Source organism: Phenylobacterium sp., from assembly GCF_030693405.1.
In the GTDB taxonomy this organism is placed as follows: domain Bacteria; phylum Pseudomonadota; class Alphaproteobacteria; order Caulobacterales; family Caulobacteraceae; genus Phenylobacterium.
In genome coordinates this window covers 54118-108194 of the sequence record NZ_JAUYAW010000046.1, presented here as the reverse complement: position 1 = coordinate 108194, position 54077 = coordinate 54118, and the positions used below count along the sequence as shown (strand labels likewise).

Below are 54077 nucleotides of genomic sequence, written 5' to 3'. Positions count from 1 at the left end.
CTGGGCCTCGGCCTCGGGATCGGAGACCTCGTCCGAGACGGGGGTGATGATCTGAGCCGCGGGGGAGGGCTGGCTTCCTTGCAGGGCGGGTGCAGGCGCGTCGGGCGCGGGGCCAAACAGCGCCGCCATCAAGGCTTCGAAGCCTCCCGTATCCCCCCCCATGGGCGCAGCGGCGCCGGCGGCGGGCGCTGGAACGGGCGGGGTGATCGGGAGCAGTGAAAACGACATGAGACTCAGCAGGGGACCGGACGACGCGCCACGGGGACGCTGGAGGCGGTAAGGTCGGCGCCTGCTGCGCCCATGGGTTCGATGAGACGTCAGCAACCTTCACGCCAGTTTGGCGTAGCCCCGTAACCCGTTGATATGAATAATGTTATTATCGGGGCCGGCATCCGGCGGATTGTCGCGCAGGCTGAACTTGCCCAGTCAGCGCCCCGCGGCTCGGACGAGTCTGCCGCCTTTCGGAAAGGTTACCGCCGGGGCGCGCCCAAACTGGCGCCAGACTTGCGACCCCTTGAATGTCCATTCCGGACCCTGAATGGGTCGGTATTGAAAAGGCTAGGGTTTTTCCGGACCCTCGCGTGCGCGTTCATCTCAGGCCCGGCAGAATGCGCCGGTCCCCGCAGCGAGGATTGCCGGGTGGAAGGACAAGGCCATGTCGCTGACAGCGGTCCTTAAGACAGCGAATTCCGGACTGGTGGCCTCGCAGGTCGGCTTGCGGGCGGTCTCCGACAACATCGCCAACGTCAACACCGCCGGCTACGTCCGCAAGACCGTCGACCAGCAGCAGCTGGTGGTCGCCGGCCAGGGCATGGGCGTCGAGATCTCCGGCGTCAAACGGGTCACTGACCAGTACCTGCAGCTGGCCACCCTGTCGGCGGGCTCTGAGTCCGGCCGATGGGATGCGGTGGCCCAGTATATGGACAACGCCCAGAGCCTGTTCGGCGACCCGTCGGGTGATGCGTTCTTTTTCGGCCGCCTGGACGACATCTGGGCCGCCTTCGCCGCCACCGCCAACGACCCCTCCTCAAGCCTGCTGCGCAGCCAGTCCTTGTCGTCCATCGAGGACTTCCTCAACGAGGGGGCGCGGATCAACAGTTCGCTGAATGAGCTCGGACGGACGGTCGACACCCAGATCAGCGCCAATATCGACCGGGCCAACGACCTTCTCGACCAGATCAACAAGCTGAACGCCGACATCAGCCGCGCCCAGATGGTGGACGCCGACGCCTCGGGGTCGGAGAACATCCAGAGTCAGCTGGTGGACGAGCTGGCGACTCTGATCAATGTGCAGGTCAGCGCCCGACCCACCGGCGGCTTGATCATCCGCTCCACCGAAGGGGTCATGCTGGCCGGCGACGGGGCGGCCAAGCTCTCCTATTCCCGCACCGACAGCACCAAGGGCTACATCACCGCAGACACCTCCGGCGGGGCTGCGACGGGCAGGCCGATCACCATCACCGGCGGCGCCCTGCGCGGGCTTCTGGATCTTCGGGACGACAAGCTGCCCGGCGTCTCCGACCAGCTCGGGGAATTCCTCAGCCGCGCGGCTGATGCGATCAACGCCGCGCACAACGCCGCCTCCACCGTCCCGGCCCAGACGACGCTCACCGGCCGCAACACCGGGCTTGACCTGCCCTCAGCCATCGGTGGCTTCACAGGCGCGACGACGGTGGCGATCGTGGACGCCGCCGGTCAGCTGACCCGGCGGGTGGATATCGATTTCACGGCCAGCACCATGAGCGTGGACGGCGGCCCTGCGGCGGCCTTCACGCCGGCCAGCTTCCTGGCGGATCTGAACACCGCCCTGGGCGCGACGGGGTCGGCCACCTTCACCAACGGCGTGCTCAGCCTGACCGCCGCGGCGGGTGGGGTGGCCATTGACGAGGGGACATCCAAGAAGGCGGGCCGCGGCTTCTCCCACTTCTTTGGCCTGAATGACATCGTCCGGTCCGGTGGCTTCACCAACTACGACACTGGCCTGACCGGGACGAGCGCCCACGGGTTCACGCCCGGCGACCAGATCACCATCCGTCTGGCCCAGGGTGACGGCAAGCCGATCCGCGACGTCGCCGTCACCGTTCCCGCCGGCGCCACCATGAACGACCTGGTGGCGGCCCTGAACCACAATACGAGCGGGGTCGGCCTCTATGGCCAGTACACGCTGGATTCCAACGGCGCCCTGACGTTCAAGGGCTCTGAACCCTTCTACGCCACGACGTCGATCGTACAGGACAACACCGCCCGCGGGGTTGGCGGCCCGTCGATCAGCAACCTGTTCGGCCTGGGCGTGGTGGAGCGGACGGGCCGGGCCAATCGGCTTGAGGTCGCCGCGGCCTTCATCACCGATCCGATGAAGGTGGGCCTGGCCAAGCTTGATCTCAGCGTCGCCCCTGGCCAGCCGGTCCTTACCCCCGGGGATGGGCGCGGGGCGCTCGCCCTGGCCACCGCCGGGGAAAGGGTCTCCCGGTTCGGCGCCGCAGGCTCCCTGGGGGAGGTGAACATGACCATCTCCCGCTACGCCTCGGAGTTCGGCGGCTCCATCGGCCGGGAATCGGCGGCCGCCGACACCCGCAGATCCAGCGCCCAGGCGGTGCGGACCGAGGCGGTGAACCGCCGCCAGTCCGTCGAGGGCGTCAACCTGGACGAGGAACTGGTTCGAATGACCACCTATCAGCAGGCCTTTAACGCTTCGGCCCGCATGATCCAGGCGGCCAAGGAACTGTTCGACGTCCTGACCAACATCGTCTGAGGACCAACACCATGGTGAGCCGCGTCTCCACCGGCGGAAACTACAGCGCCGTCCTGGCCAATCTGATCTCGGCCCAGCAGCGCCAGATGGACGCCGGAACCAAGGTCGCCAGCCAGAAGAACGGCTCGGACCTGAAGGACTATGCCCGCAACGCCGAGATGCTGACGGCCATGCGGTCCATCGAGACCCGCCTGGGCGCCTTCACCGAACAGAACAAGCTGGTCAGCGACCGGCTGACCACCCAGGACTTCGCCCTTTCCCAGGTGGCCGACGCCGCCCAGATCGCCCGCCAGGCCATCGCCGAGTCCATCGCCAGCGGCCGGGTGGACACCCTGATGCAGGATATCCAGGCGGCCTTCCGCAACGGGGTCGAGGGGATGAACGCCCGGTACGGCGGCAAGTACCTGTTCGCCGGCGGTCAGGTGGACACCCCGCCATTCTCAGCCACCTCGCTCAGCGACCTGACGATCCCGGCGACCAATGTGGCCGACTATTTCCACAACGACTCCTACGTCGCCCAGGCCAAGGTCGATGACTCCACCCTGGTCAATCTCGGCTTCCTGGCCGACGCCTTCGGGACCGGCATGATGGAGGCGTTCAAGGCGATCCAGGCCTTTGAGGAGGGGGTCAACGGACCGTTCGATGGTGAACTCACCGACAATCAGCGGATCTTCCTGGAGAGCCAGCTGTCGGTCTGGGACACCGCCTACAAGGATCTGGTCAATGTCGGCGGCCGCAACGGCATGGTGCAGAGCCGCGTCGACTCCGTGAAGGAAGACCTGGTCGCCCGGACCAACAGCATCAAGGGCATGGTCGGCGAGATCGTCGACGCCGACATGAGCCAGGCGGTGTCCAACCTGCAGCAGGCGCAGATCTCAGTGCAGGCCGCCGCCCAGGTCTTTCTGGCCCTGCAGGAAAGCTCCCTGCTCAACGTCCTGAGATAGGCCCTCAGTCCTCGGTCCAGACCGGGGCGGGGTCGCCGGCCAGGCTGTGAAAAGCGACATAGGCCTGGTCCATGGCGCCGCCCACATAGCTCGGCCTTGAGGTCATGCGCGCGAGCCAGGCCGCGGCGGCCGGCGTCGCCTTCAAGAGGGCCGCGCCCTCCGGCGTGCGGCCGAAGAACAGCAGATGGGGCAGCAGAAAGGCGTCGGCCAGGGTCAGCCGGTCGCCCACCAGATAGCCGCCGTCCGCCGCCGCCTCGCCGATCAGCCGCATCTGCAGGCGCAGGGGATCGCGGGCGGACTGGACGAAATCCTGATCGACCTCGAACCCCCAGGCTGGACGCACGAGGCGCTCCTTCATGAAGCGGTTCATGACCGGGAACACATAGGCGTTCACCAGGCTGATCCAGCGCAGAACCTCCGCCTGGCCCAGCGCGTCGGCGGGCTGAAGGGGCGGGCCATCGAAGGCGCGGTCGATATAGTGGGTGATGGCCTGGGTCTCGTAGAGGATCACCTCGCCATGCTGCATCACCGGCATCTTGCCGAACGGATGCAGGCTGAGGTGCTCGTCCGAGCCGAAGACCACCGGGTTGAGGGCGTGGTCTACGCCCTTCTCGTCGGCCGCCATCATGGCCGTCCACAGATAGGCGCTGCCGGCCATCGAGTGAAAGATCAAGGTCGCCATGTCCGCTCTCCCCGCGACCAGAGGGTGGCCGGATCAGCAACGCGGCCGCCTTGCGGCAGATCAACTCCCTGGCGCTCAGATCGAGGCCTGCGGAGGGATTTCAACGGCTCATCGCAGGCCTTGAGAGATCTCATGGCAGTAGCCCTGGAGGCGGCGGCCTCTTCCGCCCATGTCTGTTTCAGACAAGGCGGGCCGCCGGCCGTCGCTTGAGCCGGGAGATCCGCCACCCTGGAAGGAGACGACCATGCCGAAGACCGAGATCGTTAAGCGCGCCAGGACGGCTGAGCCGCGCCGCGCCATTCCGACCCGCCCCGGCGCCATCGGCGCCGCCGTCCTGATCCTGGCCTGGGCGGGCGCCAGCGCGGCTCTCGCGGTGGTCAGCCCCAAGGTGGAGCGGGGCCTGGAGGCCTGTCTGCCGATGCTCAAGGGGCAGCCCCCCGAGGCGGTGGCCCCGCAGCTTGGTCTGGAACGCCAGGGCCGCGCCTGGGTGCTGAGCGGCGCTGGAGCTACGGTGGAGCTGGCGCCGCCTGGCGCCGCCAACCCGCAGGTCTGCGCGCTCTACGTCTCCCATGAGCCGGATCAGGCCCAGGCGATCCTGAATGGCGTGGACGCCTGGGCGAGCGCCCCGGCGCGGGCCATGCAGCGTGTGCGCCATCAAGAAGCGACGGCCGGCGGGGCGCGTCTGACTAGCGCCTGGAGCGGCCAGAGCGCGGGGCAGGACCTCGACATCGTGCTGTCCAAGGACGCGGCGCCCACCGATGGCAACCGCGAATCGATGATCGTGATCACCGCCCGCTGAGGGCGACGACCGGACGTCCCCGCCGCACCAGACCCCTCGCGGCGGGGACGGATGGCCGCCTGAGGCCGCAAGAGAACATCTTGCGAACAGAGAACAAAAAGCGTACGACTGAGTCCTGGACGCCCAGCCGGGGATCGCCCCGGTCGGTCCGACGGAATCATGGGATAAGGGGTCCCCTCAAATGGCACAGTCGGCGTTGAAACTCGTGGGTAAAGAAGAAGGCGACAAGCAGCGCGCGCTCGAGGCGGCGCTGTCTCAGATCGATCGGGCCTTTGGTAAGGGCTCGGTGATGAAGCTGGGGGACAAGGGCAAGATCGTCGAGATCGAGTCCTTTTCCACGGGCTCGCTCGGCCTGGATCTGGCGCTCGGCATCGGTGGCCTGCCCAAGGGGCGGATCGTCGAGATCTACGGCCCGGAAAGCTCCGGCAAGACGACGCTCGCCCTGCATGTGGTGGCCGAGGTTCAGAAGGGCGGCGGCACCGCGGCCTTTGTGGACGCCGAGCACGCCCTTGACCCGTCCTACGCCCACAAGCTCGGCGTGAACCTGGACGACCTGCTGGTCTCCCAGCCGGACACCGGCGAGCAGGCCCTGGAGATCACGGACACCCTGGTCCGCTCCGGCGCCGTCGACGTCATCGTCATCGACTCCGTGGCCGCTCTGACGCCCCGGGCCGAGATCGAAGGCGAGATGGGCGACAGCCTGCCGGGCCTGCAGGCCCGGCTGATGAGCCAGGCCCTGCGCAAGCTCACCGGCTCCATCTCCAAGACCAAGACCCTGGTCATCTTCATCAACCAGATTCGCATGAAGATCGGCGTCATGTACGGCAGCCCGGAGACCACCACCGGGGGCAATGCGCTGAAATTCTACGCCTCTGTCCGCCTGGACATCCGCCGCACCGGCTCGGTGAAGCAGCGCGACGAGATCGTCGGCAACAATGTCCGGGTCAAGGTTGTGAAGAACAAGGTGGCCCCGCCGTTCCGCGAGGTCGAGTTCGACATCATGTACGGCGAAGGCATCTCCAAGCTGGGCGAGATCATCGACCTGGGGGTCAAGGCCGGGGTGGTCGAGAAGTCCGGCTCCTGGTTCTCCTTCAACAGCCAACGGATCGGCCAGGGCCGGGACAATGTGCGGGAATTCCTCAAGGCCAATCGCGATGTGGCCGACGAAATCGAGAAGGCGGTGCGCGGCGCCACCTCCAAGATCGAGGAAGAACTGCTGGTGGGCGCCCCGGACGAACCGGACGACTGACCTTCGAGATCTCCGCAGATCGCGTCGTGACCGCCCGGGCCGGACGCCCCCGCCGATTCGCGTCCGGTTCGCTCCTGGACCCCAACGCGGCGCCTCGTCTGCGGAGGAGGACGCCCTGGCCCGCCGCCAGGGCGTCCTTTTTCTTTGCGCGCGGCGGCAAGTCTCGTAAACGACCCGCAAATTTCCCCTGCGCGGCCGGCCGCGCGAGCCCTATATGCAAGCCATGTCCAGCCTGAACCAGCTCCGCAGCGCCTTCATCAACTACTTCAAGGATCGCGATCACCTGGTGATCCCGTCGGCGCCCTTGGTGCCGCAGAACGATCCGACGCTGATGTTCGTCAACGCCGGCATGGTGCCGTTCAAGAACTACTTCACCGGGGCCGAGACGCCACCCGCGGCCCGGGCGGTCTCGGTTCAGAAGTGCGTGAGGGCCGGGGGCAAGCACAACGACCTGGACAATGTCGGCTATACGGGCCGCCACCAGACCTTCTTCGAGATGCTGGGCAACTTCTCGTTCGGCGACTATTTCAAGGAAGGGGCGATCGAGCACGCCTGGGCCTTCATCACCCGCGACCTGGGTCTCGATCCGGCCCGCCTCATGGTGACTATCGCGCCCGACGACGACGAGGCCGCCGCCCTGTGGCGCAAGATTGCGGGCCTGCCGGACTCCAAGATCGTGCGGCTGGAAGAGAACTTCTGGTCCATGGGCGACACCGGCCCCTGCGGCACCAACACCGAGATCTTCTACGATCACGGCGACCACGTCCCAGGCGGCCCGCCTGGCAGTCCCGATGAGGACGGTGACCGGTTCGTGGAGATCTGGAACCTGGTCTTCATGCGCTGGGAGCAGTTCGCCGACGGCTCGCGCAAGGACCTGCCCAAGCCGCAGATCGACACCGGCATGGGCCTGGAGCGGATCGCCACCGTCCTGCAGGGTGTCCATTCCAACTACGACACCGACATGTTCCGGGCCCTCATCGCCGCCAGCGAAGAGGCCACCGGCGTCAAGGCCCAGGGCGAGGCCCGCTTCTCGCACCAGGTCATTGTCGACCACCTGAGGTCCACCAGCTTCCTGATCGCCGACGGGGTGTCGCCCTCCAATGAGGGCCGCGGCTATGTGCTGCGACGGATCATGCGTCGGGCCATGCGGCACGTGCACCTTCTGGGCGCCGCCGAGCCCCTTATGCATCGGCTGACCCCGGCCCTGGTGGGCCAGATGGGGGAGGCCTATCCGGAGCTGCGTCGGGCCGAGCCCGTGATCGCCGAGACCCTGCGCCAGGAGGAAGAGCGCTTCCGCCGCACCCTCGGCCGCGGCATGAGCCTGCTGGAGGAGGCCACCGCCCAGGTGGGCGAAGGCGGCGTCCTGCCGGGCGAGACGGCCTTCAAGCTCTATGACACCTACGGCTTCCCGCTGGATCTGACCCAGGACGCCGTGCGCGCGCTCGGCATGAGCGTCGATCTGGCCGGGTTCGACGTGGCCATGAAGCGCCAGAAGGATCAGGCCCGTGACGCCTGGACTGGCTCTGGTCAGGCTGCGGCGGCCGGCGAATGGTTCGCCCTGCGCGAGCGCCTCGGCCCCACCGACTTCGTCGGCCACGACCAGGGCGAGGTGACCGCTGAGCTGCTGGTGCTCATGGGCGACGGCGCGGAAGTCCCCAAGGCGGGCGCCGGTCAGACCGTCCAGGCCCTGTTCGACCGTACGCCCTTCTATGGCGAGAGCGGCGGCCAAGCCGGCGACACCGGCGAGGTGGAGTGGGACGGCGGCCACGGCCGGGTGATCGACACCCAGAAACAGGCCGGCGACCTGCATGTGCACGTCATCGAGATCGAGTCCGGCGATCTGACGCCCGGCGCGCGGGTGCGCCTGGCCCTGGACGCCGATCGGCGCACCACCACGCGGGCCAATCACTCGGCCACCCACCTGCTGCACGCGGCCCTGCGCAATGTGCTGGGGCCCCATGTGAGCCAGAAGGGCCAGATGGTCGATGGTGAGCGTATCCGCTTCGACTTCAGCCACGGCCAACCCCTGACGCTCGAGGAGATCGACAGGATCGAGGCCGAGGTGAATGCGGTGATCCGCCAGAACCTGCCGGCCGAGACGAAGAACATGGCGCCTGAGGCGGCGATCGAAGCCGGCGCCATGGCCCTGTTCGGCGAGAAGTATGGGGATGTGGTCCGCGTCCTGACCCTGGGTCGTGCGCTCGACGGGGAGGGCGCCTATTCGGTGGAGCTGTGCGGCGGCACCCATGTGGCCCGCACCGGCGATATCGCCCTGTTCAAGATCGTCTCCGAAAGCGGCGTGGCCGCCGGCGTCCGCCGGATCGAGGCCCTGACCGGCGAACCCGCCCGCCGCTGGCTGCTGGACCAGGCCCTGGTCTCCCGTCAGCTGGCCGAGCAGTTCAAGACCCCGGTCTCTGAGGTTCTGGGGCGAGTGGAGGCTCTGGAAGCGCAACGGCGCAAGTTGGAAAAGGAACTGGCCGACGCCAAGCGTCAGCTGGCCATGGGCGGCGGCGGCGCAGCCCAGGCCGGTCCGGAGGAGATCGGCGGGGTTCAGGTGCTGGCCCGGATCATGGACGGGGTCGGCGGCAAGGATCTCCGGCCCATAGCCGAGGAATTCAAGAAGCAGATCGCCGACGGGATCATCGCCCTGGTGGGCGTGGCCGAGGGCAAGGCTGCGGTCACCGTGGCGGTGACCGGCGCAGCCAAGGATCGGTTCAACGCCGCCGAGCTGGCCAAGGCCGCCGTGATCGCCATGGGCGGTCAGGGCGCCGGCGGTCGGCCGGACTTCGCCCAGGGCGGCGCCCCGGACGGCGCCCGGGCCGAAGAGGGCCTGGCGGCGCTCAAGGCGGCCATCGCAGGCTAGGTCTCGACAGGACCGGTCAAGCGCGGTCCCGTCGAGATCACCCCGCCTCAGGCGGGCGGTGTCCGCACGCAGGCCAGCTTGTTGCCCTGCGGGTCGCGCACATAGGCGGCGTACCAGCCCTCGCCATATTGCGCCCGCAGGCCGGGCGGGCCTTCGCAGGCGCCGCCATGGGCCATGGCCGCGGCATAGAAGGCGTCGACCATCTCTGGCGTCGAGGCGTAGAGCCCGACCATCACGCCATTGCCCGCCAGGGCCGGCGCCCCGTCAAAGGGCTTGCAGACCCAGATCGTCTGGCTGTTGGGGTCACCCTCCCGGCCGTAGCCGGTCCAGTTTTCGAACTCGTGGAGCCGGCGCAGCCCCAGCGGCGCAAGCGCAGCATCATAAAAGGCCTGGGCCGCGGCATGGTCGTCAGCGCCCAGGGTCACATAGCCCAGGCCAGGCGGCGTGCTCATCATCATCTCTCCCGTACGTGGCCAAGCGCCACGATGAGAACATAACAGGAACAAATCAGGCGAGGAAGTGGGCGATCAGACTCAGGGTGAGGGCGCTGAGCACGGTTCCGGCGATCACCGCCTCGGCCGCGCCCCGGGCGAAGACGCCCATCTTGCGGGTCTGAATGAAGACATTGACGGCGGTCGGACAAGCCGCCAGCAGGGTGGCGGTGGCCCGGAGCTCCGGGGCGATACCCGCAGCCCCCAGGACGAGCCAGACGAGCAGGGGGGCGAGCGCCAGCTTGATCGCCAGGGCGAGGACCAGCGGCCCCTGATCCTCGCGTCGCGGCCACCCGCCTTCGCGGCCGATCAGTCCGCCCAGGGCTACGAGCGCCACCGGACTGGCGGTGAGGGCGAGCCAGGTGAGGACCTGATCAGCGGGTCCTGGCAGCCGCGCGCCGGTGGCGGCGAGGACCAGACCGCAGGCGGCGCCCAGGACGGTCGGATTGGCCAACACCCGTCGCAGCGCGCGGGCCAGGCCCACGGCGGCGTTGCCGGTCTGCAGGATGGCGACCGCCAGGCCCATCAGCAGGATGAAGTCGACGGCCACCAGGGCCGCGGCCTGGGGACGGACGGCCTCCCCCAGGACCGCGACCGCCAGGGGCGCGCCCAGGAAGGCGGTGTTGCCGAGACCGGCCACCATGGGCAGGCCTGCGGTCGTCTCGCGCGGCATACCCAGACGCTGCGCGGCGATCCAGGCGCCCAGCAGCAGCAGGATCATGGTCAGACCATAGAGGCCCAGCGCCATCCCCTGGCTGGCGTTCGGAGGCGGGGCGTCTCCCAGCCAGCGGATCAGAAGGGCCGGGAAGCCGATCCAGAAGGTGTAGGCCGACAGCCAGGCGCCCAGGCGGGGTCCTAGCAGACCGATGCGGCCGGCCACGGCGCCGGCGGCGATGATCGCAAAGAACGGCGCGATACGCGCAATCAGGTCCAAGGCGAAACCGTCGTGGGACTAGACGGGGTCGGCGTCAGGCAGGCGCACATGCACCAGCTTCCACTGGAAGAGATCGGTGCGTTGAAAGGTGAAGACCATCACCTCGCCCGGCTGTTCAGGGGGATGGACGGCGAAGCGAACCCGGTTGACCCCCCAGAACCGCAGGGCCGGCCACGGCTCGCTAAGCGCCGCGGTGATCCGCGCCAGGCCCTGGGGCGGCGGCGGCTCAGGCGGCGCGGTTCCCGGGATATAGCCGCGTGTCAGATCGTAGAGACCCGCCGGGGTCAGGTAGGGTTCCAGGCGCGCGGGGGCCGGGGTCAGGGGGGAGAGGGGTTCGGCGAAGGGCTCGAGCGCGCGGCGCATGGCGCCGAGGGGATCGCGCCAGATGTCCGCAGTCTCGCCCGGGACGGGGGCCGGCTGCCCCGGTTCTTCCACCTGGTCGCGCAGGCTGGCGCGCACGGCGCGCAGGTCGACCATCTCGGCCATTCCCGCCACATCATGGTCCCGGGCATTGGCCTTCAGCGCCCGGAAGGCGAACCAGGGGGCGAGCGCAAACGCCAGGCCAAACAGGACCAGACAAAGCACGAAGATCTGAAACAGCTGACGTCTGACCATGGGCCGGTCGGGTCCCCTCGGCCAAGCTTCGCAGGTTGCGCGCAAGGGTTAACACGCCTCGTCACCCCTCGCCAATTTCCTCGCCTCGCGCGGGACGGCGAATTCGGGAGCTTAAGCTTGACCAGCGCGTTGAACGCCCATGGGGGCCCGTCTTCACAAACTGATCCACGATCTGCGCACGACCTTCTGGCTCGTGCCGGCCGTCCTGGTGAGCCTGGGCGTGCTCGCCGCCTTCTGGGCGGTGGGGGCCGAGGGGGCGGACTGGATCCCGGATCCCCTGCTCGCCCTGCTCTATGAGGGCGGAGAGAGCGGCGCGCGAACCCTGCTGGGGGCCATCGCCACCTCGGCCATCGGGGTTACGGGCACGCTCTTTTCCATCACCATCGCGGCCTTGACCCTGGCGTCCAGCCAGATGGGTCCGCGCCTGCTGGACAACTTCACCCGCGATCGGGGCAACCAGGTGGTGCTGGGGGTCTTTCTGGGCACCTTCGCCTACTGCCTGGTGGTGTTGCGCCAGGTCCGGGGCGGCGAGGATGATCTGTTTGTGCCGCGGCTGGCGCTTGGCGGCGCCATGTTGCTGGGCGGCCTCTGCATCGCCCTGCTGGTCTACTACGTCCATCACATGTCGAGCCGGATCAATATCGATACGGTGATCGACCTGGTGCGCCGGGACTTCTTCGCCGCCCTGGACAGCCAGACGGAGCGCGAGCCCGGGCGCCGGCTCCTGCAACCCGAGGCGGTCGACCTGGACTGGTCGGACGCCTGCCCTGTCCCCGACCCCCGGAACGGCTACCTGCAGCAGCTGGAGACCGACGATCTGGCCGACTGGGCGGTGGCCAACGGCGCGCGGGTCCGGCTGCTGGTGCGGCCCGGAGACTTCATCATGGCCGGCGGCTGCGTCGCCCTGGTCTGGCCCCCGGACGCCGAAGGGGCGCAGGAGGCCGTGGTCGGGGCCACGGCGCTCAGCGCGCGCCGCACCTCCGGCGCCGATCTCGAATACAGCGCCCGGCAGCTGGTGGAGGTGGCGGTTCGGGCCCTGTCGCCGGGGATCAACGATCCGATGACCGCCATAGCGGTGCTCGATCAGCTGGGCTCGGCGCTCTGCCGGGTAGCCAACCGCACCTTTGTCTCAGGCGTGACGGTCAGGGACGGCCGGGTGGTGCTGCTGCGGCCGGTCAGCGACTATGCCGGCCTGGTGGATGTCAGCTTCGACATGATCCGCCAGAACGGGGCCGGCGCCCCGTCGGTATTGATCCGCATGCTGGAAGTTCTGGCCCTGGTGGCCGAGCAGGAGCGGGATCCCGAACGTCTGGCGGCCCTGGTCTCCCACGCCGACAAGGTCATGTCCGATGGCCAGAAGGCCTTCGCCAATGACAGGGATCTGCAGGATCTGCATCAACGTCACCGCGCGCTTGGGCGGGTGGTGGCCCATGGGGGTCCGGCGCGCCGCACCGGACCCTAGGTCTATAAGGCGTCGGCTCAGGCCTGGTCGGCCAGGGCCTTTTCGAGATTGGCGGCCACCTTGTCGATGAAGCCTTCAGTGGTCAGCCAGCCCTGGGTGTCGCCCACCAGCAGGGCCAGGTCCTTGGTCATGGAGCCGCTCTCGACGGTGGAGACGCAGACCGCCTCCAGGGTCTTGGCGAACCGGTCCAGGGCGTCATTGCCGTCGAGCTTGGCCCGGTGCTCCAGGCCCCGGGTCCAGGCGAAGATCGAGGCGATGGAGTTGGTCGAGGTGCTTTCGCCGCGCTGATGCTGGCGGTAGTGGCGGGTCACCGTGCCGTGGGCGGCCTCGGCCTCCAGGGTCTTGCCGTCCGGGGTGATCAGCACCGAGGTCATCAGGCCGAGCGACCCAAAGCCCTGGGCCACCTGGTCGGACTGCACGTCGCCGTCATAGTTCTTGGCCGCCCAGATGAAACCACCGGACCACTTCAGGGCCGAGGCGACCATGTCGTCGATCAGGCGGTGCTCGTAGACGATGCCGGCGGCCTTGTACTGCTCGGCGTATTTCGCCTCGAAGACCTCGGCGAAGATGTCCTTGAAGCGCCCGTCATAGGCCTTGAGGATGGTGTTCTTGGTCGAGAGATAGACCGGGTACTTGCGGTTCAGGCCGTAGGCCAGGCAGGCCTCGGCGAACTCGCGGATCGAGTCGTCCAGATTGTACATGGCCATGGCCACGCCAGACCCGGGATAGTTGAACACTTCGCGCTCGATGACGTCGCCGTTCTCGCCTTCCCAGCGGATGGTCATCTTGCCCTTGCCCGGCACCAGGAAGTCGGTGGCGCGGTACTGGTCGCCATAGGCGTGGCGGCCGACGATGATCGGCTGGGTCCAGCCCGGGATCAGGCGCGGGACGTTCTTGCAGATGATCGGCTCGCGGAAGACGACGCCGCCGAGGATGTTGCGGATGGTGCCGTTGGGCGAGCGCCACATCTGCTTGAGGCCGAATTCCTCGACCCGGGCCTCGTCCGGCGTGATCGTCGCGCACTTGATGCCGACGCCGTATTTCTGGATGGCCTCGGCGGCCTCGACGGTGACCTTGTCGTCGGTCTTGTCCCGATACTCGATGCCCAGATCGTAATAGGCGATGTCGATGTCGAGATAGGGGAAGATGAGCTTGTCCTTGATCATCTTCCAGATGATCCGGGTCATCTCGTCCCCGTCGATATCGACGACGGGATTGGCGACTTTGATCTTGGCCATAGGCGAGGCGCGCTCCGTGGCGGAATTGAGGGGTTGAGGCCGTATACAAGCCCTAGGCCGAGGCGCAAAGCCAGGATGGACGCAATCGTCCTCGACACGGGATCGTCATCGCCCGTCGATAGTTAGGTCTCCGTGGAAACCCCCGCCACCTGCTCCGCCCTCATAGGGGCGCCCGTTCTGCTGCTCGTCGCCGAGCCGTGGGACTTCATCTCGCCCTACGGACGGGGCCGCCTGCAGGGACAGATCAGCAATATCCGCGACTTCGGTCCCGCTGGCGGTCAGGAGCTGTGGGTTTCGCTGTCGTCCCTGATCATCGGCGGCCACCACATCGACAGCCTCCGTGCTACCCCCTTGCGCATGGTGGAGAGCGACATCGTGCGGCGCCTTCTGGACAGGCGCCCGGCGGCGGTCCGGCTCCTGGGGCCCGAGGGGAGCGGGGTGCGACTGGCTGCGGCGATTCGGCGCCTGGGACCTGCCCGCCCTTCGTCGTGAGCCTAGCCGACTGCGGCGGACACCGCCCGGGCGACGTCGGCGATGATGGCTTCCCGCTCGGCCTCGGGCAGGGCGGACCCTGACAGGAATACCGCCACCACATACTGCCGCCCATCGGCCAGGGTGATCAGACCGATGTCGTTGGTGGCCGGGTTCAGACCAAGATCGGTGCGCGCCGTTCCGGTCTTGTGGGCCAGACGCGCGCCCTCGGGCAGGCCAGCGGCCAGCCGGTTGGGTCCTGAGCGGCTCTCCTCCATGATCTTCAGCAGGCGGGCCGTGGAGGCGTCGGACAGGAGCTCGCCACGGGCCAGCTTCGACAGGAAGAGCAGGGCGTCCCGCGGGCTGGTGGTGTCGCGCGGATCCTGAAGATAGCGCGCCGTGGCCGCCCTGCGCACCTCGGCGGGAGTCTCGGCCAGGGCGGCGCTGTAGGCGGCCTCGGTCTTCAGGGCTGGGCGGAAGGAGCCCAGCCCGGCGATCTCGGGCTGCATCTGGCGTTCATAGCGATCGACCCGCATGTCGCTCAGGCCCTGGCTGCGGAGCCAGGCTGTCACCGCGCCTGGGCCGCCGATCCGCCGCATCAGCAGGTCAGCGGCGGTGTTGTCGCTGGTTCCAACCGCAAGCGTCAGAAGTTCGGCGACAGTGTAGTCACGGCGACCCGGATAGGCTGCAGCCACCGGGCTGAACGGCGGCGACAGGTTCTCGTCGTCGAGGGTGAGGATTTCATCGAGGGTGAGCCGACCGGCGTCCACCTCGGCCAGGACCGCAGCGCCCAGCGGCGCCTTGAAGACGCTCTGCATGGGAAACCGCTCGCTGCCGCGGATCGCCCACAGCTCGCCGCTCTCCAGGTTCATGAGCGCCACCCCGAGCCGCGCCTCGCCCGCGCGGGCGCTGAGGTCTTCGCCCATGGCGTCCAGGCGCCTAGCATCCAGGGGTGGGGTGGTGGAGACGGTCTGGGGCATACCCGGGTCGCAGGCCCCGATCAGGAGGGCGGCGGCCAGGAGAAGAAGGTGACGCATGAGGTGAAATGCTCCAGATGCGGGCCAAACTCTTGCACGCCACATCCCATAGGACCGAAAACGCCCAGATGACTGTAAGTTCCGCGCCCGCGCCAACCATTATCCTGTCGGCCCCGCAACTGGCGGAGAACATCGGGGCCGTGGCCCGGGTGATGGCCAATTTCGGCCTGGAGGATCTTCGCCTCGTCAATCCGCGCGACGGCTGGCCCCAGGACCGGGCCTGGGCCTCGGCCTCTGGCGCCGACTGGCCGCTGGACGGGGCCCGGGTATTCTCCAGCGTCGCCGAGGCCGCCGCCGACCTGAAGGTGCTGTTCGCCACCACCGCCCGGCCCCGCGAGCTGCAGTTGCCGGTGATCACGCCGCGGGAGGCGGCCGCCGAGCTGGCCGGCCGGGTGGCTGCCGGCCAGAAGGTGGGCCTGTTGTTCGGGGCCGAGCGGGCGGGTCTGGAGACCGCTGACGTGGCCCTGTGCCAGGCGGTGGTCACCGTGCCGGTGGACCCGCGCTTCCACTCCCTGAACCTCGCCCAGGCCGTGGCGCTGACAGCCTATGAGTGGCGGCTGACGCAAGCCGCAGGTCCGCCGCCCCGGTTCAGAGACGGGCCCGAGCCCGCTGACCATGCGGCGATGATGGGGCTCTATGGCCATCTGGAGGCCGAACTGGACGCCGCCGGCTTCTTCCACCCGCCGGAGAAGCGACCCTCGATGATCCAGAACCTGCGCTCGGCCCTGGGACGGGCGAGCTTCAGCGACCAGGAGGTGCGCACCTTCCGCGGCGTGGTCACCGCTTTGTCGCGGGGGCGTGGGCGGGTGCTCGACAAGCTCGCCCGTCAAAAGGCCGAACGTGAGGCCGGTGGCGAACCGGAGACTTGACGCAAAGGCGCCGGCCAAGCTCATAAGGGATCAATGATAACCTAGGCAGCGTCGGGGAGAGCGTGATGTCGGGACCAGATCTGAAAACCGCGGCGATGAAGGCCTGGCTCTATGGCCTGCCGCTGATCGAAATCGCCGCGACGCGCGCCCGGGGCCTGTCTTTCGGCCAGAGCCTGAACACCATCGGCCATGTGCGCAATCTGGCGACGCCCAAGCACCGGGCGGTGACCACGCCGAACAACGACACCCTCTATTCGTCGGCCCAGCTAGACCTGTCCCAGGGTCCGGTGACCCTGAGCCTGCCGGCGACGGGCGAGCGCTATTTCTCCCTGGCGCTGATGGACGCCTATTCCAACAACTTCTCCATCCTCGGGACTCGGACCACCGGCCCCAATGGCGGGACCTTCACCCTGGTGGGCCCCAATGCGGCGGCTGAGGGGAGCCATGTGGTGCGCGCGCCCACCAACCACGTCTGGGCCCTGGCGCGGATCGTGGTCTATAGCGCCGCCGACCTGGAGGCCGCCCAGCAGGTGCAGTCGGGCCTGTCGATCCAGGGGCCGGCGGCCCCGCCGCCCCCGCCGGCGGTCAAGCGCAGCGCGCCGTGGCAGGAGTATTTCGCCGCTTTGTCGGCCCTGATGGCGGCCAATCCGCCGCCGGTCACCGATCGCGCCCTGCTCGATGAGATCGCGCCGCTCGGCCTGGAGGCGGGCTTTGACGCCGGGCGGTTCTCCGCCGAACAGGCCGCCGAGATCGAGGCGGGGCTGGCTGAGGCCCGGGTGGCGGTGCGCCGGGGCGGGGTGACCGGCGATCAGTTCGTGGACGGCTGGTCCTATCCCAGCGCGACGCTCGGCGACTTTGGCCAGAACTATCACTACCGGGCCGCCGTGGCCCTGGGCGGGCTGGCGGCCCTGCCGCCGGTAGAGGCCCTCTATATGCGCGCCCGGGGCGACCAGCCCCGCGCCCTCTATGACGGGATGAAAGCCTACCGCCTGCACTTCCCGGCGGGCCGCCTGCCGCCGGTCGACTCCTTCTGGTCGCTCAGCCTCTATGAGGCGACCGACGAGGGTCAGTTCTTCTTCGCCGACAACCGCCTGGACCGCTACGCCATCGGCGATCGCACCGAGGGCCTGACCTATAACGACGATGGCTCCCTCGACATCTGGATCGGTAGCGCCTCTCCGGGCGAGGACCGGGAGAGCAACTGGCTGCCGGCGCCCGAGGGGCCGTTCGCCCTGTTCATGCGCACCTACCTGCCCAAGGCCGAACTGCTGGACGGGGCCTATCGCCTGCCGCCGGTCGAAGCGGTGGACGAAGCCGCACAGTAGGAGGCCGCGTAGTAGGCGGGCCGAGGGCTGACACCGGCGGAGGGCCTCAGCCACCAAACACCCCGCCGGCGCGTTGCAGGCGCCATGACCCTGCAGCCCCTATCTCTCGGCCAGCTCGACCACCGCGCAGAGCCAGCCCTCCGCAATCTGCTCAAGGCGCTGAAGCAGATGGGCCACCACTTCGTGCCGCCGTCGCCGACCACTCACGCGCGGGTTCTGGCCCGTGATCCGAGCCGTCAGGCGCGCAGCCTGCGCGATGTGTTTGGTTGGAGCCTTCCGTTCGCGCGCGATCTGCCTCCAGCCTCGTTGCTGGATGCCCTGCTGCAGGCTGATCTGGTGGTGGAGGACAAGGGCCTGCTGCGCAGCCGCGTCCGGGTCGCGACCCTTGAGGGTGAGTTGTTCCTCCACTCCGCCTATCCGACGACCCGGGAAGACGCGGTGTTCTTCGGTCCGGACACCTATCGGTTCGCCGCCTTCCTCAAGGCCGAGCTTGCAGACGTCCCCCCGGGTGGCGTGCTGGTCGATATCGGCGCGGGATCCGGCGCCGGCGCCGTGGTCGCCGCGCGGCTGACGCGGCCGCGCCGCACGATCCTCACCGACATCAATACCGCGGCCCTGCGTCTGGCGCGGGTCAATGTTCAGCATGCGGGGTGCGCGGCGGAGCTGGTTCTGGGGGAAGGTCTGAGCGCGGTGGAGGGCCCCCTGGACCTTGTGATCGCCAACCCGCCCTTCATCGCCGGAGAGGACGGACACACCTATCGAGACGGGGGGGACCTGCACGGCGCGCGCGTCGCCCTCGACTGGACCCAGGCGGCCCTCAAGCGACTGGCGCCAGGAGGGCGGCTGGTTCTCTACACCGGCAGCGCCATCGTTGAGGGCGAGGACCTGTTCTTCCAGGCCGTGAAGGCGTTGGCGGCAGGAGGGCCCTTCGATCTGCGGCGCCAGGAGCTGGACCCCGACATCTTCGGCGACCAGCTGAGCGATCCGGCCTATGCCGATGTGGACCGGATCGCCGCCGTCGGGGTGAGCGTGCGGCGGTGGACGGCCTGATTGCTTCGATCAAGCTTCACCTAAGCAAGCGTGGCGTTGAAAGAGACATATTTCACGCCTCGGCTGTAGGAACGGACCCTCGAGTTCGTGTCTTCCGTGACAGATCGCCAAACCGGCGAAGGAGGAGGACTAAACGGATGTTCATGCACAATAAGCGCTTACAGTACACCGTGCGTGTATCAGAGCCAAACCCCGTGCTCGCCAGCTTGCTTCTGGAGCAATTTGGCGGTCCAGATGGGGAGCTTGCTGCGGCGATGCGGTACTTCACGCAGGGTCTTGCTGAAGAAGATCCCGGTCGGAAGGACATGCTGCTGGATATCGCCACCGAGGAGCTAAGTCATCTGGAGGTGATCGGTAGCATTGTGGCCATGCTGAACAAGGGAGCCAAGGGTCAACTGGCCGAAGCCGCCCTGTCAGAGGCCGATCTCTACATCTCCCTGACGCGCGGCGGCGACAGCCACACCCAGGCCCTGCTCTATGGCGGCGGCCCGGCCCTGACCAACTCTTCCGGGGTGCCGTGGACGGCGGCCTATGTGGACAGCCGGGGTGAGCCGACCGTCGACCTGCGCTCGAACATCGCCGCCGAGAGCCGCGCCAAGATCGTCTATGAGCGCCTGATCAACATCACCGATGATCCGGGCATCAAGGACGCCCTGGGCTTCCTGATGACCCGGGAAATCGCGCATCAGAAGTCCTTCGAGAAGGCCCTCTACGCCATCGAGCCGAACTTCCCGCCAGGCAAGCTGCCCGGCAAGCCGGAGTTCACCGACGTCTATTACGACATGTCGCAGGGCGAGGGCGACGCCACCGGGCCGTGGAACTCCGGCGACAACTGGCAGATGGTGAGCGACCGGGACGAGCAGGCCGCGGTCGACGGCGGCGACGGCCAGGCGAGCGTCAAGCTTTCAGCCAAGGACACCAAAGTCCTCGATAAGCTCGCCGAACGCACCCAGTCCCATCCCGTGGGCGACCCCCTCACCGGAGCCGATCTCGGCGCAGGTCCGGGGGCGGGCGCGACCACGCCGGCGCCTAAGTGACATCGGGGCGAAGGTCATGAACCGGACGCTGTTGAAGACCCTCACCTATGGTCTGATGCATCTGACGGTGGCGGTTATCGTGGCCTTCGCCCTGACCCGCGACTGGCGGGTGGCGCTCGCGGTCGGGATCGTCGAGCCCATTGTGCAGACGGTCGCATTCGCCATCCATGAGCGACTCTGGGCCCGGGCCGGTGAGGTGAGGGCGGTCACGATTTGCGGCCACCAACATGTCGGCGCCCGCGCCCCGGCCGCGCCACCTCGTGAGGGCTGACCCAACGAGCCCGGGGCGCTCTTAATCAGTGGGGGCTTGGCCCCGAAGAACGGCCTGTGCCGGACAGGCGTAGCTGACCAAAAAGGTCTCGGGCCCCGCGGGGGTCTCCACTACCACCGGACCCCCCTGGGGCGCTTCAGCGTCCGGCGCGCAGATGCGCAGGGTCCGTGGGTTGCTCCAGGCGATCTCGAGCCTCCGCACGGCCTCAAGACTCGCCAGCGGGCTGGAGGCGCCGCTGGCGTGACGAAGGGCCAGCTCCGCGCCGAGGCCCGGTCGAAGGGTCAGGCCGCCGCCGGTGAAGGCCACCTCCAGCACGTACTGACCATCCGGGCTTGGGACCTGCATGTCGTCCGGCGTGGCCACCAGGCAGCCCGACAGCAGGATGGCGGCGAGCCCAAGGGCGGCGGGGGAGGCGAGGCTTTGTGGCATCTCTAGACAATGTCGACAGGCGCCCGAGGTTGCGGCGCAGCCTCGCCCTGGCCCATGATCGGCTCAGAATGCGGCCTGGCTCGCAGGCCCTCGCCCCAGAGGAACGCCCATGTCTGACGCTCTCACATCCCGCCGCGCCCTGATCGCCGGCGGGGCAGGGCTGGCGGCCCTGGCCGCCCAATCGGCCGCGGCGGCGGATCTGAAGACCCCGCCTCAGGCCGCCGCCGCCCTGGCGCGCCACGGGCGGTTCGCCGGCAAGGTGGTGCTGATCACCGGGGCGACGTCGGGCATCGGCCGGGCCACCGCCCGCGCCTTTGCACTGGAAGGTGCCAAGGTGATGTTCTGCGGCCGCCGTGAGGGTCTGGGCCAGGAGGTCCAGGCCGAGATCCGGGCGACCGGCGGCGAGGCGCTCTACCGGCGGGCCGATGTGCGGGCAGACGCCGATGTGGCCGCCCTGGTCGCCGCCTGCGTTCAGACCTTCGGCGGACTCGACATCGCCTTCAACAACGCCGGGATCGCCGGGCGCGCCGGGGCCATGGGGCCTGAGTTCGACTGGGCGCTCCACAACGACATCATGGCCACCAACCTGGAGGGGGTGGTCCGCTGCATCAACCACCAGGTCCCGGCGCTGAAGGCCCGCGGCGGCGGGGCGATCATCAACACCGCCTCTGTGCTGGGCTATGTGGGTTCCGGGCCGGTGATGTCCTACGCCCTGTCCAAGGCCGGCGTGCTCAGCCTGACCCGCTCAGCCGCGCTGCAGCTCGCCGGCGACAATATCCGCGTCAACGCCGTCTCGCCGGGACCGATCGACACCCCGATGATGGGGGGCGGGGCGGCCCAGGCGTCCGGGGCCCGGACACCGGCCGGCCGCGCCGGGCAGCCTGAGGAGGTGGCTCACGCGGTCATGTATCTGGCCGACAGCGCCGCCAGCTATGTCACGGGCGAAGACCTCAAGGTGGACGGCGGAGTCCGCGCCTAGTTCGGCGGCGCCGGAGCGAGCAAAGCGCCGCGTATCGCGCGAGCCTTGAGCGACGCGACATCCTGGGGATGTGACATCTTGTCTCTGTGGATAAGTTGGCTCTACGGTCTCCCCGGGGGAGGCGATCATGCAGACCGTGGCGGTCATTTCGCGCAAGGGCGGCGCCGGCAAGTCGACCGTGGCGGTCAATCTCGCCGCGGCCTTGCGGGACGCCGGTCAGAGAGCGATCCTGGCCGACGCCGATCCGCTGCGATCCTCCAGCGAGGCCCTGCGCGCCCACAGTCTGTCGGTGGTGGAAACCTCGGCCTCCAAGCTCTTCGCCCTGGTGACGGCCTCGCGCCGTAGCGGCTGCGATGTGCTGGTGATCGATACGCCGGCCTCGCCGGAAGCCGACATCGTCTCGGCGATCAAGGTGGCCGACCTGTGCCTGGTGGTGACCCGACCGACCTATCTGGATCTGGCCGCGGCGCTGAAGACGGTGGATCTTCTCCGTCAGCTCCGGGCGCCGGGTCTGATCGTCCTCAACCAGTGCCCCTCGCCGCGTCAGGGCCACGAGTCCCGGGTGGTCTCAGGCACCCTTGAGGCCCTGCGCTTTGCAGGCGTCGCGGTCTCGCCGGTGGCGCTTCGGGTGCGGCAGGCCTATCAGGGCGCCCTGTCCTTTGGACGGGGCGTCACCGAGTGGGAGCCCAACGGTGCGGCGGCCGCCGAAACCCGCGCCCTCGCCGCGCTGGTTCACGGCAAATTATGGGGGGAAGGGCAGACCCCGCGGCCAGCCAATGACGTCGCCCGCCCCGGAGCGCTGAGCACCGTCCGGACCTGATCGCCGCCGCCGCTGGCCTTGACTCACTGGGGTGCGGCCGCCATACACAGCTCCTTCACACCGGCGGTCTCCGCGCGGTGCGAAGCCTATTACGGGTGATACGGGCCCCGCCGTTGAGATCGCGCCTCCACTCTCGGAAGCGCCGGGCCGTGTCGATTATGAAGAGTGTTTCATGACCAAGCGTCATTCCGCGAAGTACAAGCTCGACCGCCGTATGGGCGAGAACATCTGGGGCCGCGCCAAGTCGCCGGTTAACCAGCGTTCCTACGGCCCCGGCCAGCATGGTCAGCGCCGCAAGTCCAAGGTCTCCGACTTCGGCCTGCAGCTGCGCGCCAAGCAGAAGCTGAAGGGCTATTACGGCAGCCTGACCGAAAAGCAGTTCAGCCGCACCTACACCGAGGCCGCGCGCCGCAAGGGCAACACCTCGGAAAACCTGATCGCCCTGCTGGAATCGCGCCTGGACGCGGTGGTCTATCGCGCCAAGTTCGTGCCGACCGTCTTCGCCGCCCGTCAGTTCGTGAACCACGGCCACGTCCTGGTGAACGGCAAGCGCGTCAACATCCCGTCCTACCGCGTGAAGGCCGGCGACGTGGTCGAGGTGCGTGAGCGCTCGCGCAACATGGCCCTGGTACTGGAAGCCCTGGCCTCGGGCGAACGTGAAGTTCCCGACTATATCGAAGTTGACGCCAAGGGCCTGTCGGCCAAGTTCATCCGCGCCCCGGAACTGGCCGAAGTGCCCTATCCGGTGAAGATGGAGCCGAACCTCGTGGTCGAATTCTACGCCTCCTAAGGCGTCGATCACCTACGATCTCAAGAGGCCCCGGAGCGATCCGGGGCCTTTTTCGCGGCTGGACGCCCGGCCTGCCCGGATCATGGGCGCAGGCGTGCGGCTGCGGCGTCTGCCGCGTCACAGGATCATCAGACTGACCTTCGATGTCGCCGGGACCCGCCAAGGCCGTTGACCGCCGGCTCGCGCCCCACTATCTCCGCGGCTCGGTCCGGGCCCCTCTGGTCGCGACGGCGGTCGCGATGATGTCGGATCTTCACTCTCCAGGCGCAGACGCAGCGCCGTGACTATGAGAGGTGCGGGGTCCGATGGACGCTCTCCTGCTATTTTTTCAGACGCCGTTCCTCGGCCAGGCGACCTGGCTGTGGCTGTTGTTCCTCGGCATCGTCCTGACGGTCCTGACCCTCGACCTGGGGGTCTTCAACCGAAAGGACCACATCATCGGCCCCGGGGAGTCGGTGAAGGCCGCCTCGGCCTATATCGCCCTTGGCCTCTCGTTCGGGGCCTGGATCTGGTACGATCTCGGCTCCCAGAAGGCGGTCGAGTACTATACCGGCTACCTGCTTGAGCTGACGCTCGCGCTCGACAACGTCTTCGTCATCTCCCTGATCCTGGCCTATTTCGCCGTTCCGCGGGAGCTGCAGCACCGGGTGCTGTTCTGGGGCATTCTGGGGGTGATCGTCCTGCGGGCGATCATGATCGGCATCGGCGCGGCGCTCGTCACCAACTTCGCCTGGGTGCTCTACATCTTCGCAGCCTTCCTGCTGTTCACCGGCGCCAAGATGCTCAAGGAGTCCTTCTCCAGCGACGCGGAGGAGGCCAAGGATCTCACTAACAACGCCATCTTGAAGTGGCTTCGCAGCCGCCTCCGGGTGACCGAGAGCTTCCAGGGCTCGAAGTTCTTTGTGCGCCAGGCTCATCCAGTCAGCGGCAAGCTGGTGCTGTTCGCCACCCCGCTGTTCCTGGCCCTGGTGCTGGTGGAGTTCGCCGACCTGGTCTTCGCCATCGACTCGGTCCCGGCCATCTTCGCCATCACCCAGGACCCCTACATCGTCTACACCTCCAACATCTTCGCCATCCTGGGCCTGCGGGCGCTCTATTTCGCCCTGGAGAACGCCGTCCACCGCTTCCACTATCTGAAGGTGGCGCTGGCCCTGGTGCTGGTCTTTATCGGCTTCAAGATCTTCGCTGGCGACCTGTTCTTCGGCGGAAAGTTCCCGGCGCCCTGGTCGCTGGGCATCACGGTCAGCCTCCTGGCCGGCGGGGTGATCTTCTCCCTGCTCAAGCCCAAGCATCCCAAGGGCGGAATCGAGGGCGCCGGCTCCTGACCCTGGCGAAGTCTCCGTCGGCCTGTCACTCTCCAGCGGGCCGGCGGAGCTTCCCATGGACATCGACCCCGAATTCGCCCGTAAGCTGGGCTTCCCCAAGCTGAAATACGCCTATGTGGAACGGGAGCGGCGCTGGCTCTGCGCGCGGCTGCCGGACGGCGATGTCGTCTCCGCCGATGCGATCACCGACCTCTATATCGATGGCTCACGCCTGCGGCTGCGAGAGGCGCGACCCCTGGATGGGGGTCCGATCATGCGCCGGCTGGGGCGAAAGGGCGATGTGGACGCCAGCCATCGGCTGATCACCTCCATCTATCTGTCGGAGGCCGAGTTCGCCCTGCTGGCCAGCCTGCCGGGGCGACGGATCGAGAAGGTCCGTCACCGCCTGGCGCCGATCGACGGACGGACCTTCGGCGTCGATGTCTTCGCAGGCGCGCTCCAGGGCCTGGTCCTGTCGGAGAAGGAGTTTGAGAGCGATGCGGAGATGGCCGCCTGTCCTCACCCGCCCTTCGCCCTGCGGGAGGTGACCGACGATCCGCGCTACGCCGGGGGCTGGCTGGCGGCCAACGGGCTTCCGCCCGCAGATGACGTCCTCTGACCGTCGCGGTCTTTCCCTGTCGGGCAAGATGTGGCGCAGTGGCGCCATGACACGCCGCTTCCTGATGATGGCCTCGGTGGCCGCCCTGCTGGCCGGCTGCGCCACGGCGCCGCCGCCGCCGATCCTGGCGCCGGCGGGCCTGCCGCTGGCTGAGCTTGAGCCGCTCTACGCCGCAGAGGCTGGGCGCAAGGAGCTGACCATCAAGGTCGCCTCCAATGGCTGCACCACCAAGGCCGACTTCGCCTTCTATGTGGAGCGCAAGGGCGAGGCTGTGACCCTGGCCTTTGGCCGCAAGCGTGTGGACGGGTGCCAGTCCCTGGTGGCGGGCCATGTGGAGCTCGCCTTCAGCTATGCGGAGCTTGGTCTTGAACCCCGCGATCCGGTGTTCCTGCTCAATCCCCTGATCGCCTGGCCGGGTCTCTAGCCCGGTCGCGCCCCTCGCGCGCGCCAGGCCCGCCGCGCGCTGACGATCGCCAGGATCAGCATGACGGCTACAAGGCCCGCCACGCCAAAGGCGATGAACGGCAAGAAGACCGCCAGCAGGCTCAAGAGGCCAGACAGCACGTCCTCTACCAGGGACAGGACCGGATTGCCCACCCCGCCGGTGGTGGCGGTGGAGATCGGTCGCGCGGCGGCCCGACTGCCATGGAAGCCGCCGGCCACCACCAGGCCAGCGATGGCGGCGATGGCGGGATGGAGGTCGCTCAGCACGTTCTGCTGGCTGGCGAAGAGCACGGCGCCGGCGACGGGGGCGACCAGGGCGCCGACGCCGTGCCAGAGGCTGTCCACCGCAGGAATCTTGTCGGCGATGAAATCGACCACCGCCAGGACGGCGATGGCGCCCAGGACCCAGGGCTGCGTCAGGATGTCGAAGGGTTCAGCCAGGCGCAGCAGATCGGTGTAGCGGGCCACGAGGCCCACGGTGAGCAGGGGCACATAGGCGTTGAAGCCCGCCGCGCTGGCCAAGCCGAAGGCCGAGAAGAGACTGGCGAAACCGTCCATGAACCGCCTCCTGAGTCCCCATCATGCCGCAAGCTTCGCCTGTGGCGAAATCCTCAGCCGAATTGGACGACCAGTTCGGGCGGGACCCGACGGGGGCGGCCGGTGGCGCGTTCGATCAGGCACCAGACGGTGCGGACCTGGGCGCACATGGCGCCGTCCGGTCCGTCGATCCGCACGAAGCGGTCAAAGCGCGGGCCCTCGGCCTTGTCCGACACCCAGGTCCGGCCGAGCGCCGTCTCGCCCGGCAACAGGGCGCGGCGGTAGTCGACCTCGTGGCGCAGGGCGACCCAGGCCAAGGCGTCGGACTCTGCCGGTCCTGCGGCGGACTCCCAGTGGGCGATGGCCAGGTCCTGGGCCCAGCCCAGATAGACCACATTGTTCACATGGCCGTTGGCGTCGATATCCGCCGCGGTCGGGGTGAAGCTGCGGGAGAAGACCCGCCGCCCGGGCGGGGGCTCGAAGGTCCGGCTCACGCAGCCAAGACGCCCTGCTCGCTGAGGAAGGGCTTGAGTTCGCCGTTCTGGAACATCTCGCGGACGATGTCACAGCCGCCGATGAACTCGCCCTTCACATAGAGCTGCGGGATCGTCGGCCAGTCTGAGAAGGTCTTGATGCCGTCGCGCAGGGAGTCGTCCTGCAGGACGTCGACCCCGACGAAGTCGACACCCAGATGGTCGAGGATCTGCACAACCAGGCCGGAGAAGCCGCAGCGCGGCTGTTCGGGCACGCCCTTCATGAACAGTACGACCTGATGGTCCTGCAGGGTCTTGGCGATGAAGGCGTGGGCGGGATCGGTCATGGCCTCGCTCATGGGAACGGCCTTTTCTGTGGGAGTCAGTTTCAGCAGACAGCTAGGGAGGCGCAGGCGCCGGGTCAAGACGAGGCTTAGGCCTGGCGTGCTTCGGCCGGGGTGTCGATCCGGGCCATCTCGATCTGGGCGGCCAGGCCCGTGGGCAATTCCCGGTCGGGGACGGCGGCCAGGCGCTCGATCACTTCGGGGCGGTGGGCTTCGATCTGGATGCAGGCCAGGGAGGGCTCGGTCAGGGCGTAGGCGAGGCAGAGCTCGTCGGCCTCCCAGTTGCGGGTCTCGTGCAGGAAGCCATAGGCCCCCACCGAGGCCGCGGTAGGACCTGAGCGGCGGAACAGGGAGGCCTTGGCTGGCGCCTGGGCTGGCGGGCGGCACAGCTCCGGGGGAAAGGCGTCAAAGCCGGTGATCGACATGTTCAGCTGGGCGGCGTCACGAATGCGGCGGCGTATGTTCCAGCCTGAGGTCAGGTTGAAGGGCGAGGACAGGGCGTCGAACGCGCCGGACGCCACGGCCTGGTCCACCAGGGCGCCGGCCCCGGAAATGCCGATCTGAAGGGCGAGGCCCGCGCTGCGGACATCCTCCAGCATCCGGGCGCCCTCCGCTGTCAGGGTGGCGTAGGCGGGCTCATCCAGGGTCAGGAGATCGAAATAGCCCGCCCCGGTCTGGGTCAGGCCATTGCGCACCGCGTCTTCGATAGCCCGGGCGTCGGTTGGGCTGCGACCATCGCCGCAGATCCTCCAGGCGACAAACAGCAGCCGTCGCTCGACGGTCTCGGCCGCCTGGCGAAATCCGGCGGCCAGGGTCTCGATCCCGGCCTCGACCTCGAAGGCGTTGACCCCGCACTCCATGGCGGCGACGGTCAAGACCCGCCAAGCGCCCGGGGGCTGGGCGCGGCCGTGATCGCGCAGCAGCAGGCTCAGCGCCGAGACCGCCTTGCCTGAGATGCCGAACGGCCGGTAGCGCATGGCTTTCCCGCCTAGCCTGGAACGGAGGTCTCGAGCGCCAGGGCGTGCAGTTCGCCGCCCATCTTTCCCTTCAGCGCCGCATAGACCAGTTGGTGCTGACGCACCCGCGGCAGGCCCTTGAAGGCGTCTGACACGATCCGCGCGCGATAGTGGTCGCCGTCGCCGGCCAGATCCTCGATGGCGATCTGGGCGTCGGGGAAGGCGTCTCGCAGGGAGGCTTCCAAATCGGCCTGGGTCATGGGCATGGGGCTACGCTCTCTTCCAACAGAGTTTATGGACGAAAAAGGATTAACGTCCCCATAGCGCAACGGTCACTGGCCGCATGCGGGCGTCAGGCGGCCGGCTCAGGTTTGCGGGCGGACTCCCCCAGCACCTGCGCGGCCTCGGGGTTGATCGCCTGGGCCTGGCCCTTGGGCTTGGAAAAGGGCGTCGGCTGCGGGGTCACCATATTGCCGCGCATCAGGCTGCGGCCGGCCTCGATGCCGCCCACCAGCTGCGCCTCGAACCGTTCCTCATCCCGGCGGCGGACCTCGGCCAGGGTCTCGGCGGCGTCTTCGGGCTCGACGCCGAGATCGACCAGCAGGCGTTCCCCCATGGCGATGGCCGATTCAAAGGTCTCTCGGATCTGGAAATCGACGCCCGCCTGGGTCAGGCGCATGGAGTGGCCGCGGTCATAGGCCCGCACGAACAGCTTGGCGTGGGGAAACTCGGCCTTCACCAGCTCGACGATGTGGTCGGCCACCTCGGGCTTGTCGACGCCGACCATGATCGCCTCGGCCGTTTCGGCGCCGGAGGCCCGCAGCACGTCGAGGCGCGCGCCGTCGCCGTAATAGACCTTGAAGCCGAAATTGGCTGCGGCCTGGATCATTTCCACGTCATTCTCGATCAGCGAGATCTCGAAGCCGCGGGCCAGGAGGGGCTGGCTGACCAGCTGGCTGAAGCGACCAAAGCCGATCAGCAGGACCTGGCCCTGCAGGCCATTGGCCTCTTCGACCCCATCCATCGACAGCCTCAGCGCCGGCGTCAGGCGGTCCAGCGCAATGATCACCAGGGGGGTCAGCGCCATGGAGAGGATGACGATGGCGGTCATTATAGCGCTGGTCCGCGCATCGATCACCCCCCCCGACAGGGCCGCGGCATAGAGGACGAAGGCGAATTCACCCCCTTGGGCGAACAGGGCCGCCCGCTGGACGGCCTCGCGGGGGCTGGCCTTGAACAGCCGTGCTACCCCGTAGATGCCGACGGCCTTCACCGCCATGAAGACCACCACACCCCCGGCGATCACCGCCCAGGAGGTCGCCACGACGGCCAGGTTCAGGGACATGCCGACACTGATGAAGAACAGGCCCAGCAGGATGCCGCGGAAGGGCTCGATATCGGCCTCCAGCTGATGGCGGAAGGTGGACTCCGACAGGAGCACGCCGGCCATGAAGGCGCCCATGGCCATGGACAGGCCGCCCCAGTCCAGGAAGAGCGCCGAACCGAGAACCACCAGCAGGGCCGCCGCTGTCAGGATCTCCCGGGCGCCGGCCCGGGCCAGCAGGCGGAAGAAGGGATTGAGCAGCCACTTGCCCGCCGCCAGCAGGACCGCCAGGGAGCCGATGGCCAAAAGGATCGACAGCCAGACGGGGCGCGCGACCTCGTCTGTCTGGCCCGACATGGAGGCCAGCACCGCCACCATGGCCAGCAGCGGCACGACCGCCAGGTCTTCCAGCAGCAGGATGGAGACCGCCCGCTGGCCGGCCGGCGTGGCGGTCTGGCCGCGCTCGTCCAGCATCTTCATGATGACGGCGGTGGAGGAGAGCACAAAGCCGCTGGCCCCGATCACGGCGGCGGCCGGCGGCAGGCCCGCCAGCACGCCGATGCCCGACAGCAAGGCTGCGCAGACCACGACTTGCAGGGCGCCCAGGCCGAAGATTTCCCGCCGCAGGTTCCACAACTTGGCCGGCCGCATCTCCAGGCCGATGATGAACAGGAACATCACCACACCGAGCTCGGCCACGTGCAGGATGGTCTCAGGTTCAGAGATCAGGGCCAGGCCAAAGGGGCCGATGATCAGGCCCGCGGCCAGATAGCCCAGCACTGAGCCTAGCTGCAGCTTGCGAAACAGGGGCACGGCGATGACCGCGGCGCCCAACAGCACCACGGCGTGGCCAAGGTTCAGTCCAGCTGAGTCTGTGGCCATGGCGGTCTCCCTTTCCCGTCGGGCCATACCGCCCCGGTCTTGGTCTGTTGTCCAGAGAGCAGGGCGCGCTCTGGCCGTCCAACTGGCCAGGGCGCCTGGTTGGCTGGCTAGAAGATCAGCGACTGATGGGCGCCGATCCCGGCCATGACGCCGGCGGCTGACGCCAGGGTGGCGTTGTGCATGGGGCTGGCGGTGTCGCCGGCGCTGTAGACGCCCGGGACCGTGGTCTGTTGACCCGACTCCAGCTTCACATGCGGCCCGGTCATGCCGTCTTCCAGGGCGCAGCCAAGCTGTTGGGCCAGATCGCTGGCGGGCGCGGTCTTCGGGGCGGTGAAGATTGCCTCGAGCGGGGTGATGCGGCCATCGGCCAGCCGTACCCCGGAGATGGCGGGCGCCTCGCCCAGCACCTCAATGACCGGCGTCGTCTCGACCGCCACGCCTCGGGCGGCGAGCTTTGCCGACAGCTCGGCGTCCAGCGCGACCACGCCCTGGGTGAAGAAGGTGGTGGGTCCCCAGTCGGGCAGCATCAGGGCCTGGTGGCTGGCCATCGGATGATTGGCCAGGACGCCGATCCGCCGGTCGCGCACCTCATAGCCGTGGCAGTAGGGACAGTGTATGACGCTTTGGCCCCAGCGTTCGGTCAGGCCCGGAAGGGCGGGCAGGGTGTCGGCGACGCCAGTGGCCAGGACCAGGCGGCGGGCGGTCTGGACGTCTCCGTCCTCCAGGGTCACCTCGAACCGGTCGAGCTCGCCTGTGGCTGAAGCCGCCCGGCCATGGACGAAGTCCACCGTGGAATAGGCGCTGAGCTGGCGCAGGGCCTCGCGCATGATGGCGGCTGGCGCGGCGCCGTCCTGGCCGAGGAAGCCGTGAGAGGCCGCGGCGAAGCGGTTGCGGGGCTGGCCCGCGTCCACCACCAGGATCGGCCGCCGGGCCCGCGCCAGCTGCAGGGCCGCCGACATGCCGGCGAAGCCGCCGCCGACGATGATCACATCATAGGACATGGAAGCACTCTCTCTTGCGCGCATCGCACATCACGATGCTTCAGAAGTTACATGATGGGGATGGGTGTGTCGTCATGCAACTCCTGTTGCGTCGAGATTTGTCCTCTATGTTGGCGGCTCAGCCGGAGACCTGCCCATGCGAACCGACAGCCGCCTCTCACGCATGTTGCACGCCCTGATCCATATGGACCGGCACGACGGCGCCCTGACGTCCGAGCACCTGGCGCAGATGCTCAGCACCAATGCGGTGGTGGTCCGACGCACCATGGCCGGCCTGCGGGATCAGGGCCTTGTGCGCTCCGAAAAGGGCCATGGCGGCGGATGGGCGCTCAGTCGGGACTTGAGCGAGATCACCCTGCTGGACATCTACCGGGCGCTAGGCGACCCGCGCCTGTTCGCCATCGGCCTGGCCGACGACGCCCCAAGCTGTCTTGTGGAACAGGCCGTCAACGCCGCCGTCGCAGACACCCTCTCAGCCGCCGAGGCCCTGGTCATCGCCCGCTTCGGCGAGGTGACGCTCGCTGACATCGCCCGGGACTTCGACGCGAGGTTCGCGGCGGTGGTGAAGGGGCGGGAGGCCTAGCGCCTCGCCACACCGATCAGGGCCGTCGACGGAATCGGGAGGATCACCCGGTCGCCCGCCATCCGGCGCACCTGGGCGACCACGGCCTGTTTCTCCAGGTCATCGAGGCTGGTCCAGTCCGGCGACATGCCAAAGAGGGTGTCGGGCTCATCTAGGGCTGCGACATCCAGCTCGAAGTCGAAGGTCACGGGCTGGATCTTTGGTTCGGTGAAGCCGGCGGCGGTCATTTCCCGCGCGAAGGCCTCCGGTTCGCTCAAGGCCGCCACCGCCGCCGGCATGCTCATCGACTCGCGCTCGGGAAACAGGGTCCGGCGCACCTGGCTGAGCAGCAGGAAGGTGGCCGCGCCGCTGTCGCGCCAGGTGGCGACGACGCCGTATCCGCCCGGGCGGGTGACCCGCGCCATCTCGGAAAGGCCCTTTCGCCAGTCCGGAAACATGATCACGCCAAAGATCGAGAAGACCGCGTCGAACCCGCCGTCCGGCAGCGTCAACGCCTGGCCGTCCATGACCCTGGCCTCAACATTTGGCAGGCCTTGAGCGGTGATGCGGGCGACCATGCCGGGCGAAAAGTCAGTCGCCAGGACCTGTGCGCCGGCCCGCGCCGCCGCCAGGGCCAAGGCGCCGGTTCCCGCCGCCACATCCAGAACACGGGCGTCGGGCGACAGGGCGACCATGTCCAGCGCAGCCTGGGCGTACTGCGCCGTGAAGGGGTGGGCGGTCTGTTCGTAGTGTCGCGCCGCCGTGTTCCAGTGGTCGGGGTTCTCAAACTCGCGCATTCCGACGCTCCCGTATCATGATACTTTATAAGTAGCGTGATCGGGCGGATTTGCCAATGGCGAGGGCGCTTCGCGGCGAGCATTTCCGCCACCCGCCCCCTATATCCCTCTCCATGATCCCGCTTTCAGTTCTCGACCTTTCGCCCATCGTGCAGGGTGGCAGCCCTGGTCAGTCGCTGCGCGACAGCCGCAACCTGGCTCAGGCCGCCGAGCGGCTGGGCTTCGCCCGCTACTGGATGGCCGAACACCACAACATGACCGGCATCGCCAGCGCGGCCACCGCCGTGGCGCTCGCCTATGTGGGGGAGGGGACCTCGACCATCCGGCTGGGAGCCGGCGGCGTCATGCTGCCCAATCATGCGCCGCTGATCATCGCCGAACAGTTCGGCACGCTCGACGCCCTCTATCCGGGGCGCATCGACCTGGGCGTCGGCCGGGCGCCGGGGACGGACCAAGTCACCGCCCGGGCCCTGCGGCGCAATCTGGCGGGCGGCGTCGACCAGTTCCCGCAGGATGTGATGGAGCTGATGGCTCTGCTGGACGACGCACAGCCGGGCCAGACGGTGCGCGCCGTGCCCGGCGTCGGGTCCAAGGTGCCGGTCTGGGTGCTGGGCTCGAGCCTCTATGGCGCCCAGCTGGCCGCGGCGCTGGGCCTGCCCTATGCGTTCGCCTCCCACTTCGCGCCGGCCATGATGGACCAGGCCGCCCAGATCTATCGCCAGCAGTTCAACCCCGCCCGGCCGGGCGACCAGCCGCGCCTGATGTTGGCGCTGAACCTGGTGGCGGCCGAGACCGACGCCGAGGCGAAGTACCTGTTCACCTCCCTGCAGCAGGCCTTCGTGAACCTGCACCGGGGCCAGCCTGGACCGCTGCCGCCGCCGATCGAAGATGCGGACGGCGCGCTGGCGGGCACGGTGGCGCCGGGCTCGCCGCTCTCCAAGGCGGTGGTCGGCGGCCCAGAGACCGTGCGCGCCGGCCTCGCGCGGTTCGTGGCCGACCATGGCCCTGACGAGATCATCGTCACCGCCCAGATCTTCGACCAGGCCAAGCGCGTCCGCTCCCTGGAGATCGTGAGCGAGGTCCGCGACGCCCTGGCGGCCGCGGCCTAGGGCTCGGTCAATCGAGGGCGAGGCCCGGACGTATGAACGCCCGGGCCGGCCTTGGCCTCAGTCGACGATGGCCGAGTAGATCAGAGCCTTGAGCTGGCCGCGGAAGTTGAAGGTGCCGGACGGCATCAGCTGGGTCATGAAGACGAGCGTCAGGTCTTCCTCGGGATCGACCCAGAAGATGGTCGAGGCCGCGCCGCCCCAGTAGTAGTCGCCCACGCCAAGGGAGGCGGTCTCCACCTGGCCCATGGTCGACGCGAAGCCGAGGCCAAAGCCCACACCTTCGTTGGCGGTCTCGGAGAAGGCCCCGATGGCCAGCTGGGTCAGGTCCTGGCCGCCGGGCAGGTGGTTCAGGTGCATCATTTCCAGGGTGCGGGGACCCAGGATGCGATGGCCGTCCAGTTCACCGCCCCGGCGCAGCATCTCGGTGAAGCGGCCATAGTCGGCCACCGTACCGGTCAGGCCGCCGCCGCCGGACTTGAAGCCGGGCTCGCGGACGAACTGGCTGTCGCCGCCCGGATCGTCGATCAGCTTCAGCTTCTTGTCGGGGCCGCGCTGATAATTGGCGCAGAACCGCTCCACCTTGTCGGGCGTCACGTGGAAGGCGGTGTCGACCATGCCCAGGGGCTCGAAGATCTCTTCCTTGAGGTACTGGTCGAAGGGCTTGCCGGAGATGATCTCCACCAGCGCGCCGCAGATGTCGGTGGAAAGCGAATACATCCAGCGCGTGCCCGGCTGATAGAGCAGGGGCACCTGGGCGAGCTTGTCCATGAACTCGTGCATGGAGTCGGCGCCGCCGACGGATCGCACCTTCAGGCCGCGGTAGATCCGGTCCACCGGATGCTGCTCGCCCACGCCCGGCAGGCCGCCGCCATAGGTGAAGCCGCCTGTATGGGTCAGCACGTCGCGGAAGTTCACTGGCCGGTGGGGCGCCTCGGTGACCATGTTGTCACCCTCGCCCGACACCCAGACCCGGTGGTTGCGCCACGACGGCACGAACCGGCTGATCGGGTCGGTGAGCTGGAAATAGCCCTTTTCGTACAGGGTCATGAGCGCCACCGAGGTGATCGGCTTGGTCATGGAGTAGATGCGGAAGATGGCGTCGTCCCGCATCGGCTTGTTCCGCTCCAGATCCATGGAGCCGAACGCCTTTTCATAGGCGATGTGGCCGTGGCGGGCGACCTGCACCTGGCAGCCGGCGATCTTCTGCGGCTCGATATAGTTGCGTTGCAGGTGGTCGGCGATGCGCTCCAGACGCGTGGCGTCCAGGCCGGTCCATTGTGATTGGGCGTCCATACGAAATAATCCTCCCGAAAATCGCGGCGCTTTTAATTGGCGCCATCATGGGCCGCAGAGCGCCGCCGGCCAAGACGTTCGTTGTTCTGGCCTGCTAGGCTGGGCCCAGAAACGGGAGTGAAACAGGCATGAGCGATCTGGCGGAACTGGCGGCGCAGGTGGGCGAGGCCCTGAAGGCCCGCGGGCAGAAGGTGGCTGTGGCCGAAAGCTCGTCCGGCGGCCTGATCTCGGCGGCCCTGCTCGCCGTGCCCGGCGCCTCGGCCTACTATCTGGGCGGCGCGGTGGTCTATACGGGCAAGGCCCGCATGAGCCTGCTGGAAATCCCCCGCGAGGCCGTCGCCGGCATGCGCTCGGCGTCCGAGCCCTATGCGCTTCTGCTGGCGCGCACGGTGCGCGAGCGGTTCGGCGCCGACTGGGGGCTGTCGGAGACCGGCGCGGCCGGGCCCACGGGCAATGGCTATGGCGACCCGGCCGGCCACACCTGCATCGCCCTGTCTGGCCCCGTCGAGCTGGTCACCACCCTGCGCACCGGCTCCGATGACCGGGCGGCCAATATGGAGGCCTTCGCCGCCGCGGCGCTGGACCTGCTGCGCCGGGCGACAGAGGACTGAGCCGCTTTAGGCCCGGCGGGCGGCGATGTGCCGGTCCACGACGCTTTCCAGAACGGTGAGCGGCATGGCCCCTGACAACAGGGTCGCGTCATGGAAGGCGGGCAGGGCGAAGCGGTCGCCCAGCGCCGTCTGGGCCTTCGCCCGAAGGCGCAGCCAGGTGAGTTTGCCGACCATGTAGCTGCATGCCTGGCCCGGCCAGACGCTGTAGCGCTCGATCTCGGTGGCCGCAGAGCTGGTGGGACTGCCATCGATGCTGGTCATGGTCTCGATGGCCTGTTCGCGGCTCCAGCGCTTGGCGTGTATGCCGGTGTCGACCACCAGGCGGGCGGCCCGGAACAGGGCGGCCTGCAGATAGCCCACCTCGCCCAGCGGGTTGTCTTCATAGACCCCCATCTCCTTGGCCAGTTCCTCGGCATAGAGGGCCCAGCCTTCGCCATAGGCCGACAGGAAGGTCGCCCGCCGGATCATCGGCAGGTCGGCCTCCTGCTGCAGGGCCAGCTGCATGTGATGGCCAGGCGCGGCTTCATGATAGGTGAGGGTCGGCAGGGTCCAGGTGGGGTTCTCCGTGGAGTCCCGCAGGTTGATCCAGAAGATGCCGGGCCGCGATCCGTCCAGGGTCGGCTGGTTGTAATAGCCGCCTGGCGCCCCGGCCTCGATGAACTTCGGCACCCGGCGGACCTCGACCGGCGCCTTCGGCAGGGTCCCGAAATACTCCGGCAGCCGCTTGTACATGGCCTCGGTCATGGCGTTGAGGGACTCGATCAACTCCTCCTTGCCGGCGTCGGTGTCGGGGAAGTGGTGCTTCGGTTCCTTGAACAAGGCCGCGATCCGTTCGCCCACCGAGCCTTGCGTATAGCCCTCAGCCTTGAGGATGACGTCGGCCCGGGCCGACAGCTGGCGCGCCTGCTCCAGGCCCATCTGGTGGACCTCCTCGGCGGTGAGCGAGGTCGTGGTCGAGCCGCGCAAGGCGTGCTCGTAATAGGCCTCGCCGTCGGGCAGACGCCAGACGCCGGCGTCATGGACCGCCCGGGGGGCCAGCTCTCCCATCAGGGCGATCTGCCGCTCCAGGGCCGGCAGCACCTTGTCGGTGTAGATGGCCGAGGCCTGGCTCGCATAGTCGCCGGCGATCCCCTTGGCCGTGGCGCGCTCGGCCACCGACGTCACCAGCGGCGAGGCGGCCGGGTCGGTCCGCAGGCCGTTCATCTGGGTCAGGGCGCGCTCGATCACGAAGTCCGGAGGAATGACGCCCAGGTCCACGTCACGGCGCACCCGCTCGATCTCCTGGTCCATCACCGTGGCGAAGGCCTCCAGACGGGCCAGATAGGCGTCAGCGTCGGCCTTGGTCTCGATGACGTGCTGTGACCCGAGGAAGTCCGGCACATACTGGTAGGCGCCCGACAGTTGGGAAATCACATAGGGCTGGCCGGCCCCTTCCTCGCCATAGACGAACTGGCGGTTGGCCGCGTGATCGGTCTCCAGGGAGAACTTCACGGCGTCGTAGTTGATGGCGTCCATCCCCGAAAGCTCAGCCCTGGGCAGGGCCAGCAGGCGGGCCAGCTGGTCGGTGGTTTTGGCCCGCTCGGCGTCCAGGGCGGCGATGGAGGCGGGGCTCAGCTGGCGCTTGGCGCCGGCCCTGGGGCCGGAGTCCAGACCAAGCCGGGTGACCAGCTCGGGCACATCATCCAGGGCCGACTGGTAGAAGGACTCCAGCAGGGTATCGAGGCGGTCGCCCGCCGAGGTGGCGGCCTGGGCGAAGGCGCCGGAAGCGCGGCCGGCCCCTCCGGCCAGGGCCAGGGCGCCGGCGGCGGTGAAGAGCATCTGACGACGGGTCTGCAAGGCGGACTCCTCTTGCGGGACTGTTACCTGTGTTACCGGCCACGCTATGCGGCGTGGCCGGTCAGGAAAACCCGAAAAGGCGCGGTCAGCCCCGCAAAATCGCCGTCAGTCGTGATCCTTGCCGGCCTTCTTTTCCCCCCGGGCCAGCTTGAACACAACGCCCGACAACAGGGCCAGGGCCACCAGGTTGGGCAGCGCCATACTGGCGTTGGCGATGTCCCCCATCCGCCAGACGAAGGTGATTTCCTGGAACGAGCCGATGAAGATCATCACCACCCATAGCAGGCGGAAAGGAATGGCCATCTTCTGCCCAAAGAGGTGGGTCGTGGCGCGTTCGCCGTAATAGCTCCAGGTGATCAGGGTCGTGAAGACAAACAGGATCAGCGCCAGGGAGGCGATCAGCGCCCCGATGGAGAAGCCGAACACCTGCAGCGGGAAGGCCGCCGCATAGGCCGCCTCGGTCATGGCGAAGCCGTTCAGATCCGACGACCAGGCGTGCTCCTGCATGACCGTCACGCCATCGGCGCCGGTGGCCGGGAAGGCGCCCTGCACGGTGAGCAGGACAAGCCCCGTGGCGGTGCAGATGATGATGGTGTCGATGAAGGTGCCCATCATGGCGAAGCGACCCTGACGCGCCGGGTCGTCGGTCTGCGCCACGGCGTGAGCGATGGCGGTGGAGCCCTGGCCGGCCTCGTTCGAGAAAAGACCGCGGGCGACGCCGGCCCGGATGGCCATGATCATGCCAGCCCCGACGAATCCGCCGGCCGCCGCATGGCCTGTGAAAGCGCTCTCAAAGATGGTGGCGAAGGCGCCCGGCAGGTCCTCGAAGTTCATGATCAGGGCGATGATGGCCATGGTGATGTAGGCCAGCGCCATGGTTGGCACGATCTTCTCGGCGATGGCGCCGATCGACTTGATGCCGCCGATGATCACCGCGAAGACGGCGGCGGCGACGATCAGGCCGGCCACCCACTCCGGCATGCCGGTCAGGCCATGGATCGAGTCGGCCACGGAGTTGGCCTGGATCATGTTGCCGGTGGTGACCGAGGAGAACAGGGTGCCAACGCAGAAAAGTGCGGCCAGCCAGCCCCACTTCTTGCCGAGGCCCCGGCGGATATAGGTCATGGGTCCGCCGCGATAGGCCCCGTCAGGCCCCTGCTCACGGTATCGGATGGCGAGCGAACCCTCGGCGAAGGCGAGCGCCATGCCGATCAGCGCGGTGACCCACATCCAGAAGAGCGCGCCGGGCCCACCAAGGGTGATGGCTGTGGCCACGCCGGCCAGGTTGCCGGTGCCGACCTGGCCGGAGAGCGCGGTGGAGAGGGCGGCGAAGGGGGAAATCTCACCCTTCTTGCCGTCGCCTTCGGCGTCAGCGTCCTTCTCGCTCTTGAAGAGGCCGACAAAGGCCGGGCCCAGCTTCAGGATGGGGTAGAACCGCAGCCCGATCATCATCCACAGGCCAACCCCCAGCAGGGCGATGACCATGGGCGGGAAGGGAATGACGGAGACCCCATTCCAGGTCCCCCCCCAGATGAAGTCACTGACATTGGTCACCTGGGCGTAGAAGGCCTCGATGGCGCTGGTCTCTTCCGGCATGAATGTCCCCCTAGACGGCGCCCGACGCGCGAAGCCGCGAACCTAGACCCCGCTGCGAGGATTTGACCAGAGGCGACGCATCGGCGAGCCTTTGTCGGCGACCAAGGCGAAACAGCTGTGCGCCAGAGAAGCGTTCAGCGCATCATGGCGCCTGACCAGCAGCCAGAAGACCACAAAGAGAGCCCCGGATGATCCTTCGAGACCGCCTCGCCCCCGCCCTCGCCGGTCTCTCCGCAGCGTGTCTGCTGGCCTTTGGCGGCGCGACCGCGGCTCAGGACACCCCGGTCGCCGCTATCGCGGCCACCCCAGCCTTCACCGCGGCCAAGGCCCAGATGGCCGCCGATTTCGACCGCACGGTCGCCGACATCATCACCCTCACCGAGATCCCGGCCCCGCCGTTCCAGGAGGCCGAACGGGGCAAGGCCTATCTGGCCATGCTCAAGGCCCATGGCCTGACCGAGACGACCACCGATGACGAAGGCAATGTCATGGGCCTGCGCCGGGGCGCAGCCGCGCCGGGCGGCCCGGTCATCGTGGTCTCAGCCCACCTGGACACCGTCTTTCCCGCCGACACTGACGTGACGGTGCGCCGGGAAGGCACGCGGCTGATGGCGCCCGGCGTCGGGGACGACACCCGTTCGCTGGCGGTCCTGCTGGCCTTCATCCGGGCCCTGGATGCGGCGCAGATCGTCACGGAGAAGGATATCCTGTTCGTCGGCACGGTGGGCGAGGAAGGTCCCGGAGACCTGCGCGGTGTGCGTCATCTGTTCACCCAGGGCGCATACAAGGACCGGGTGGAGGCCTTCTTTTCCTTCGACGGCTCGGACCCCTCGCGGGTGGTGACCGGCGCGGTGGGCTCCAAGCGCTACCGCACCTTCTTCCGCGGACCGGGCGGGCATTCCTACGGCGCCTTCGGCATCGTCAATCCCATGGCCGCCATGGCCCGGGCGACGGCGGCTCTCTATGAAATCGAGGTCCCGAAGACCCCGCGCACCACCTACTCGGCCAGCGTCACCGGCGGCGGCGTGTCGGTGAACTCCATCCCGGCCGAGGTCTACACCGAGTACGACATGCGCTCGGAGAGCCCAGAGGCCCTCGCCACGCTTGAGGCCCAGCTCCTGGCCGCGTTCCAGGAGGCCGCGGCGGCGGAGAACGCGGCCCGCTCGGTTTCTGAGGGCGAGATCACCGTAGAGCCGCTGGTCATCGGCGACCGGCCGGCCGGCGGGACCGATCCCGACAGCCTGCTGGTGCGCAGCGTTCTGGCGGCCAACCGCATTCAGGGGTTTGAGCCCCAGATGTCGGCCTCCTCGACCGATTCCAACATCCCCATGAGCCTCGGGATCCCCGCCATCACCATGGGGTCTGGCGGAACCGGCGGCCGGGCGCACGCCCTGGACGAATGGATCGATGTCGAGCCTGTCGAAAGCCTGCGAGGCATGGCGGTGGGTCTGCTCTCCATCCTGGCGGTCGCCGGCGTCGACTGAGGCGCCAGGGCCGCATCGGCGACTTTCCGCCCGCAACAGGACGCCACGCCCTGGGCGCCTGGGGCCGCGGGGGCTACAAAGGGTCCACAGTCATGACCGTCGCGCCCGCCCAGATCGACAAGCCGCCCCGCCACTATCCGACGCCCGCGGCCAAGTGCGCGGACCTATGTGTCCATGTCATCGGCCTGACAGCGGCCCTGATCGGCGGCGCGGTTCTGATCGGACTTTCGGTCTGGAGGGGCTCGCCCCTGCTCACCACGGCGGTGGGCATCTACGCCGCCGGCCTATTGCTGATGCTGGCCTGTTCCACCGCCTATAACTTCGCCCCGGCGCGGCATCGTCCGTTGCTGCGACGGCTGGACCACGCAGGCATCTTCATCATGATCGCCGGCTCCTACACCCCGTTCACGGTGGCGGGACTGAGCGGCGCCTGGGCTGTGGCCATGACGGCGGCCATATGGGGCGTGGCGGCCCTTGGAGTCGCCGGCAAGCTGTTCCTGAGCGGCCTGGACCGTAAGCTCTGGGTGGTCATCTATCTGGCCCTGGGCTGGGCCGTCGTGGTGGCGCTTCAGCCCCTGATGGCCGCCCTGCCCCCGTCGGCCATGGTCCTTCTGGCCATTGGCGGCGCGGTCTACAGTATCGGGGTCATCTTCTACATGATGCGCCGCCTGCCCTTCCGCCGGGCCATCTGGCATGGCCATGTGATCGGCGGCGCCGGCGTCCACTACGCCGCCGTCCTGGTGGGCGTGGTGCTGGGTCAACACGCCGCAGTCTGACCCTCGGCAAGGCTTCGTCGTGGGGCTGAGGCCACAAGGCCAGGGAATTCGACCAGAACGGGCCGTTGAGGGGGTGCAATTTCCCCCGGGCGCGTCCATCTGAACCGCGCATCCGAAACCTCCAACCCGCAGGTCCGACCGTGGTCGACGACGTCCACCGTTTCTCTGACATTCTCGCCGGTCTCGCCGAGCGTCCGCACCCCAAGGTGACGGTGGCCGACGTGCTCGACGCGTTCGGAGACCGGGCGTTCGGCGCCCTTCTGGCGGTGTTCGCAGCCCCCCTGGCCCTGCCCATGCCCCCTGGCGTCTCGGCCATATTGGGCGCGCCGCTGATTTTCATCGCCTTTCAGCTGATGATCGGCCGGCCCACCCTGTGGCTGCCCAAGGCCCTGATGAACCGCTCCATGCAACGGGCGGAGTTCCAGACCATGGCCGTGCGCCTGGCGCCGCACCTGCAACGGCTGGAGCGGCATCTGCGACCCCGGTGGCGCTTTCTCTACGGCCGGGTCGCCGACCGTTTCATCGGCGCAGTTTGCCTGATGCTGGCGGTGATCGTCTTCCTGCCTATTCCCTTCGGCAACATGCTGCCCTCCTTCGCCATCGCCGCCTTCGGCTTTGGTCTTCTGGAGCGCGACGGGGTGGCGGGTCTGGTGGGCGCCGTGGCTGCGGCGCTGAGCGTGATCATCCTGGCCCTGATCTGGAACGCGTTGATCCTGGCGGCGGTGACCTTCATCGGCGCCCTCGGCGACTCCTTCGAGAGCCTGATCAACCTGCTCTGAACGGCCCTCAGGCCCCCAGCACCCGGGAACGGTCAGTCGCCGCAGCCACCGCACGCTCCAACAGCGGCCCAAGGCCCGCGGGTCCCATCAGCACCTCAAGGGCGGCCTGGGTGGTCCCGCCTGGGGATGTGACCTGCCGGCGCAACTCGGCCGGCTCGGCGCCGCTCTGGGCCAGCAGGGCTGCCGCCCCCGAGATGGTCGCCCGGGCGAGCGTGCGCGCAGCCTCCGGCGACAGACCGGCCTTGGCGCCTGCGGCCTCCAAGGCCTCCACAAAGGCGTAGAGATAGGCCGGCGCCGAGCCCGAGGTCGCGGTGGCCGCATGCATCATGGCCTCGCTTTCCAGCTCCACCACCGCGCCGACGGCGCTGAAGAGACGCCGGGCGAGGTCCGCCGCATGGCGGTCGGCGGCATAGAGACTGGCTGTGCCCTGGCCGATAGCCGCCGCGGTGGTGGGCATGATCCGCGCCACAGCCCGCCCGCCGAAAGCGCGCGAAATGTCCTCAGAGCCCACGCCTGCGGCTATGGAGATGATGACGGCGTCTGGCGCCAGGGCCTGGCTGACCTCTGCGGCCGCCTCCCGCCACAGCTGGGGTTTCACGGCCAGAAGGACGACCTTGGCCCGGCCCATGGCCGTCACATCCGGATCGTGCAGGGCGCCTTGGGCGATCGCCGCCTGCGCCTCCTCCCCAGGGTGAGGATCGCGGATCATCAGGTCCTGGGGAGCGAACAGTCCGGCAAGCCGCCAGCCCGAGATCAGCGCGCCGCCCATCCGACCGGCGCCCAGAATCAGCAGTGGCCCCATGGAATCCTCCGTCGTCCGCAACTGGCCGCGGTTCTATCGGAGGCGCGGGGCCGGCGCGAGGCCCTCAGGCCTCGCCGACGGTCTCGAACATGCAGGCGGCCATGGCTTCGGCCGGAGTCTTGGCGCCACGGACCATGAAGTCGAAGGCCGGGAAGAAGCGATCGGCGCCCTCGACGGCGATGTCGATCATGGCCGCGGCCTGGGACAGGCTGGGGCGCTCGGCGCTGGTCAGGGCCATGGCGTGACGGAAGACGATCTCCCCATCATCCCACAGCTCGAAATGGCCAAGCCACAGGCGTTGATTGACCAGACCCACCAGCTCATGCGCCGGATGCCGGGCCTCAGGGGCGACGGTGTGGCCAAGCGCCAGACACAGCTGCAGACAGTCGGCCTCCGGGCGCCAGGCGAACCAGAGCTCATAGTCCTTCCACTCTCCGGCCAGGGTGAAGGCCAGGTCGCCGTCCTCGGTGCGGTCGAACTCCAGGTTCTCGGCCGTGAGCACGTGTTCGACGACGTCCAGGGGATCAAGGCCGAGGACGACGTCTTCGTCAGGCTGGGGCATATCCATGGAACCCACGGTCCTTTCGCTGCGGCGGATCGGGCGCGTGGCCCAAACGACTCACCGGCAGTCGTGAAACTAATCTGCTTCGCAGGGGCCCTGTCACCGGCTTCTTCCGGTGGGCGAACCCCTTTCGCGTATTCGTGAACGCGGGCGTCAGTCCTGGGCGGCGGGACCGCGCAGCGCCTGAATGTCCGCCCGGAGAGCGGCCACCTCGGCTTTGAGCGCCTCGAATTCCTCGCGCCGGATCAGGTCCAGCTCGGCCGCGGCTCGGTCGGCCTGAGCCCTGAAGGCGGACCTCGCCTCCTCGCTGGCGGCCTGGGCCATGCCCATGGCCGCGGTGGTCAGCTTGGCGATTTCGTCGAGGAAAGGGTTCTGGGTCTGCATAGCGGGCTCAAGAGGCGCGGGACTTGCCGCCGCGCACCATCAATATGGGGCGCCGGGGGATGAATGCGAAGGCCTTGTCGGCTAAACAGGCGACAATAGGCTGGAGAACGCGCCGGTGCCCTTTCCTGATTTCGACCCCATCCTGATCCAGATCGGGCCTTTCGCCATCCGCTGGTACGCCCTGGCCTATGTGGCCGGCATCCTGATCGGCTGGCGCTATGTGGTGATGCTGGTGCGCAATCCGCAGCTGGCGCCCGTCCGCGGTCCTGCCGCCACCCCGGCCCAGATCGACGACCTGATCCTGTGGGTCACCCTGGGCATCATCCTGGGGGGCCGGCTGGGCTACATCCTGTTCTACACGCCCGAGACCATCTGGACCGACCCGGTGCAGATCCTGCAGGTCTGGCAGGGGGGCATGAGCTTCCATGGGGGCGCTCTTGGCGTCGCCATCGCGGTGGCCGCCTTCGCCCGCTCCAACGGCATCGACCTGTTGCGCCTGGGCGACGTGGTGGCCGCCTGCGTGCCCATCGGCCTGTTCTTCGGCCGCATCGCCAACTTCATCAATGGCGAGCTGTGGGGCCGTCCCACCGAATTGCCCTGGGGGGTGATCTTCCCCGGCGCCGGCCCCTATCCCCGCCATCCCAGCCAGCTCTACGAGGCCCTGCTTGAGGGGATCGTCCTGTTCATCATCCTGCGCCTCGCCACCCACAGGGCCCATTGGCTAGAGCGTCGCGGTGCGGTCGCCGGCCTGTTCCTGGTCGGCTACGCCGTCTTCCGCACCCTGGTCGAGCAGGTGCGCGAGCCCGACGCCTATCTGCCCGACTTCCCGCTGGGCCTGACCATGGGCATGATGCTCAGCCTGCCCATGCTGCTGGGCGGCGCCTTCCTGATCTGGCGGGGCCTGCGCGAGCCGCTCCCGGCGACCGAGGCGCCCCCCGCCCCCCTGCCGGCTGAAACACCGCCGACCGTCGAGGCCGAAGACCCCTTCCGCATTCGTCCCGCTCCGGGGTCCGATGGCCCTGCGTGACCGGCTGGCGGCGCAGATCGCCGCCACGGGGCCCCTGAGCCTCGCCGAGTTCATGACGATTTGCCTGCACGACCCCCAGGCGGGCTATTACGCCACCCGCCCCGGCCTGGGCGCCGGCGGGGACTTCATCACCGCCCCCCTGGTCAGCCAGATGTTCGGGGAGCTGATCGGCTTGTGGGCGGCGGCCTGCTGGCAGACGCAGGGCGCCCCGCGCAGCTTTCGGCTGGTGGAGATGGGGCCGGGCGACGGGACTCTGATGTCCGACCTGCTGAGGGCCGGGGGGACCGTTCCGGGGTTCGTGGAAGCGGCCGACCTCTGGCTTGTGGAGGTTTCCCAACCCTTGCGGGCTCGCCAGGCCGAGCGACTTTCCACGGCCAGAGCCCAGTGGTGCGACAGCCTGGATCAGATCCCGGACGGAGCGCCGATGATCCTGGTGGCCAATGAGCTGCTGGACTGCCTGCCCACCCGGCAGTTCGTCCGCACGCCCCAGGGCTGGGCCGAGCGGATGGTGGGTCTGGATGCGGCTGGTGACCTGGCCTTCGGCCTTGCCGCTCCCCTGCCCGCGAAGGGCCGTCCGGGCGAGGTGGGGGCGGTGTTCGAGTCTTCGCCGGCCCAGGCGGCCCTTGGCTCCCAGATCGGCGCCCGGCTGGCCGCCGATGGGGGCGCGGCCCTGCTGATCGACTATGGTCCGGCGGCTGGCGAGGAAGGCGGTGACACCTTTCAGGCCCTGAAGGGTCATCAAAAGGTCGATCCCCTGGCCTGTCCTGGGGAAGCGGACCTGACCGTCCACGCCGACTTCGGCGGGGTGGCGGAGGCCGCCCGCGCCGAAGGCGCCCTGGCCCGGCCGCTGCTCACCCAGGCCGAGTTCCTGCGACGGCTCGGGATCGAGGCCCGGGCCTCGGCGCTGGCCCGCAGCCGGCCCGAGCTGGCCGACCAGATCGGCCGGCAGTTCGACCGCCTGACCGCCCAGAACCAGATGGGGGTCCTGTTCAAGGTCCTGGCCCTGCACGGGCCAGGCTTCATTCCTCCGGCCTTCGAGGCGGACTGATCATGACCGACGCCCAAGCGACCCTGCCGGCGATCACCTCGCCCCTGCTGACGAAGGCCGGCCTGCGCCACGCCTTCTTCACCCGACAGGGGGGCGTCTCGGCGGGTCTCTACAACTCGCTCAATGTGGGGCCTGGATCGGCCGATTCGCCGGAAGACGTGGCCGAGAACCGCCGCCGGGCCGCGGCCCATTTCGGCCTGCCGCATGAGGCGCTCAACACCTGCCACCAGATCCATTCCGCCCGGGCCGAGATCGCCGATCGCCCGTGGGGCGCGGCGCGGCCGGAGGCCGACGGCGTGGTGACGTCCACCCCCGGCCTGATCTGCGGCGCCCTGGCGGCCGACTGTGCGCCCATCCTGCTGGCTGACCCGGAGGGCCGCGTGGTCGCCGCCGCCCATGCGGGCTGGAAGGGCGCCCTGTCCGGGGTCGTCGCCGACACCGTGGCGCAGATGGAGCGGCTCGGCGCCCGGCGCGACCGCATCCTGGCCGCCGTGGGGCCCTGCATCGGGCCGGCATCCTACGAGGTGGGTCTGGAGTTCCTGGACCGCTTCGTGGAGACCGATCCCGCCAACGCCCGGTTCTTCAGCCCCGGCGCGGCGACCGACAAGCGCCAGTTCGACCTGCCGGCCTTCGTCCTGGCCCAGTTGGCCGCCGCAGGCGTGGAGCAGCGGGAATGGATCGGACGCGACACCTGCGCCGAACCTGACCACTTCTTCTCCAATCGCCGGGCGTTTCAGCGGGGGGAAAGTGACTATGGGCGGCTGCTCTCGGCCATCGTTCTTTAGCTGAGGGTTGCCGCAGGTCGGCCCCCTGCATTAAAGCCCGCCTGAAGATGCGGAACGACCCCGGGGAATCTCATGAAGCTGCTGGCGGGCAATTCTAACCAGGCTCTCGCCCAGGCCGTATCCGACCATCTGGACGTTCCCCTGACCCGGGCCCAGGTCAAGCGGTTCGCCGACAACGAGGTCTGGGTGACCATCGACGAGAACGTCCGCGGCGAGGACGTCTTCGTCATCCAGTCCACTAGCTATCCCACCAACGACAATCTGATGGAGCTGCTGATCTGCATCGATGCGCTGAAACGCGCGTCTGCCCGGCGGATCACGGCGGTGATGCCCTATTTCGGTTATGCCCGGCAGGACCGGAAGACGGGCGGGCGCACCCCCATCTCGGCCAAGCTGGTCTCCAATCTGATCACCCGCGCGGGCGCCGACCGGGTCCTGACCATGGATCTGCATTCGGGCCAGATTCAGGGCTTCTTCGACATCCCCACCGACAACCTGCTGTCGGCGCCCCTGCTGGCCAATGACATCAAGGCCCACTACCCCAAGCCCGACGAACTGATGATCGTCTCGCCGGACGTCGGCGGGGTGGTTCGCGCCCTGTCGGTGGCCAGCCGCCTCAACGCCGAACTGGCCATTGTCGACAAGCGTCGCTCGGGTCCTGGCAAGAGCGAGGTGGCCAATATCATCGGCGACGTCGAGGGCCGGCGCTGTGTGCTGTTCGACGACATCATCGACGGCGGCGGCACCCTTTGTAACGCCGCTCAGGCCCTGGTGGATGGCGGCGCCTCTGAGGTCTCGGCCTATGTCACCCACGGGGTGCTGTCGGGCGCAGCCATCGAGCGGGTGGACGCCTCGGTGCTCAAGGAGCTGGTGATGACCGACTCCATCGCCGCCCCGGAGCGGGCCGCCTCTGCGCCCAAGATCCGCTATGTGAGCTGCGCGGCCCTGATCGGTGAGGCGGTTCGCCGCATCGCCAACGAAGAGTCTGTCTCGAAACTGTTCGACTGACGGCGCCGCTGATCTCGCTCGCCAGGGGAGACGACTGGCTAAGCTTGGTGAACAATAGTTTACGATATGGGGGCCATGATCTCGCCTGACCGAACATGCTATGTTCGCTGGCGTACCATTTAGGGGAACACAGACCCATGAGCTCGGCTATTGGCTTTCGCAGCGCGCTGACCGCGCTGGCGCTGATCGGAACCGCGGTGCTTGCGGGGTGCGCCGAGCCTAAGCCGGAAGCTCCGGCCCCGGCCCCGCCGGCGGTGGCGCTCGCCCCATCCCTCATCGAGCACGCCAGCGCCTATCGCTATTACATGTCCCGCTCATCGGCCATTTCCCCGGCCTTTGACGACGGCGCCGAGATCGCTGAATCCCTGAAGACCAGCGCCGCCTATGAGCCGATCCAACTCTTGAAAGGCGCCGTGGCCTACGGCGCCGTGGCCGCCCTGCAGGATCCCGAGTTCGTGGCGGCGGTGCGCAGCTACTCCACCAACCCCGAGACGCGGAACAAGATGTTCGCCGACCTCGTGGCCGATCCGACCTATGCGGCCACCCTGCCTGGCGCCCGCAGCGCCGCGGGCCTGGTGATCGCCGCCTACGGGGCCGAGGGCAAACGCCTGTTCGACACCGGATCTGCGGTCAAGCAGGCGGCCTATGATGTCCAGAAGGCCAAATGGTCCAAGGCCGAGGTCGAGAACCGCGCCCTGCGCCTGTCCCAGGCCAAGGCCCTGTCGGCCACCCCCATCGTCGGCGAGATCGAAGAGACCGCCCGCCTGCAACAGGCCGCCATCGGCGCTGGCGTGCTGGACCTCACCGCCGCCCCCGTGGAGCCGCCCTACAGCCGCATGGTGCTGCGCAGCCTGGCGGTCGCGGCCCTGGCCGTCCTGGGCGAGGCTGGCGAGAACCGGGCTGACCTTCTGACCGCCGTGATGATCGAGCCGACCTCGGCCTCCTGCCTGAACATGGCCAAGCTGAACCTCTATCAGTGCCTGGCGGTCTCCAAGCCGCACTATGAGGATGTCTTCTGCCTCGGCCAGCACGCCCTGATGGACACCGGACAGTGCCTGATGAAGGGCGCGGGCCTGGTCGATCCGGCCAAGGCGACCCCCGTGCAGGTGGCCGAAACCGGGGCCGCGGCCGAGACAGCGGGGCTCAGCGCGGTTAAAACGCGCTGAAGTCCGCGGGCGCCGTTGCCAGAGGGTCAACTTCTGTGTAATGACGCCGACCTTCCGATCCCCCCCGGGATCGCGACCCACGCCGCGCGGGTTCGCGCGGCGGTTTCGTTTTGAGGCAGGGCGATGGCCGATATCGTATTGAACGTGGAAGTGCGTGAGCAGACCGGCACCGGCGCTACGCGCAGTGTGCGCCGCAGCGGCAAGGTCCCCGGCGTGCTCTATGGCGGCTCCAAGGACCCGGTGGCGATCGCCGTGCCGGCCAATGAGTTCCGCAAGGCGCTCTATACGGGCAAGCTGTTGGGCCACCTGGTGACCCTGAAGTATGGCGAAGAGACCCAGCCGGTCATCGCCAAGGCCATCGACATGCATCCGGTGACCGATGAGCCGTGGCACTTCGACCTGTACCGGGTCGATGAGCACCAACAGATCAAGATCTCGGTGCCCGTGCACTTCATCAACCACGAAGAGTCCCCGGGCCTGAAGCGCGGCGGCACCCTGAATGTGGTCCGTCACGACGTCGAGCTGTCCTGCCCGGCCGACGCCATCCCCGAAGAGCTGATCTTCGACCTGACCGGCCTGGACATCGGCGACACCATCCGCATCTCCGGCTTCAAGCTGCCCAAGGGCGTTGAGGCCACCGTGGACCGCGACTTCGTCATCGCCACCCTGGCCGGCACCTCGGCCCAGGCGGCGCAGGACGCGGCCGCCGACGCCGGCTCGGAGCCTGAGGCCTAAAACGCCTCTTCGCCCAGGGCCGGCCCGCACCGGAGGGTCGCATGCTGATCCTCGCTGGCCTGGGCAATCCAGGCCCCCGCTATGCTGGCAATCGGCATAATGTGGGGTCCATGACCGTCGACCAGATTGCGCGCCGCTGGAGCTTTGGCCCCGAGCGGTCGCGCTTTCAGTCGCTGGTCCGCGAGGGGTCCATCGAGACCCCGGCTGGCCCTGTAAGGGCCATGACGCTGAAGCCTCAGACCTATTACAACGACAGCGGCAACGCTGTCGGCGAGGCGCTGAAATTCTACAAGCTGACGCCCGCGGACCTGGTCGTCTTCCACGACGAGATCGACCTGGCGCCCGGCCGCTTCCGGATGAAGGCCGGCGGCGGCGCAGCCGGCAATAACGGCATTCGCTCCATCACCGGTCAGATCGGCCCCGACTTCCGGCGCGCCCGGCTGGGGGTTGGTCATCCCGGCCACAAGGAGCTGGTCCAGGGTCACGTCCTGTCGGACTTCCACAAGGTCGAACATCCCTGGCTGAACGACCTGCTGCACGCCTGCGCCGACGCCGCCCCCCTGCTGGCGGCCGGCGAGGACGAGAAGTATCAGGCCGAGGTCATGCGCCTGGCGCCGGCCGACAAGGCCGACACCCGCCAGCAGCGCCAGGGCCGCGACGCGCCCTGAGGCCGCACGGCTGACGACAATCCCGGCCGGCTCGGCTAAGACGGCGCCGGCTCCAATTCTCCGAGGACTCCATGGCTCTCAAAGTCGCCATCGTCGGCCTGCCCAATGTCGGCAAGTCCACCCTGTTCAACGCGCTCACCCAGACGGCGGCGGCCCAGGCGGCCAATTACCCCTTCTGCACCATCGAGCCGAACGTGGGCGACGTGGCGGTGCCCGAGCCGCGCCTCGAGGCGCTCGCCAAGGTGGCCGGCTCCAAGGAGATCATCCCGGCCCGCATCAACTTCGTCGATGTGGCCGGCCTGGTGCGCGGCGCGTCCAAGGGCGAGGGCCTGGGCAACCAGTTCCTGGCCAATATCCGTGACTGCGACGCCGTGGCCTTCGTCGCCCGCTGCTTCGTCAATGACGACATCACCCACGTCGAGGGCCGGATCGATCCCCTGGCCGACCTGGAGATCATCGAGACCGAGCTGATGCTCGCCGATCTGGAGAGCCTGGAGAAGCGGGTCGCCAATCTCGATAAGCGCGCCAAGACCGGCGACAAGGAGAGCGCCAACACCCTGCGCCTGGTGAAGCTCGCCCTGGAGGAGCTCAATGCCGGCCGTCCCGCCCGGACCGCCAAGATCTCCGAGGACGACGAAAAGGCCTGGCGGATGCTGCAACTGCTGACCGCCAAGCCCACCCTCTATGTCTGCAATGTGGACGAGGGCGCTGCCGGGACCGGCAATGAGATGTCGACCGCCGTCGCCGAGCGGGCCAAGCGCGACGACGCCGAGAGCGTGGTCATCTCCGCCCAGATCGAAAGCGAGATCGCCATGCTGGACGCCGCCGAGCGGGCGGAGTTCCTGGAGACACTGGGCCTCGAAGAGCCCGGCCTGAACCGCATGATTCGCGAGGCCTTCAAGCTGCTCGGCCTGCAGAGCTATTTCACCTGCGGCCCCAAGGAGACCCGGGCCTGGACCATCCCCGTGGGCGCCACTGCGCCCCAGGCGGCCGGCGTGATCCATACCGACTTCGAGAAGGGCTTTATCCGGGCCGAAACCATCGCCTTCCCCGACTACATCAAGTTCAACGGCGAGGCCGGGGCCCGGGACGCGGGCAAGCTGCGCCAGGAGGGCAAGGAATATGTCGTCCAGGACGGCGACGTGATGAACTTCCGCTTCAACGTCTGATCGCTCACAGGGCGTGACAGGCGCCCGGTCCTGCCCCTAGGCTTGGCGCCAAGGGAGACCACCCATGGGCGACACCATTACGCTGAAGAGCGCCGCCGACGGCTACGAGCTGTCGGCCTATCACGAGGCCCCGTTCACGTCCCGCAAGGGCGGGGTCATCGTACTGCAGGAGATCTTCGGCATCGACAAATACGTCCGCGCCGATGTCGAGCGTTGGGCCAAGGCCGGATATGAGGCGCTCGCCCCGTCCTTGTTCGACCGGCGTGAGCGGGGCTTCACCGCCGGTCACGACGCAGACGGCATGGCCGCTGGCATCGCGCACGCCCGCGCCACGCCGATGGAACAGGCCCTGGCCGACATCGCCGCGGCCCGGGACTTCCTCGCGCCCCGGGGCAAGGTCTGCGTCGTGGGCTACTGCTATGGCGGCTCACTGGCCTGGCTGAGCGCCGCCAAGGTCGAGGGGATCGCGGCGGCGTCGAGCTATTACGGCAGCATGGTCAAGGCCAATGCCGATCTGCCGCTCGCCTGCCCCGTCATCGTCCACCTGGGCCACACCGATCCGGGCATCAAGGCCGACGAGGTGGAGGCCGCAGTCAAGGCCGCCCATCCGGAGGTTCCGGTCTATATCTATGAGGGTGCGGGCCACGGCTTCAACAATGAGAGCCCCGAGCGCTATCACGAGGAGGCCGCCGACCTCGCCCGCCTGCGCACCCGCGAACTGTTCGAAAGCGCATGAGCCGGGCCGGCGAGACGATTCGGCTGGAGAGCCGCGCCGATGGTTTTGTCTTCGACGCCTATCATGTGAAGCCGGGAGACGCCCGGCGTGGCGGTCTGGTGCTGATCCAGGAGATCTTCGGCGTCACCGACCACATCCGCGAGGTGGCCGATGGCTTCGCCGAGGATGGCTATGAGGTGATCGCACCGGCCTTCTTCGACCGCCAGCAGCGCGGCTTCGAAGCGACCTATGAAGCTGACCACATGGCGCGCGCCGTGGCGCTGTCCCAGGCCGCGCCCTGGGACGAGGTCGCAGGCGACGCTCAGGCGGCCATAGACGCCCTTCAGGGCCAGGTCTTCGTCGCCGGCTTCTGCTGGGGCGGGGCGGCGAGCTGGGCCGTGGCGGCCCGTTGTGAGGGCGTGGCGGGCGCCTCCTGCTTCTATGGCCGCCGGATCACCGAGCTGCTGGACGAGGCGCCCCGCTGCCCGACCATCCTGCACTTTGGCAAGACCGACGCCTCGATCCCGCTCGAGCGGGTCGAGGAGATCCGGGACCGCTACCCTGACATGCCGGTCCATCTGTACGACGCCGGCCACGGCTTCGCCTCGGACCGACGCAAGGACTACCACCCCGACGCCGCCCGCCTGGCGCGCCTGCGCACCCTGCAGCTCTTCGCCCGCAGCGGTGGGGGGCGTGGCGAAGGCGCCTGAGGCGCCTCAGTGACCCTCGAACGCCACCAGGGTCGAGACCGGCACGCCCGCGGCCGCAAGCCGTGCCGCGCCGCCGAGCTCCGGCAGGTCCACCACGAAGGCCGCAGCCACAATCTCCGTGCCGCCCTGGCGCAGCAGGTCGACAGCGGCCAGCGCCGTGCCGCCGGTGGCGATGAGGTCATCCACCAGCATGACCCGCTCGCCGGCCAGGAAGGCGTCCAGATGGACCTCAAGGATGTCGGAGCCATATTCGAGCGCGTACTCCACCGCCCGGGTCTCGTGCGGCAGCTTGCCCTTCTTGCGCAGGGGGACGAAGCCGGCCGACAGCTGGTGCGCCACTGCGCCGCCCAGGATGAAGCCCCGGGCCTCGATACCGGCCACCTTGTCGATCTTCAGGCCCGCAAAGGGCTGGACCAGCTCGTCCACCGCCTGACGAAAAGCTCTCGCATCGGCCAGCAAGGTGGTGATGTCGCGAAACTGGATGCCCGGCTTGGGATAGTCCGGAATCGTACGAATGGCGTCGCGTAGGTCCATGGCCCCTCCCCTCTCTGACGGGCCTCTGTTATGGCCGAAGGGGTGCGGCTCTGGCTATGGCCGCGATAGGACCTGACCATGAACGCGCGCGCCGCCCTACTGGCCTGCGGTCTGGCCGCCTTCAGCGGCGAGGCGATGGGCGCCGAGATCGCCTGCTGGCTGGACCGCGGGGTGCTGGTGGCGCCGGCCACCGCCGCAGGCGTCAGCGGCGACTTCATCATCGACACCGGCGCCGATCACAGCGCCATCCACAACACCCGGGCTCAGGCCGCCGGCGTCGAGGGCGACTCTCTGGCCGGCGAGGTGCGTCTGGCGGGCGCCCAGGTGCCGGGGCGAAATCTTGCGGTGGAAGACCTGGACGCCCGGACCTGGGCCTTCCCGACCCCCATCGCAGGCGTGATTGGGGCCGATGTCCTGAGGGGGTTTGTGGTGGAGCTGGACACCTCGCCCTGTCGTTTGACCCTGGCCTCGGTCGACACTCTTCCCCGCGCCCAAGGCGCCAGCCTGCCCATGGTCTGGCGCGGCGCCGTCCCTGTGGTGGACGGGGCGATCAGTGACGGCCCCCGGGCGCGAACCGTGGCCCTGATCCCCGCTACTGGCCTGGACGCCCCCGCCCGGCTCTCTCCCGCCATCGCCAGCGCCCCTGGGGCCGACGACAAGTCCCTGACGCCCTATGAGGCGGGCAGGGCCGAGCTGCGGGCCCTGTCCCTGGGGGGCGCGCTGTTTGAGCATCTGAGCGTGGGTCTGAATGACGAGGCGGCCACATCAGACGGCGCGGTCGGCCTGGAGGTTCTAGGCCGTTGGCGGCTTCGGTTCGACTTCCCGGCCGGCCGGCTCCATCTGATCAGCGAATAAGAGAAAACCCGCCAGGTCGCCCCGGCGGGTTCTTCATTTCAGATCTGGCGACGCAGCCTAGTGGGCGACGTTGCG

General features: G+C 68.4%; 58 protein-coding genes and 1 pseudogene (2 of these 59 only partly in view). 35 read left to right on the top strand and 24 right to left on the bottom strand.

Annotation, left to right across the window (positions count from 1 at the left end):
* Window positions 1-228 (bottom strand): annotated as a pseudogene (locus Q8N19_RS09775) (hypothetical protein) (its annotated part extends 872 nt beyond the left edge of the window); the annotation flags it as partial.
* Window positions 229-655: 427 nt separating this feature from the next.
* Here Q8N19_RS09775 and flgK point away from each other — a divergent pair.
* Both flgK and Q8N19_RS09765 read left to right on the top strand, forming a co-directional pair.
* The gene (flgK, locus tag Q8N19_RS09770) at window positions 656-2752 is read left to right on the top strand and encodes a flagellar hook-associated protein FlgK (protein ID WP_305590153.1); all 2097 of its coding nucleotides are present in this window, start codon (window positions 656-658) and stop codon (window positions 2750-2752) included.
* Window positions 2753-2763: 11 nt separating this feature from the next.
* The gene (locus Q8N19_RS09765) at window positions 2764-3696 is read left to right on the top strand and encodes a flagellin (protein WP_305590151.1); all 933 of its coding nucleotides are present in this window, start codon (window positions 2764-2766) and stop codon (window positions 3694-3696) included.
* A 4-nt stretch (window positions 3697-3700) separates the two neighbouring features.
* Here the strand turns inward: Q8N19_RS09765 and Q8N19_RS09760 are convergent, their stop codons facing one another.
* Window positions 3701-4378 carry a glutathione S-transferase family protein gene (locus tag Q8N19_RS09760; RefSeq protein ID WP_305590149.1) on the bottom strand — a complete coding sequence of 226 codons (678 nt, stop codon included), beginning with the start codon at window positions 4376-4378 and terminating at the stop codon, window positions 3701-3703.
* Window positions 4379-4622: 244 nt separating this feature from the next.
* On the opposite strand from Q8N19_RS09760, the gene Q8N19_RS09755 reads away from it, so the two are divergent.
* The 3 genes from Q8N19_RS09755 to alaS all read left to right on the top strand — a co-directional run bounded on the left by Q8N19_RS09755 (window position 4623) and on the right by alaS (window position 9289).
* The gene (locus Q8N19_RS09755; RefSeq protein WP_305590147.1) at window positions 4623-5177 is read left to right on the top strand and encodes a hypothetical protein; all 555 of its coding nucleotides are present in this window, start codon (window positions 4623-4625) and stop codon (window positions 5175-5177) included.
* A 181-nt stretch (window positions 5178-5358) separates the two neighbouring features.
* Window positions 5359-6426 (top strand): recombinase RecA, encoded by a 1068-nt coding sequence (gene recA, locus Q8N19_RS09750; RefSeq protein ID WP_305590145.1) that lies wholly within the window; start codon window positions 5359-5361, stop codon window positions 6424-6426.
* A 223-nt stretch (window positions 6427-6649) separates the two neighbouring features.
* Window positions 6650-9289: an alanine--tRNA ligase gene (gene alaS / locus Q8N19_RS09745; protein ID WP_305590160.1), complete on the top strand. Its 2640-nt coding sequence runs from the start codon at window positions 6650-6652 to the stop codon at window positions 9287-9289.
* A gap of 47 nt (window positions 9290-9336) precedes the next feature.
* On the opposite strand, the gene Q8N19_RS09740 is transcribed toward alaS, so the two are convergent.
* The 3 genes from Q8N19_RS09740 to Q8N19_RS09730 are packed head-to-tail and all read right to left on the bottom strand — an operon-like array spanning window position 9337 to window position 11329.
* Window positions 9337-9741: a VOC family protein gene (locus Q8N19_RS09740; RefSeq protein WP_305590143.1), complete on the bottom strand. Its 405-nt coding sequence runs from the start codon at window positions 9739-9741 to the stop codon at window positions 9337-9339.
* A 55-nt stretch (window positions 9742-9796) separates the two neighbouring features.
* Window positions 9797-10714 (bottom strand): AEC family transporter, encoded by a 918-nt coding sequence (locus Q8N19_RS09735; protein ID WP_305590142.1) that lies wholly within the window; start codon window positions 10712-10714, stop codon window positions 9797-9799.
* A gap of 18 nt (window positions 10715-10732) precedes the next feature.
* The gene (locus Q8N19_RS09730; protein ID WP_305590140.1) at window positions 10733-11329 is read right to left on the bottom strand and encodes a DUF2939 domain-containing protein; all 597 of its coding nucleotides are present in this window, start codon (window positions 11327-11329) and stop codon (window positions 10733-10735) included.
* Between the two features lie 139 nt (window positions 11330-11468).
* Between Q8N19_RS09730 and Q8N19_RS09725 the strand changes: the two genes are divergently transcribed.
* Window positions 11469-12791 (top strand): DUF2254 domain-containing protein, encoded by a 1323-nt coding sequence (locus tag Q8N19_RS09725; RefSeq protein ID WP_305590138.1) that lies wholly within the window; start codon window positions 11469-11471, stop codon window positions 12789-12791.
* 17 nt (window positions 12792-12808) lie between these two features.
* Here the strand turns inward: Q8N19_RS09725 and Q8N19_RS09720 are convergent, their stop codons facing one another.
* A complete protein-coding gene (locus Q8N19_RS09720) occupies window positions 12809-14029 on the bottom strand; it encodes an NADP-dependent isocitrate dehydrogenase (protein WP_305590136.1) in 1221 nt (406 codons plus the stop codon).
* A gap of 132 nt (window positions 14030-14161) precedes the next feature.
* On the opposite strand from Q8N19_RS09720, the gene Q8N19_RS09715 reads away from it, so the two are divergent.
* The gene (locus Q8N19_RS09715; protein ID WP_305590134.1) at window positions 14162-14521 is read left to right on the top strand and encodes a hypothetical protein; all 360 of its coding nucleotides are present in this window, start codon (window positions 14162-14164) and stop codon (window positions 14519-14521) included.
* 2 nt (window positions 14522-14523) lie between these two features.
* Here Q8N19_RS09715 and bla read toward each other — a convergent pair whose 3' ends face one another.
* Complete coding sequence (gene bla, locus Q8N19_RS09710) at window positions 14524-15537, bottom strand: class A beta-lactamase (RefSeq protein ID WP_305590132.1); 1014 nt, start codon at window positions 15535-15537, stop codon at window positions 14524-14526.
* A 68-nt stretch (window positions 15538-15605) separates the two neighbouring features.
* Here bla and Q8N19_RS09705 point away from each other — a divergent pair, with 68 nt between their 5' ends.
* The 5 genes from Q8N19_RS09705 to Q8N19_RS09685 all read left to right on the top strand — a co-directional run bounded on the left by Q8N19_RS09705 (window position 15606) and on the right by Q8N19_RS09685 (window position 20089).
* Window positions 15606-16406 (top strand): RNA methyltransferase, encoded by an 801-nt coding sequence (locus Q8N19_RS09705; RefSeq protein WP_305590130.1) that lies wholly within the window; start codon window positions 15606-15608, stop codon window positions 16404-16406.
* Window positions 16407-16471: 65 nt separating this feature from the next.
* Window positions 16472-17731 (top strand): DUF1254 domain-containing protein, encoded by a 1260-nt coding sequence (locus tag Q8N19_RS09700; protein WP_305590128.1) that lies wholly within the window; start codon window positions 16472-16474, stop codon window positions 17729-17731.
* Window positions 17732-17815: 84 nt separating this feature from the next.
* Window positions 17816-18781, top strand: coding sequence for a methyltransferase (locus tag Q8N19_RS09695; protein ID WP_305590126.1), 966 nt, complete (start codon window positions 17816-17818; stop codon window positions 18779-18781).
* A gap of 137 nt (window positions 18782-18918) precedes the next feature.
* Entirely contained in the window at window positions 18919-19818 is a 900-nt protein-coding gene (locus Q8N19_RS09690; protein ID WP_305590125.1) for a manganese catalase family protein, read from the top strand.
* A 16-nt stretch (window positions 19819-19834) separates the two neighbouring features.
* The gene (locus Q8N19_RS09685; protein WP_305590123.1) at window positions 19835-20089 is read left to right on the top strand and encodes a DUF2061 domain-containing protein; all 255 of its coding nucleotides are present in this window, start codon (window positions 19835-19837) and stop codon (window positions 20087-20089) included.
* Between the two features lie 21 nt (window positions 20090-20110).
* Here the strand turns inward: Q8N19_RS09685 and Q8N19_RS09680 are convergent, their stop codons facing one another.
* Window positions 20111-20518, bottom strand: coding sequence for a hypothetical protein (locus tag Q8N19_RS09680; protein ID WP_305590121.1), 408 nt, complete (start codon window positions 20516-20518; stop codon window positions 20111-20113).
* Between the two features lie 109 nt (window positions 20519-20627).
* Between Q8N19_RS09680 and Q8N19_RS09675 the strand changes: the two genes are divergently transcribed.
* The 6 genes from Q8N19_RS09675 to Q8N19_RS09650 all read left to right on the top strand — a co-directional run bounded on the left by Q8N19_RS09675 (window position 20628) and on the right by Q8N19_RS09650 (window position 25454).
* The gene (locus Q8N19_RS09675) at window positions 20628-21497 is read left to right on the top strand and encodes an SDR family NAD(P)-dependent oxidoreductase (protein WP_305590119.1); all 870 of its coding nucleotides are present in this window, start codon (window positions 20628-20630) and stop codon (window positions 21495-21497) included.
* A 127-nt stretch (window positions 21498-21624) separates the two neighbouring features.
* On the top strand, window positions 21625-22317 hold the full coding sequence (locus tag Q8N19_RS09670) for a ParA family protein (protein WP_305590117.1): 693 nt from the start codon (window positions 21625-21627) through the stop codon (window positions 22315-22317).
* A gap of 172 nt (window positions 22318-22489) precedes the next feature.
* On the top strand, window positions 22490-23107 hold the full coding sequence (gene rpsD, locus Q8N19_RS09665) for a 30S ribosomal protein S4 (protein ID WP_305590115.1): 618 nt from the start codon (window positions 22490-22492) through the stop codon (window positions 23105-23107).
* A gap of 305 nt (window positions 23108-23412) precedes the next feature.
* Window positions 23413-24432 carry a TerC family protein gene (locus tag Q8N19_RS09660; protein WP_305590113.1) on the top strand — a complete coding sequence of 340 codons (1020 nt, stop codon included), beginning with the start codon at window positions 23413-23415 and terminating at the stop codon, window positions 24430-24432.
* Window positions 24433-24487: 55 nt separating this feature from the next.
* Window positions 24488-25030: a hypothetical protein gene (locus Q8N19_RS09655; protein ID WP_305590111.1), complete on the top strand. Its 543-nt coding sequence runs from the start codon at window positions 24488-24490 to the stop codon at window positions 25028-25030.
* A 46-nt stretch (window positions 25031-25076) separates the two neighbouring features.
* A complete protein-coding gene (locus Q8N19_RS09650; protein ID WP_305590109.1) occupies window positions 25077-25454 on the top strand; it encodes a hypothetical protein in 378 nt (125 codons plus the stop codon).
* Here Q8N19_RS09650 and Q8N19_RS09645 read toward each other — a convergent pair.
* The 7 genes from Q8N19_RS09645 to Q8N19_RS09615 form a co-directional block, all read right to left on the bottom strand.
* A complete protein-coding gene (locus tag Q8N19_RS09645; RefSeq protein ID WP_305590107.1) occupies window positions 25451-26032 on the bottom strand; it encodes a DUF4126 domain-containing protein in 582 nt (193 codons plus the stop codon). The two genes, Q8N19_RS09650 and Q8N19_RS09645, sit on opposite strands and share 4 nt — an antisense overlap.
* A gap of 53 nt (window positions 26033-26085) precedes the next feature.
* Window positions 26086-26505, bottom strand: a complete 420-nt coding sequence (locus tag Q8N19_RS09640; protein ID WP_305590106.1) for a thioesterase family protein — start codon at window positions 26503-26505, stop codon at window positions 26086-26088.
* The gene (gene grxD / locus Q8N19_RS09635) at window positions 26502-26843 is read right to left on the bottom strand and encodes a Grx4 family monothiol glutaredoxin (RefSeq protein ID WP_305590104.1); all 342 of its coding nucleotides are present in this window, start codon (window positions 26841-26843) and stop codon (window positions 26502-26504) included. Before grxD ends, Q8N19_RS09640 begins: the two co-directional genes overlap by 4 nt.
* Before the next feature lie 74 nt (window positions 26844-26917).
* Complete coding sequence (locus Q8N19_RS09630; RefSeq protein WP_305590102.1) at window positions 26918-27805, bottom strand: aldo/keto reductase; 888 nt, start codon at window positions 27803-27805, stop codon at window positions 26918-26920.
* An 11-nt stretch (window positions 27806-27816) separates the two neighbouring features.
* Window positions 27817-28050: a BolA family protein gene (locus tag Q8N19_RS09625; RefSeq protein WP_305590100.1), complete on the bottom strand. Its 234-nt coding sequence runs from the start codon at window positions 28048-28050 to the stop codon at window positions 27817-27819.
* Between the two features lie 86 nt (window positions 28051-28136).
* Window positions 28137-29990 carry a monovalent cation:proton antiporter-2 (CPA2) family protein gene (locus Q8N19_RS09620; protein WP_305590098.1) on the bottom strand — a complete coding sequence of 618 codons (1854 nt, stop codon included), beginning with the start codon at window positions 29988-29990 and terminating at the stop codon, window positions 28137-28139.
* 107 nt (window positions 29991-30097) lie between these two features.
* Window positions 30098-30991, bottom strand: a complete 894-nt coding sequence (locus Q8N19_RS09615) for an NAD(P)/FAD-dependent oxidoreductase (RefSeq protein WP_305590095.1) — start codon at window positions 30989-30991, stop codon at window positions 30098-30100.
* A 136-nt stretch (window positions 30992-31127) separates the two neighbouring features.
* Between Q8N19_RS09615 and Q8N19_RS09610 the strand changes: the two genes are divergently transcribed.
* Window positions 31128-31574 (top strand): Rrf2 family transcriptional regulator, encoded by a 447-nt coding sequence (locus tag Q8N19_RS09610; RefSeq protein WP_305590093.1) that lies wholly within the window; start codon window positions 31128-31130, stop codon window positions 31572-31574.
* Here the strand turns inward: Q8N19_RS09610 and Q8N19_RS09605 are convergent.
* Window positions 31571-32350, bottom strand: coding sequence for a class I SAM-dependent methyltransferase (locus Q8N19_RS09605; protein ID WP_305590091.1), 780 nt, complete (start codon window positions 32348-32350; stop codon window positions 31571-31573). The two genes, Q8N19_RS09610 and Q8N19_RS09605, sit on opposite strands and share 4 nt — an antisense overlap.
* Window positions 32351-32406: 56 nt before the next feature.
* On the opposite strand from Q8N19_RS09605, the gene Q8N19_RS09600 reads away from it, so the two are divergent.
* Entirely contained in the window at window positions 32407-33459 is a 1053-nt protein-coding gene (locus Q8N19_RS09600) for an LLM class flavin-dependent oxidoreductase (protein WP_305590089.1), read from the top strand.
* Between the two features lie 57 nt (window positions 33460-33516).
* Here Q8N19_RS09600 and Q8N19_RS09595 read toward each other — a convergent pair whose 3' ends face one another.
* Window positions 33517-34752: a serine hydrolase gene (locus tag Q8N19_RS09595; RefSeq protein WP_305590087.1), complete on the bottom strand. Its 1236-nt coding sequence runs from the start codon at window positions 34750-34752 to the stop codon at window positions 33517-33519.
* A 128-nt stretch (window positions 34753-34880) separates the two neighbouring features.
* Here Q8N19_RS09595 and Q8N19_RS09590 point away from each other — a divergent pair, with 128 nt between their 5' ends.
* Entirely contained in the window at window positions 34881-35363 is a 483-nt protein-coding gene (locus Q8N19_RS09590; protein WP_305590085.1) for a CinA family protein, read from the top strand.
* 6 nt (window positions 35364-35369) lie between these two features.
* Here Q8N19_RS09590 and Q8N19_RS09585 read toward each other — a convergent pair whose 3' ends face one another.
* Together Q8N19_RS09585 and Q8N19_RS09580 are read right to left on the bottom strand one after the other, a co-directional pair.
* Window positions 35370-37199: a DUF885 family protein gene (locus Q8N19_RS09585; RefSeq protein WP_371133824.1), complete on the bottom strand. Its 1830-nt coding sequence runs from the start codon at window positions 37197-37199 to the stop codon at window positions 35370-35372.
* Between the two features lie 105 nt (window positions 37200-37304).
* Complete coding sequence (locus Q8N19_RS09580) at window positions 37305-38795, bottom strand: sodium:alanine symporter family protein (RefSeq protein WP_305590083.1); 1491 nt, start codon at window positions 38793-38795, stop codon at window positions 37305-37307.
* A gap of 188 nt (window positions 38796-38983) precedes the next feature.
* On the opposite strand from Q8N19_RS09580, the gene Q8N19_RS09575 reads away from it, so the two are divergent.
* The 3 genes from Q8N19_RS09575 (at window position 38984) to Q8N19_RS09565 (ending at window position 41834) form a co-directional block, all read left to right on the top strand.
* Window positions 38984-40279: a M20/M25/M40 family metallo-hydrolase gene (locus Q8N19_RS09575; protein WP_305590081.1), complete on the top strand. Its 1296-nt coding sequence runs from the start codon at window positions 38984-38986 to the stop codon at window positions 40277-40279.
* Window positions 40280-40371: 92 nt separating this feature from the next.
* Window positions 40372-41055, top strand: coding sequence for a hemolysin III family protein (locus Q8N19_RS09570; protein WP_305590080.1), 684 nt, complete (start codon window positions 40372-40374; stop codon window positions 41053-41055).
* A 140-nt stretch (window positions 41056-41195) separates the two neighbouring features.
* Window positions 41196-41834: an exopolysaccharide biosynthesis protein gene (locus Q8N19_RS09565; protein ID WP_305590078.1), complete on the top strand. Its 639-nt coding sequence runs from the start codon at window positions 41196-41198 to the stop codon at window positions 41832-41834.
* 7 nt (window positions 41835-41841) lie between these two features.
* Here the strand turns inward: Q8N19_RS09565 and proC are convergent, their stop codons facing one another.
* From proC to Q8N19_RS09550, 3 genes are all read right to left on the bottom strand, one after another.
* Entirely contained in the window at window positions 41842-42636 is a 795-nt protein-coding gene (gene proC / locus Q8N19_RS09560; RefSeq protein ID WP_305590076.1) for a pyrroline-5-carboxylate reductase, read from the bottom strand.
* A 64-nt stretch (window positions 42637-42700) separates the two neighbouring features.
* Window positions 42701-43204 carry a YbjN domain-containing protein gene (locus tag Q8N19_RS09555; protein ID WP_305590074.1) on the bottom strand — a complete coding sequence of 168 codons (504 nt, stop codon included), beginning with the start codon at window positions 43202-43204 and terminating at the stop codon, window positions 42701-42703.
* Window positions 43205-43351: 147 nt separating this feature from the next.
* Window positions 43352-43582: an accessory factor UbiK family protein gene (locus Q8N19_RS09550; RefSeq protein ID WP_305590072.1), complete on the bottom strand. Its 231-nt coding sequence runs from the start codon at window positions 43580-43582 to the stop codon at window positions 43352-43354.
* Between the two features lie 115 nt (window positions 43583-43697).
* Between Q8N19_RS09550 and lgt the strand changes: the two genes are divergently transcribed.
* From lgt to Q8N19_RS09500, 10 genes are all read left to right on the top strand, one after another.
* Window positions 43698-44609, top strand: a complete 912-nt coding sequence (gene lgt / locus Q8N19_RS09545) for a prolipoprotein diacylglyceryl transferase (protein ID WP_371133823.1) — start codon at window positions 43698-43700, stop codon at window positions 44607-44609.
* Window positions 44596-45657 (top strand): class I SAM-dependent methyltransferase, encoded by a 1062-nt coding sequence (locus Q8N19_RS09540; RefSeq protein ID WP_305590070.1) that lies wholly within the window; start codon window positions 44596-44598, stop codon window positions 45655-45657. The genes lgt and Q8N19_RS09540 overlap by 14 nt, the downstream gene beginning before the upstream one ends.
* A 2-nt stretch (window positions 45658-45659) precedes the next feature.
* Window positions 45660-46442: a peptidoglycan editing factor PgeF gene (gene pgeF, locus Q8N19_RS09535; RefSeq protein WP_305590068.1), complete on the top strand. Its 783-nt coding sequence runs from the start codon at window positions 45660-45662 to the stop codon at window positions 46440-46442.
* Between the two features lie 72 nt (window positions 46443-46514).
* Window positions 46515-47450 (top strand): ribose-phosphate pyrophosphokinase, encoded by a 936-nt coding sequence (locus Q8N19_RS09530; protein ID WP_305590066.1) that lies wholly within the window; start codon window positions 46515-46517, stop codon window positions 47448-47450.
* 137 nt (window positions 47451-47587) lie between these two features.
* Entirely contained in the window at window positions 47588-48616 is a 1029-nt protein-coding gene (locus Q8N19_RS09525) for a hypothetical protein (RefSeq protein ID WP_305590064.1), read from the top strand.
* A 123-nt stretch (window positions 48617-48739) separates the two neighbouring features.
* Complete coding sequence (locus Q8N19_RS09520) at window positions 48740-49351, top strand: 50S ribosomal protein L25/general stress protein Ctc (RefSeq protein WP_305590062.1); 612 nt, start codon at window positions 48740-48742, stop codon at window positions 49349-49351.
* 41 nt (window positions 49352-49392) lie between these two features.
* Complete coding sequence (gene pth / locus Q8N19_RS09515; protein ID WP_305590060.1) at window positions 49393-50019, top strand: aminoacyl-tRNA hydrolase; 627 nt, start codon at window positions 49393-49395, stop codon at window positions 50017-50019.
* 71 nt (window positions 50020-50090) lie between these two features.
* Complete coding sequence (gene ychF, locus Q8N19_RS09510; protein ID WP_305590058.1) at window positions 50091-51188, top strand: redox-regulated ATPase YchF; 1098 nt, start codon at window positions 50091-50093, stop codon at window positions 51186-51188.
* A 64-nt stretch (window positions 51189-51252) separates the two neighbouring features.
* A complete protein-coding gene (locus Q8N19_RS09505) occupies window positions 51253-51924 on the top strand; it encodes a dienelactone hydrolase family protein (RefSeq protein WP_305590056.1) in 672 nt (223 codons plus the stop codon).
* Window positions 51921-52613 (top strand): dienelactone hydrolase family protein, encoded by a 693-nt coding sequence (locus Q8N19_RS09500; protein ID WP_305590053.1) that lies wholly within the window; start codon window positions 51921-51923, stop codon window positions 52611-52613. Before Q8N19_RS09505 ends, Q8N19_RS09500 begins: the two co-directional genes overlap by 4 nt.
* Before the next feature lie 6 nt (window positions 52614-52619).
* Here Q8N19_RS09500 and Q8N19_RS09495 read toward each other — a convergent pair whose 3' ends face one another.
* Complete coding sequence (locus Q8N19_RS09495; RefSeq protein ID WP_305590051.1) at window positions 52620-53147, bottom strand: adenine phosphoribosyltransferase; 528 nt, start codon at window positions 53145-53147, stop codon at window positions 52620-52622.
* 78 nt (window positions 53148-53225) lie between these two features.
* Here Q8N19_RS09495 and Q8N19_RS09490 point away from each other — a divergent pair, with 78 nt between their 5' ends.
* A complete protein-coding gene (locus Q8N19_RS09490) occupies window positions 53226-54002 on the top strand; it encodes an aspartyl protease family protein (RefSeq protein WP_305590049.1) in 777 nt (258 codons plus the stop codon).
* Between the two features lie 57 nt (window positions 54003-54059).
* Here the strand turns inward: Q8N19_RS09490 and Q8N19_RS09485 are convergent, their stop codons facing one another.
* Window positions 54060-54077, bottom strand: partial view of a cytochrome c1 gene (locus Q8N19_RS09485; RefSeq protein WP_305590047.1) — the 3' end only. It continues 825 nt past the right edge of the window; only the last 18 of its 843 coding nucleotides appear in the window; the start codon falls outside the window, past its right edge; the stop codon is at window positions 54060-54062.

Excerpts from the sequence above, each read along its gene's own strand:
- pgeF (WP_305590068.1), top strand. The coding sequence starts at position 45,660 with ATGACCGACGCCCAAGCGACCCTGCCGGCGATCACCTCGCCCCTGCTG.
- Q8N19_RS09495 (WP_305590051.1), bottom strand. The coding sequence starts at position 53,147 with ATGGACCTACGCGACGCCATTCGTACGATTCCGGACTATCCCAAGCCG.
- Q8N19_RS09690 (WP_305590125.1), top strand. The coding sequence starts at position 18,919 with ATGTTCATGCACAATAAGCGCTTACAGTACACCGTGCGTGTATCAGAG.
- Q8N19_RS09695 (WP_305590126.1), top strand. The coding sequence starts at position 17,816 with ATGACCCTGCAGCCCCTATCTCTCGGCCAGCTCGACCACCGCGCAGAG.
- recA (WP_305590145.1), top strand. The coding sequence starts at position 5,359 with ATGGCACAGTCGGCGTTGAAACTCGTGGGTAAAGAAGAAGGCGACAAG.
- Q8N19_RS09655 (WP_305590111.1), top strand. The coding sequence starts at position 24,488 with ATGGACATCGACCCCGAATTCGCCCGTAAGCTGGGCTTCCCCAAGCTG.
- proC (WP_305590076.1), bottom strand. The coding sequence starts at position 42,636 with ATGGGGCCACTGCTGATTCTGGGCGCCGGTCGGATGGGCGGCGCGCTG.
- Q8N19_RS09615 (WP_305590095.1), bottom strand. The coding sequence starts at position 30,991 with ATGTCCTATGATGTGATCATCGTCGGCGGCGGCTTCGCCGGCATGTCG.
- Q8N19_RS09520 (WP_305590062.1), top strand. The coding sequence starts at position 48,740 with ATGGCCGATATCGTATTGAACGTGGAAGTGCGTGAGCAGACCGGCACC.
- Q8N19_RS09705 (WP_305590130.1), top strand. The coding sequence starts at position 15,606 with ATGACTGTAAGTTCCGCGCCCGCGCCAACCATTATCCTGTCGGCCCCG.
- Q8N19_RS09605 (WP_305590091.1), bottom strand. The coding sequence starts at position 32,350 with ATGCGCGAGTTTGAGAACCCCGACCACTGGAACACGGCGGCGCGACAC.
- Q8N19_RS09555 (WP_305590074.1), bottom strand. The coding sequence starts at position 43,204 with ATGGATATGCCCCAGCCTGACGAAGACGTCGTCCTCGGCCTTGATCCC.
- Q8N19_RS09675 (WP_305590119.1), top strand. The coding sequence starts at position 20,628 with ATGTCTGACGCTCTCACATCCCGCCGCGCCCTGATCGCCGGCGGGGCA.
- Q8N19_RS09630 (WP_305590102.1), bottom strand. The coding sequence starts at position 27,805 with ATGCGCTACCGGCCGTTCGGCATCTCAGGCAAGGCGGTCTCGGCGCTG.
- Q8N19_RS09590 (WP_305590085.1), top strand. The coding sequence starts at position 34,881 with ATGAGCGATCTGGCGGAACTGGCGGCGCAGGTGGGCGAGGCCCTGAAG.
- Q8N19_RS09600 (WP_305590089.1), top strand. The coding sequence starts at position 32,407 with ATGGCGAGGGCGCTTCGCGGCGAGCATTTCCGCCACCCGCCCCCTATA.
- Q8N19_RS09530 (WP_305590066.1), top strand. The coding sequence starts at position 46,515 with ATGAAGCTGCTGGCGGGCAATTCTAACCAGGCTCTCGCCCAGGCCGTA.
- Q8N19_RS09760 (WP_305590149.1), bottom strand. The coding sequence starts at position 4,378 with ATGGCGACCTTGATCTTTCACTCGATGGCCGGCAGCGCCTATCTGTGG.
- alaS (WP_305590160.1), top strand. The coding sequence starts at position 6,650 with ATGTCCAGCCTGAACCAGCTCCGCAGCGCCTTCATCAACTACTTCAAG.
- ychF (WP_305590058.1), top strand. The coding sequence starts at position 50,091 with ATGGCTCTCAAAGTCGCCATCGTCGGCCTGCCCAATGTCGGCAAGTCC.
- Q8N19_RS09525 (WP_305590064.1), top strand. The coding sequence starts at position 47,588 with ATGAGCTCGGCTATTGGCTTTCGCAGCGCGCTGACCGCGCTGGCGCTG.
- Q8N19_RS09540 (WP_305590070.1), top strand. The coding sequence starts at position 44,596 with ATGGCCCTGCGTGACCGGCTGGCGGCGCAGATCGCCGCCACGGGGCCC.
- grxD (WP_305590104.1), bottom strand. The coding sequence starts at position 26,843 with ATGAGCGAGGCCATGACCGATCCCGCCCACGCCTTCATCGCCAAGACC.
- Q8N19_RS09680 (WP_305590121.1), bottom strand. The coding sequence starts at position 20,518 with ATGCCACAAAGCCTCGCCTCCCCCGCCGCCCTTGGGCTCGCCGCCATC.
- Q8N19_RS09595 (WP_305590087.1), bottom strand. The coding sequence starts at position 34,752 with ATGGACGCCCAATCACAATGGACCGGCCTGGACGCCACGCGTCTGGAG.
- Q8N19_RS09575 (WP_305590081.1), top strand. The coding sequence starts at position 38,984 with ATGATCCTTCGAGACCGCCTCGCCCCCGCCCTCGCCGGTCTCTCCGCA.
- Q8N19_RS09645 (WP_305590107.1), bottom strand. The coding sequence starts at position 26,032 with ATGGACGGTTTCGCCAGTCTCTTCTCGGCCTTCGGCTTGGCCAGCGCG.
- Q8N19_RS09740 (WP_305590143.1), bottom strand. The coding sequence starts at position 9,741 with ATGAGCACGCCGCCTGGCCTGGGCTATGTGACCCTGGGCGCTGACGAC.
- Q8N19_RS09720 (WP_305590136.1), bottom strand. The coding sequence starts at position 14,029 with ATGGCCAAGATCAAAGTCGCCAATCCCGTCGTCGATATCGACGGGGAC.
- bla (WP_305590132.1), bottom strand. The coding sequence starts at position 15,537 with ATGCGTCACCTTCTTCTCCTGGCCGCCGCCCTCCTGATCGGGGCCTGC.
- pth (WP_305590060.1), top strand. The coding sequence starts at position 49,393 with ATGCTGATCCTCGCTGGCCTGGGCAATCCAGGCCCCCGCTATGCTGGC.
- Q8N19_RS09570 (WP_305590080.1), top strand. The coding sequence starts at position 40,372 with ATGACCGTCGCGCCCGCCCAGATCGACAAGCCGCCCCGCCACTATCCG.
- rpsD (WP_305590115.1), top strand. The coding sequence starts at position 22,490 with ATGACCAAGCGTCATTCCGCGAAGTACAAGCTCGACCGCCGTATGGGC.
- Q8N19_RS09550 (WP_305590072.1), bottom strand. The coding sequence starts at position 43,582 with ATGCAGACCCAGAACCCTTTCCTCGACGAAATCGCCAAGCTGACCACC.
- Q8N19_RS09500 (WP_305590053.1), top strand. The coding sequence starts at position 51,921 with ATGAGCCGGGCCGGCGAGACGATTCGGCTGGAGAGCCGCGCCGATGGT.
- Q8N19_RS09730 (WP_305590140.1), bottom strand. The coding sequence starts at position 11,329 with ATGGTCAGACGTCAGCTGTTTCAGATCTTCGTGCTTTGTCTGGTCCTG.
- Q8N19_RS09610 (WP_305590093.1), top strand. The coding sequence starts at position 31,128 with ATGCGAACCGACAGCCGCCTCTCACGCATGTTGCACGCCCTGATCCAT.
- Q8N19_RS09660 (WP_305590113.1), top strand. The coding sequence starts at position 23,413 with ATGGACGCTCTCCTGCTATTTTTTCAGACGCCGTTCCTCGGCCAGGCG.
- Q8N19_RS09650 (WP_305590109.1), top strand. The coding sequence starts at position 25,077 with ATGACACGCCGCTTCCTGATGATGGCCTCGGTGGCCGCCCTGCTGGCC.
- Q8N19_RS09580 (WP_305590083.1), bottom strand. The coding sequence starts at position 38,795 with ATGCCGGAAGAGACCAGCGCCATCGAGGCCTTCTACGCCCAGGTGACC.
- Q8N19_RS09700 (WP_305590128.1), top strand. The coding sequence starts at position 16,472 with ATGTCGGGACCAGATCTGAAAACCGCGGCGATGAAGGCCTGGCTCTAT.
- flgK (WP_305590153.1), top strand. The coding sequence starts at position 656 with ATGTCGCTGACAGCGGTCCTTAAGACAGCGAATTCCGGACTGGTGGCC.
- Q8N19_RS09685 (WP_305590123.1), top strand. The coding sequence starts at position 19,835 with ATGAACCGGACGCTGTTGAAGACCCTCACCTATGGTCTGATGCATCTG.
- Q8N19_RS09725 (WP_305590138.1), top strand. The coding sequence starts at position 11,469 with ATGGGGGCCCGTCTTCACAAACTGATCCACGATCTGCGCACGACCTTC.
- Q8N19_RS09490 (WP_305590049.1), top strand. The coding sequence starts at position 53,226 with ATGAACGCGCGCGCCGCCCTACTGGCCTGCGGTCTGGCCGCCTTCAGC.
- Q8N19_RS09625 (WP_305590100.1), bottom strand. The coding sequence starts at position 28,050 with ATGCCCATGACCCAGGCCGATTTGGAAGCCTCCCTGCGAGACGCCTTC.
- Q8N19_RS09505 (WP_305590056.1), top strand. The coding sequence starts at position 51,253 with ATGGGCGACACCATTACGCTGAAGAGCGCCGCCGACGGCTACGAGCTG.
- Q8N19_RS09620 (WP_305590098.1), bottom strand. The coding sequence starts at position 29,990 with ATGGCCACAGACTCAGCTGGACTGAACCTTGGCCACGCCGTGGTGCTG.
- Q8N19_RS09765 (WP_305590151.1), top strand. The coding sequence starts at position 2,764 with ATGGTGAGCCGCGTCTCCACCGGCGGAAACTACAGCGCCGTCCTGGCC.
- Q8N19_RS09670 (WP_305590117.1), top strand. The coding sequence starts at position 21,625 with ATGCAGACCGTGGCGGTCATTTCGCGCAAGGGCGGCGCCGGCAAGTCG.
- Q8N19_RS09755 (WP_305590147.1), top strand. The coding sequence starts at position 4,623 with ATGCCGAAGACCGAGATCGTTAAGCGCGCCAGGACGGCTGAGCCGCGC.